The sequence below is a fragment of the Bacillus cereus group sp. BfR-BA-01453 genome, assembly GCF_022662915.1.
GTDB lineage: Bacteria > Bacillota > Bacilli > Bacillales > Bacillaceae_G > Bacillus_A > Bacillus_A paranthracis.
The window spans coordinates 459,964-503,108 of record NZ_JAKUEN010000003.1 but is presented as its reverse complement, the minus strand read 5'-3'; the positions used below and the strand labels follow the sequence as shown (position 1 = coordinate 503,108).

Sequence of the window (43,145 nt, the reverse complement as noted above, 5' to 3'; positions counted from 1 at the left end):
ATCAGTGGACATTAAAAAAGATGGCTCCGATCGAATATCGGAACCATCTTTTAAGTGCTTGATTTTTCAGGGCTTTTTTATTAAACTGTCCATTTTATAGGGTACAGTTCAAGGAAATCAAGTCTTTTTATTACATACGATTATCGTGCCAGAAGTTTAATGGGAAGTGTTCGTTCTCACTATAGGCTTCTAATTCATATCCTTTTTCTTTCAGCCCTTTAATAATACCAGGTACTGCTTTTACGGACTGTGGATGAATGTCGTGCATAAGGATAACTTCTGTTGGCTTGTTTGCACCATTAATAACGTTTTCTACAATTTTAGCAGATGCAGCGTCAACCGGCATTTTGTTATATCTCCAGTCTAATGAATCAATTGTCCAATCCCAAACTTTTAGCCCATTCTCAACAACTTTGTTGCGAAGCGCTTCGTTTAATCCTGGCATTGAGCCGTAAGAAGGACGAGTTAATACTGGTGATTTACCTAGAACGCCAGCGATTAATCCTTGATCTTCTTTCATCTCATCTACGTAATGACCTTCTGTGTAAAGTTTCTTGTAGTTATGAGTCATACTGTGCATCCCAACGTAGTGGCCTTCAGCATCTTCACGCTTTACAAGATCAGGAAAAGCTTTTACATTTGAACCAATAAGGAAGAATGTTGCTTTTGCATTTTCTTTCTTTAACATATCTAAAAGCTCAGCTGTGTATTTTCCAGGACCATCATCAAATGTTAAATAAGCTACTTTTCTAACTTGCCCATTGTATTGTTTTGGAGCTTCTTTCGGTGCAAGAGACGATTGAATTTCACTTACAAGTTGAACAGATTTTGCTTCATCCTCTGTACTTGCTAGAGCAGTATGTGTTGATCCTAAAGCCGCTTCGTATGTAAATAATACCCCCGCGCAAATCAACATAGCCCTTTTCACTAAAGTTGTCATTCGAATTCCATTGTGCATAATTTTCCTTCTCTCTATAAAAGTTCTACTCTACTATATTAGCAATTATAGGGAGGTAATTGCAAAAAAACTTTTTTACAAGTGCAAAAAAGTTTGTCCAAAAGTATGCAAGATTTCAATATTTTGCAGGTTTATTAAAATGAAACAAAAATCGAATGAAAATGCATGTGATTTGTTCATATATAGTAAATTCAATGAGTGAGTTAGTAGGGGGTATACATAATATGCTAGCGAAGAGGGTGCCTGTTGTATGAAAACGTGTCTTTAAAATTTCACATACCGCATTTAAAAAGTAAATATAGGAAAACCAAAAAGTAATGTGGAATATATCGTACATACATATATGAAGTCAACATAAAAAATAAAGAGGTGGGTATATGTTACTTGAAGAAGTAATGCAGCAACTAGAGGAATACGGAACAGAACAGAATCGTAAAACGTATAAAAATCATGGGGCGAAAGAGCCACTATTCGGAGTTAGTTTTGCCAATTTAAAATTGTTAAAAAAGAAGATAAAAAAAGATCATGATTTAGCAATTTTATTATGGGAAACAAAAAATATGGATGCAATGACATTAGCAACAATGATATTAGATCCAAAAAAAGTTACGACAGAACTACTAAATAAATGGGTACAGGAAGTTGATTATTATTGTTTAATGGATGTTTTAATGACGGCTATTTGTACGTCGCCAATCGCGATAGAAAGAATGGAAGACTGGACAAAGTCTGATGATGAATGGATTGGAAGAGCAGGCTGGTCTTTATTAGCAAATATAGCGATTAAAAATAAAACGTTACAGGATGATGTCTTCTCTCCTTATCTAGATGAGATTAAAGAAAATATACATAATGAAAAAAATAGAAAAAGAGAAGCAATGAATAGTGCTTTAATTGCGATAGGAATTCGTAATGAAGACTTAGAGCGAAAAGCGATTGAAATTGCACGTGAAATTGGAAAAGTACAGGTTGATCACGGGGCAACGTCATGCAAAACACCAGACGCAGAGTCATATATAAAAAAAGCGAGAGAAAGAGCTGCAAAAAAGAAAGTGAAATAAGAAAAGGGGAACGGTTATGAAAGTAATGGAAGCGGCAAAAAGCATCATTACATCACACTTTCCGAATTGTGATGTAGCTTTACTTGGAGGAAGCGTTGCAAGAGGGGAAGCGACAAAAACATCTGATCTGGACATTGTAATAATAGATCCTAGTTTGTCATCTTGTTATAGAGAATCTTTCTATAGTAATGGATGGCCAGTTGAGGTATTTGTACATAATTTTGAAACGTTAAAAACCTTTTTTAAAATGGATTGTGATCGCGGAAGACCTTCGTTACCACAATTAGTTGCAGAAGGTGTTGTATTAAAAGGGGAAGATGAAATTGTTGAGAAATTAAAAAGCGAAGCGAATGAGTTACTAAATAAAGGACCAGCTAAATGGACTGAAGAAATGATGAAGCAGAAGCGTTATTTTATTACAGATACTTTGGATGATTTTATTGGTGCATCAAAAAGAGAAGAAGAGTTGTTTATCGCGAATTTATTAGCTGATTTATTACATGAATATGTATTAAGAGTAAATGGGAAATGGCTTGGAAGTTCAAAATGGTTTATAAGGGTACTTAGAAAATATGATGAACAATACGCAGATCAATTTGTAGTGGCGTTCGATCATTTTTATACAACGGGAGAGAAAATAAAATTAATTACTTTTGTAGAAAAAACGCTAGAACAGTATGGAGGAAGAATGTTCGAAGGTTTTTGTATAGGAAAGTAAAAAGGGGATAATACAATGAATATACCATTCGTTCAATTAAGAGAACTGACACTAGATGATGTAGAAGACCGATATCAATGGTCATTAGATACAAAAGTAACAAAGCATTTAGTTGTACCAGATCAATATCCACCGTTCACTCGTGAAGATACAAAAAAATGGATTGAAGCATGTATAAATCGAAAAAATGGTTACGAACAAAGAGCTATCACTGCGGAGAACGGCATACATATTGGATGGGTAGATCTTAAAAACTTTGATAAAACAAATAAAAATGCAGAATTGGGAATCGCGATTGGTAATAAAGAATACTGGGGTAAAGGGTATGGAATAGCTGCCCTATATAGTATGTTACATGTAGCATTCTTTGAATTTGAATTAGAAAAAGTATGGCTACGTGTAGATGAAGATAATTTTCAAGCTAGAAAGAGCTATGAAAAGGCTGGTTTTGTATGCGAAGGGTTAATGAGAAATGATCGATTACGTAGAGGGCAGTTCATTCATCGCTATCGTTATAGTATGTTAAGAGAAGAATATCAATCTTTAATTAGTAGTTTATAAAAATGTTATGTTAACTAAAGGGAGATAGAGAAATATGATTCGATTACTTACGAAAGAAGATGCAAAAAAATATTGGGACTTACGTTTACAAGCATTACAAGTAAACCCTGAGGCATTTGTAACAACTTATGAAGAGGCGATTCACCAAGAAAATCCGATTAAGCGAGTGGAAAGTAATTTAACAGCTGCTACTAGTTATACATTTGGTGCTTTTAATGAAGATCATCAATTAGTTGGAGTTGTTACTTTACTAACAGAAGAGAAAGAGGCGTATAAACATAAAGGTCATATCGTTGCGATGTATGTAGATGCAAGTAATCGAAGAAGTGGCCTTGCACGTGAGTTAATACGTAAGGCAATTGAAAGAGCAAGAGAAATGAACTTGGAACAATTGACATTAGGTGTTGTATCCACTAACGAGCCAGCAAAAAGGTTGTATGAATCAATGGGCTTTAAAACGTATGGGATTGAAAAGAGAGCTATAAAGATGAATGGTGTGTATAGTGATGATGAACACATGGTTTTGTTCCTTTAAAAGAGGGAGTTTACTATGAAAGATCTCCATTTAGAAAAAAATATGAACCCGCAAGTGGCAATTCTATATGCGACAGTTGCCGATACATTTAAACGGTTGCAAAAGTTAGTAGAGGGTACTGATGAGAAAGAACTGTCTTTTAAAGGGGTAAAAAATAATGAAAATAGCATTGGACAACTACTTCAACATTTAGCAGTTGTCGATTTGCATTGGGTATACCGCTTAAAAGGAGAACCTGTTCCACTGGCACTTGATAATATATATGGACCTATGTTAAATGAAGCGGGAGAGCTGCCAAGTTTAAGAAAACAGACGTTGCAACAATTAATGCAAGATTATGAAGCAGTGCAACATATGTTTTATGAGGAATGTGTGAAACTAACAGAAAATGATTTAACACGAGAGGTTTTTTATGAAAAGGGAGAAAATGCGACTATAAGGTGGGGAATATGGCATATAGCTGATCATAGTCGGTACCATCAAGCTCATATTAGTCAGTTAAGAAAACTATATAGAGCTAGAATGCATACGAGATAAAGATTTCGAATTTTAATTATATTTAATTTGTTGTATAGTATAAGAAGAAACTAAACAAGGGGTTTTATAATGAAAGCTATTGCAGTAGGGATATTGGCATCATTTTTCTTTGCCTTTACTTTCGTTTTAAATCGGGCAATGGACCTAGAAGGTGGAAGCTGGATTTGGAGTGCATCATTACGGTACTACTTTATGGTTCCAATGCTTTTACTTATTGTCATGTATAGAGGAAATTTAAAGCAACTCTTTCAATATATGAAAAACAATCCGAAAGAATGGTTAGTTTGGAGTATCGTTGGATTTGGTCTCTTCTATGCACCACTTAGTTTTGCTGGAGCTTTCGGACCTGGTTGGCTCGTTGCATCAACATGGCAAATTACGATCGTAGCAGGGATTTTGTTAACACCATTTTTTGCAGTAGATCCGTTACATAAAAAACTCCCAATGAAGGAATTAGTTATGTCGGGTATTATTTTATGTGGTGTTGTACTCATGCAAGTAGAACATGCTTCTTCATTAGGAACTCGTGAAACCGTTTTATGTGTAGTTCCTGTACTTATTGCAGCGTTTGCATACCCTCTTGGAAATCGAAAAATGATGCAAGTTTGTAAAGGGGAATTAGATGTATTTCAGCGAGTTCTCGGTATGACATTAGCAAGCTTACCATTTTGGTTTTTACTATCTGGTTATGAAGTATCAACAGGTGGTCTACCGTCAAGTAGCCAAGTTTTCCAATGTTTTATAGTAGCAGTTAGTTCTGGCTTAATCGCAACGGTATTATTCTTCTTTGCGACAGATCTTGTAAAAGATGATCCGCAAAAACTAGCAACAGTGGAAGCAACTCAGTCCGGTGAGGTTTTATTTGCGCTAGTAGGAGAACTCATCTTGTTATCTGCACCAATTCCGTCATCTTTATCTTGGATTGGTATGAGTCTAGTTATTATTGGAATGATACTACATAGTTATGTAGCGGTCGTTGTGAAGAAAGAAGAAAAAATAACGGCGTAATGAGATTAGCTCTTTGAATTTAGAGCTAGTCTTTTTTCATAGAAAGGGATAGAAGTATGAATTTACAGTGTGTTGAACAATTTGAAAAAGATTCAATTTTAAATGTACTACAGTATGCAGTTGGACCAAGTGAAACTAGCTTAAAGAAAGCAGTTTTATTTTATGAAAGGAATAAAGCGACTTTGCATAGATATGAAGAAAAGGCTTGCATAGGTATTGAAATAATTGGAGCAAAGAAAGCGAGAATTTGCCATATAGCAGTTATTCCGCAATATCGTCATAATGGAATTGCGTTGCAAATGATAAAAGAAGTAGTAAGAATACATCAATTGACGTATCTCGAGGCAGAGACAGACGATGAGGCAGTAGAATTTTATAAAAAAATTGGTTTTCAGGTTAGAAGTTTAGGAGAAAAATATCCAGAAGTTGAAAGATTTCATTGTTACTTGGAAAAGGAGCAATGAAAATATACATATTGAGTATGGTTTGAAAAAAGTAATAATAACATTATATAATATAGGTGTCTGGAAAAATATAGATAAAAGAAATTAGGTGTATAACACATGAGAATGGATAAAAGTAAATTTATAAAAATTGCTACTTCGATAGGTGTATCATCTTTTTTATTAACGGGCTGTGGCGATTATGAAGAAGATACTGCCCAGCAAGAAAGTACTGCTGTTAAAACAGATGGTGCAAAACAAGGAAATGAACAAGAAAGATTAAATTGTGATGATAAAGCTCCAACTAATGAAAATGTAGAAAAAGATGAGTTATGTAAGGAAAATAATCCGTCATTTTCTTCTTATCATGAAAATTCACATTTACCGATACTGCCGTTCGTTGCAGGATATTTATTAGCAAGCAGAACTTCAAATATGAATTATACAGTAAAACCGAATATAATGAAGAAACCGTATGCAAATAACATTATTCCGTATCGTGAAAAAGACCAAAGTAGAACTGGAGGCAGCGGTGGTGGAGGGTATTACGGCGGAACTAACAGCAACAATAATAAATCTTCCAATAAAGTAGATTTAAATAAACAGCAGCCAAATCCATCAAATAAAGTAACACCAGATACAAATGCGCCGAAATCATCTACGACACAAACGCCGAAAGTGAATTCTGGTTCTAGTGGAATTGGGAATGCAAAAGCGCCAGCCGGATCATAACACGAAAGGATAATAGAGTCATGTATACAGAACAAGAGCAGAAAGAGTATATGAAAGTATGGTTTTCACTTGCAGAAGAGGCTGGTCGGAATGGGTTTACTTGGCCGAGTCTATTAGAAAATGAAGAATGGAATCAATATATGGCAACAGGTATGTATCGTATGCCAATAAAAACTTATACTGCTATTTCAAAAGCGACAGAAGAAATTATGTATGTGCTATATAGAACGTATCAATACATTCTCAATACGACAAAAGATTTTCAAAAATTAGGATTTCCAGCTGAAACGTGGGAAATTGCGAGAATGAAACATACAGGTTTGTTTTCATATTTTACAAGGTTTGACTTTATCGTAAATGGTGAAGATATAAAGTTAATAGAAGTAAATTGTGATACACCCACAGGCTATTTAGAGCCATCTGTCGCAAATGAAGTATTATGCCGTTATCACGATGTAAATCATCCAAATCATATAGAAGAGCATATTGTGCAGGCGTGGGAACAAATTAAACATGACTATAGTATAGATCCTAGAGAAACGATTTATTTTACGAGTTATGATTGGCATGATGAAGACCATCAAACGGTTCAATTTTTAAGAAGCTATTGTTTAGATCAATCAACAGATTATATAGGTATACAAGATATCGTCGTTGCAGATGATGGTATATATACGCCAAATGGTGAGAGAATTCATTATTTATATAGACTATATCCAATTGAATATTTAGTTTCAGATGCTGATAAAAGCGGGAAAAGAATTGGACTCCAGTTTTTAGATCATATAGCGCAAGGCAGAGTGAAAATCATTAATCCACCAGCTGCTTTTCTTATGCAAAATAAAAGTGTACTCGCATTAATTTGGCAACTTTACGAAGAAGAAGTTTTCTTTAAGGAAGAGGAGCGAGGAATCATTCAGAAATACTTCCTACCGACATATTTTACAAATAAACCGTTTATAGAAAGAAATGAATCCTATGTTTCTAAACCTTTATACGGCCGTGAAGGCGGAGGAGTATCTATATACGAAAATAATGAACTATTAGCTGAAGATAAAACAGAGTATTACTTTGAACAGCGGAAAATATATCAGCAATACATAGAAATGCCAGACTATACAATTGACACGTGGGACGGTCCGTATACTGGTAAACTATTAATTGGTTCACACTGTATTAGCGGGAGAGCTGCTGGTTTATTTTTACGTGTAGGTGAGAAAATAACAGGAAATTTATCGATGTTTACTGGAGTTACAATTGAAGGATAAATGAAACAAAGAGCTTATCATTTTTGGTGAGCTCTTTGTTTGCATATAGTGTTTTTATGTTTTTGATGTAACGCCTTCATTTTTTGCATAGATAAAATGATTAAGTTAAAAATTAAGAAAAATATGATAATATATGTATGTAGTAGTTTAAAATAAATGGGGGAACAATCGTGAAAATGAATGACATAGTGGCAAGTACGCAATTGCCAAATACAATCAAAACAATTACAAATGATTTAAGAAAATTAGGATTAGAAAAAGGAATGACAGTTATTGTACATTCTTCGTTAAGTTCCATTGGTTGGGTATCAGGCGGAGCAGTTGCAGTAGTAGAGGCGTTAATGGAGGTTATTACAGAAGAGGGAACGATTATTATGCCAACTCAGTCTTCGGATTTATCTGATCCGAAACATTGGTCAAGACCACCTGTACCTGAAGAATGGTGGCAAATTATTCGGGATAACGTTCCAGCATTTGAGCCACATATAACACCAACAAGGGCAATGGGAAAAGTAGTTGAATGTTTTCGTACATATCCGAATGTAGTACGTAGTAACCATCCATTAGGAAGTTTTGCTGCATGGGGAAAACATGCAGAAGAAATAACGATGAATCAGTCACTATCAATGAGTTTAGGAGAAGAATCTCCATTAAGAAAAATATACGATTTAGACGGATACATATTATTAATTGGTGTTGGATATGATTCCAATACTTCTGTACATTTATCAGAAGTACGTTCTGGTGCATGTGAGTTAATAAAAGTAGGGGCACCCATTATAGAAAATGGTGAAAGAGTGTGGAAAGAATTTGTTGATATGGATTATGATTCTGACAAATTTGTAGAAATTGGTGTGGAATTTGAGCAAAAAGGAACTGTGAAAATAGGGAAAATAGGAAACGCAAAGTGCCGTCTTATGAAACAACGTGATATAGTTGACTTTGGAACAGAATGGTTTCGTAAGAAAAATTAGTAAGGGATGGTTACGATGAAGGGGAAAAAGGTATTAATTACAAGCGGTGGTTGTTTAGAAAAATGGGATCAAGTTCGTGGTCATACGAATATGGCAAAAGGAACAATTGGAAGAATAATTGCCGAAGAGCTTATAAGTAAAGGGGCCTATGTTATATATTTACATGGTTATTTTGCGGAGAAACCGAATGATATAAACAATCAATTAGAATTACACCCATTTGAAGGAATTGTTGATTTGCAAGATAAAATGAAAAGTATCATTACGCATGAAAAAGTCGATGCGGTTATTATGGCAGCGGCTGGATCTGATTGGATTGTGGACAAGATTTGTGATCAAGAGGGCAATGTTCTTAATATGAATGGAAAAATCTCAAGTGATATAGCGCCCATTATACATTTTCAAAAGGCACCGAAAGTATTAAAACAAATAAAACAGTGGGATTCAGAAACTGTACTCGTTGGCTTTAAACTTGAAAGCGACGTAAATGAAGAAGAACTGTTTGAAAGAGCGAAAAATAGAATGGAAGAGGCGAAGGCGAGTGTAATGATTGCAAATTCACCACATTCTTTATATTCGCGCGGAGCAGTGCACTACGTAATTGGACAAGACGGTAAAGGGAAGTTATGTAATGGAAAAGATGAAACAGCGAAAGAAATTGTCAAAAGGTTAGAAGTACTATGTAATCACGTTACTGCTTTATAATTTCAAGTATTTGGATAAGAGTGAATCCGCATAGTATATATTGGTAAGCGAAACTTTTTGCTTTGATACAAACGTTAACCATTCAATATGGATACATAGAATAATTGGTGAGGAGTGAATTCTATGGAACATTTATTAAAGCAAGCTATTAAACTCCGGAAAGAAAAGAAATATGCGCAGTCTAAAGAGATACTCATTGGATTAACGAATTTTACGAGGGATGCAGAAGTACTTTATCAATGTGCCTGGATACATGATGTAATGGGGCTGGAAACAGAAGCTATGCCGTATTATGAACAGGCAATTGCAAACGGTCTTGAAGGTGAGTCACTTTGCGGAGCTTATATTGGCCTTGGTAGTACATATCGTTGTATAGGTGAGTATGACAAAGCAATTACTGTTTTAGAAACAGGTTTGCAGCAGTTTCCAAATAATGATGTGATGAAAGTATTTTTGTCATTAGCGAAATATAACGTAAACGATCATGAATCCGCGATGAAATTATTACTTGAAACAGTCGTAAAAGTAGAAGAAGTTAAAGAATTTGAACGTGCTATTTCATTTTATAAAGACCATTTAAACGAGGTTTTTAAATAGAGGAGTGAAAGTATGAGTGTCACACTTTCGCGAAGGCGAAAAGGTATATGGATTGGACTCGTATCTTTAATCTTGTTATCAAACTATTTATTATATGCTCTTCCGATTGTACCAGCTACTCCGAAAGAAGTTGTTCTTGGGTCATTATTAGATTGTATGTTTATAATTCCAATCATTACGTATTTCTTTATTATTCGAAAAAGGTACTCGTTAACGTATATATTTCCTGTTGTAATAGCTGGTTATATATTTGCAAGATTTATTACTCCAAGCGACTATTTACAAGCTTTTTCATACGTTTCTTATATTATAGTTACAGGGGAAATTGCATTTGTATGTGTAGAGTTATTCCTTCTATATAAAATTGTTAGAATGCTTCCTACAATAAGAAAAAAATATAAAGAATATAAAAGTGAGTATTCTTCATTTTCTTATGCAATTGATGCTGCGTTTGACGACACTATGAAAAGAAATAAATTAATAGATATCATTGTAACAGAGTGTAAGTTAATCTATTATGCATTTTTATCGTGGCGTGAAAAAGTGCCAGAAGGTGAATCCGTATACTCATATCACAAAAAGACTGGTGCAATAGGTGTATATATTATGATCATCCATGCGACCTTAATAGAAAGTATCGGTTTTCATTATTTACTTCATCAATGGAACCCAGTAGTAGCATGGATTTTACTTATTTTAAACGTATACGCAATGATTTATTTTTTAGCTGAAATACAAGCAATGCGAAAAAATCCAATTATTGTTGCGGAAAAAGAAATAATCATTCAAATTGGATTAGGAAAGAAAATTATTATACCATTTACACAAATTGATAAAATTACTTTTTATAAAGGAGAGTTTTTAAAGAAAGAGAAAGAGTTTCTTGACGCAACAGTGATGGAATTTATAAAGGAACCTCCAGCATTTGAAATTACACTAAAAGAACCAGTGGAAGCGCAATTGTTATATGGATTTTCTAAAACAGTAAGTCGTGTTCACTTAAATGTTGATGAGGAATGGAAGTTTTATGATATGGTTACGGAGAAGTTGAAACATGAATAATGCTTCTAATTTTCATCGTGCGTTTGGTGTGTATGGCATTTGTATCGAAAACAATAACATATTAGTAATTGATAAAATAAAAGGTCCCTATAGAAATCGGTATGATTTACCTGGTGGTAGTTTAGAAGAAGGAGAATCATTACTAGCTGGACTTCATAGAGAGATGAAAGAAGAGACTGGGCTGAAAGTGAAGGTAGTAAACCAAATAGGTACAGTTGATTTTCAATTCCCATCAAAATTCAAGGAGTACACACATGTTCATCATATCGCAGTTTTTTACGTTGTTGAAAGGTGCGAAGGTGAATTTAAAGTACCGGAACAATTTGAAGGGCAAGATTCAATAGGAGCTAGATGGATTCCGCTAGAAAGTATTACTGAAGATAATTCATCTCCTCTTGTATGTAGTGCTGTAGAGTGGTTAACAGAATCTAAGTTTCGTTTAGAAGTAAAGGTGTATAAATCATGGGTTATAAAATAATGATACAACTGGAGTTCTTTCTAACTTAGAAGGAGCTTTTTTTGTGGGCAAGAAAATGAGAGTATATTAATAAAACAAGAAACGAATTCACTAAACAGCTTCTTAGTGGAAAAAGGGTTATAATGAAAGAACTACAACTAAAGGGGAATTTTGAAAATGAGTTGCTTACGTACGTCAGGAATTGAAATTATTGAAAGGAAAATTCGCTATAATGCTTCAACTGTAGATCATGCTTGTTTACTAATAGAAACGCAGCCAGATAAAATTGTGTTGTATCATGAAGTACAGTACTCTTTTACTATGACAGCAAACGATACGAAGTTAACGATCCCGAAAGGAAGTTATACAGTTGCATATTACTGGAGGAATCGTCCATATAATTTATATGTTTGGAGAGATCAGGATGGAAGTTATTTAGGTTCTTATTTTAATATTGTAAAGAATACATGTATAACGGATGAAGTGGTATCCTTTGAAGATTTAATCCTTGATATTATGGTACTTCCAAGCGGAGAATTTTTCATATTGGATGAGGATGAATTACCTGAACCGTTAGAACACTTTGAAGATGGATATGTACAAAAAGCTCTGCATACAGTGTTACATACAATTCAAGAATTACTTCCAAAAATCATTATAGAAACTGCAACAATTTATAAAAAATAAACATCGTTCATTAAAACCTAGTTGACTTATCGGAAATATTTGTATAGTATGTAGTTAATTCTATAATAGCTGATTGGAAAAACCAAAGGCATTTCATTACAAAATGAAATGCCTTTGGTTTTTTTATTATATAAATACTGAATCTGTTCATTTAGATGAATCATTTCAAGGAGGAGAAATAGTGACTGTTTCAATCGATGGAGTATCAAAATATTTTTCGAAACAAACTGGTACGGTTCAAGTGCTAGAAGATATTAATTTCCAATTAGAGAGAGGCGATTTTGTCACTGTAATCGGACCGAGTGGTTGTGGGAAAAGTACGCTTTTGAAAATTGTTGCGGGATTAGATAACGAATTTGAAGGTGAAATTATTATTGATGGGGAGAAAATCGTAAAACCAAGTAAGAAACAAGGTTTTATTTTTCAAGAACATCGCTTATTTCCGTGGTTAACAGTTGAAGAAAATATTGCTGCAGATTTGTCGTTAAAAGATAAGTATGTAACAGATAAGATAAAGGAATGGATTGAAATCGTTCGATTAGACGGTTTTGAAAAATCTTATCCGAAAGAAATTTCAGGCGGGATGTCACAACGTGTTGCAATTGCGAGAGCTTTATTAAGAGATCCAAATGTATTATTACTTGATGAACCATTCGGGGCACTTGATGCTTTTACTAGAAGTCATTTGCAAGAAGTACTGTTGAATATTTGGGAACAGAAGAAAACGACAATGTTATTCGTCACTCATGATATAGACGAAGCGATATATCTTTCAAACCGAATGATCATCATGAGTGCAAAGCCTGGAAAAATACATAAAGTAATTGAAAATAATTTACCTTATCCACGTAGTAAAACTTCGGAGGCATTCCAAGAGATTCGAAAGAAAGTATTACAGCAGTTTGAGTATGGAGGATTGATTCAAACAAGTTTATAGGGAGAGGGTGAGTATTTATGTATAAAAAATTTAAAGTTCTTTCTTTTGCATTAGCTATTTCTTTATTTTTATTCGGATGTGAGAAAAGTACAGCAAGTAGTAAGAAGGAAGATGTAACAGTACAAATTGGTATTCAGCAAGGATTAAGTCCACTATTACTCGCGCAGAAAAAGGGATGGTTTGAAGAGGAGTTTAAAAAAGAAGGAGTTAAGGTGAAATGGACAGAATTCCAAAGCGGACCTCCTTATTTTGAGGCAATCGCATCAAATCGATTAGACTTTGGTGAAGTTGGCAATTCTCCAGTTATTTCCGCGCAAGCAGCAGGTATTGAATTTACCGAAATTGCTAATACAAGTTATGCGAGGAAAGGCACTGGAATTCTTGTACAAAAAGATAGCAAGATTACGAGTGTAAAAGATTTAAAAGGTAAAAAAATTGCCGTAGCAAAAGGAAGTAGCGCATTTAATTTATTGTATCGAGCATTAGAAAAAGAAGGTATCAATGCGAAAGATGTAAATGTCATTCAACTGCAACCAGATGAAGCGCAGCCAGCATTTGAATCAGGATCAGTAGATGCATGGGCCATTTGGGATCCATTCATTTCACTACATACGTTAAATAAAGGAGCAAAGGTTATTACAGATGGTGAACAATTAAATGTTTCTTCACCAGAGTTTTTAATTGCAAGAACAAAGTTTGCAAAAGAACATCCAGAATTAGTTGAGAAGTTTCTCAAAGTTTATGAAAAAGCACGAGTATGGCAAGGGTCAAACTTAGATGAAGCAATAAAAATATATACTTCTGCAAAGAAAATAGATGCTGAAATTGTAAAAGAAGTGTTTGATCATGACAAACCAATTTTAGTTCCAGTAACGAAAGAAATAATAGAGGAACAGCAAAAGACAGCGGATTTTCAATATAAACTCGGTTCTATAAAGAAAGAAATTAAGACAGATAAAGTTGTAGATAATTCTTTCGTAGAAAAAGCAGTAAAGGCGAAATGAAAAGAGGTTTTGTAAATTGGAAAATACGAAAGCTTTTATGAAAAGGGCGAGTATAACGATTGAGAAAAACAATGTAAAGAAAGTACAGAAGACGAATATCAAATTTTTGATAAGGGCAATTACTATACCGATTATTATATTAATAATTTGGCAATTGGCCGGCGTATTCGGTCTAGTTTCTAAAACAGTTTTACCAACGCCGCTAGATATATTTCTAGCTTTTCAAGAACTTATAAAAACAGGAGAGTTATTCGGTCATTTAAGTATTAGTGTATTCAGGGCTGCGGCTGGTTTCTTTATTGGCGGGAGTTTAGGAATTATTTTAGGAACAATTGTTGGATTTTCAACGAGAAGTGAGCAATATTTAGATCCGTCAGTACAAATGTTAAGAACTGTGCCTCACTTAGCTGTTGCACCGCTTTTCGTATTATGGTTCGGTTTTGGGGAAACATCAAAAGTGTTATTAATTGCAGATGGTGCATTTTTTCCTTTATACGTAAACGCGTTTCTAGGAATACGAGGTGTAGATTCAAAGTTATTTGATGTTGCGAGAGTGTTAGAGTTTAGTAAAAGAAAATTAATTACAAAATTAATTTTACCTGCCGCATTACCTAACCTTTTACTAGGAGCAAGATTATCATTAGGAGTTGCATGGGTGAGTTTAGTAGTCGCAGAACTTATGGGATCTACAGAAGGTATTGGCTATATGATAATGGATGCAAGGCAATTTTCAAATACAGATATCGTATTTGTTGGTATTATCATCTTTGCATTCGTTGGGAAGTTTTCGGATTCACTCGTACGTTTACTAGAAGTGAAGTTTTTAAGATGGCGAGATAATTATAAAGGTGAGATAGGAAATTAACATATAAATTATTAGGGGTAATTTATATAGAGTAGTTTAGTGTACGTTTCAAAATAAATAAGGGGTGTGTAAAGGTATGGAATTATTATGGTTTATTCCGGCGTATGGAGATGGACGATATTTAGGAACGACAAAACGAGGAAGAGCAGCTGAGTATGGTTATTATAAACAAGTTGCACAGGCAGCTGATTATTTAGGATATACAGGTGTGTTACTTCCAACTGGCCAAGGTTGTGAAGATCCATGGGTATTAGCATCGGCACTTGCAGCTGAGACAGAAAAGCTAAAATTTTTAGTAGCAGTTAGACCGGGACTAATGTCACCGACAGTTGCAGCAAGGATGGCATCTACATTTGATAGAATTTCAGACGGGAGGTTACTTATTAATGTAGTCGCTGGAGGAGATCCAGTTGAATTACAAGGAGATGGATTGTATCTTGAGCATGATGAAAGATATGAAGCAGCTGATGAGTTTTTAAAAGTTTGGAAATCGACATTGCAAGGTGAAACATTTTCTTTAGAAGGAAAACATATTAAAGTTACGGAAAGTAAAGTTGTGTTCCCGCCAGTGCAAACGCCATACCCTCCTATATATTTTGGAGGATCATCCGCTGCTGGAAAGGAAGTTGCAGCAGAACATAGTGATGTATATTTAACGTGGGGAGAGCCGCCAGAGCAAGTGAAGGAGAAAATAGAGGAAGTAAGAAAACTGGCAGAAGAGAAGGGGCGTTCAGTACGATTTGGCATCAGGTTACACGTAATTGTAAGAGAAACAGAAGAAGAAGCGTGGGAAGAGGCAGAACGTTTAATTCAATATGTAGATAATGAGACAATTGAGCTTGCTCAAAAGACATTTGCAAGATATGATTCAGTTGGTCAAAAGCGAATGACCCATTTAAATAAAGGTACACGGGAGTCGTTAGAGATAAGTCCTAATTTATGGGCTGGCATTGGGCTTGTAAGAGGTGGTGCAGGTACTGCGCTTGTTGGAGATCCGCATACAGTAGCAAATAGAATAAAAGAATATGAAGCTTTAGGAATTGATACATTTGTTTTATCAGGATATCCTCATTTAGAAGAGGCATATGAAGTGGCAGAACTGTTATTTCCTTTATTGAAGGAAGATAAGAAGCAAGAAAATAAAATTGTTGGTGAAATGATAGCTGATGCATATGCATTAAAAAAATAGTGAGAAAAAACCCGCAAGTAAATCACTTGCGGGTTTTCATCGTAAACTATCAGAAAATATGGTAAAATTAAATAGTAACTTAAGGTACGGTTGGTTGTTCAATTATCACTTCTCTAAGTAGGAGGGGGGTGATAATAAGTGAGTGAAATAGCGTTGTTACTGCAAGGTGGACTGTTTCTCGTTGCATTGTTAACATTCGTCGTCGTTTTAATAGACAAGCTCAAAAAATAACAACCCACCTATGCCAATAGAATGTGGGTTGTTTTGTTTGTAAGAAACAAATAGGATAAATGAACAATCCAATCTGCTAAGTTACGTAGACTAGTGTGTAGCCGCACACTAGTCTTTTTTATTTATATACAATTTATAATTGGTTTATGTGATTGTATTGTTCTTTTCATACTTATTATAACACAGTGTCTTTTCATCAAGAAAGGAGACCGTATGTTCTGTTTCTAATTAAATAGAAGGTGACTTTTCTTTAAAGAGCCCGTCCATATACTGTTTTAAAGTTTGAACGTAAAATTTTTGCTTATTTACATCATTTACGCCGACAATTGGTGATGGAAGTTCATATCTCTTTTCTGATAAATGAACGACAACATCAAAAATATCAAATAGACGAATGAAACAGAACAGACCATCTTTATCACTTAATAAAATAAAGTAGTGGTTTTCACTATTTGTATTTAATGTATTCCATAAAGAACTTTTGCTTAAATCGCGAACAATGCTCTTTTCTTTTAATTCCATGAAGTCGGCATTTGATAGGATGCTAGAAATATCAATCGCATCTGGATCTTCAAAATAGCCATCGACTGCTTGTACAGCGAAAGTATAAGCCATTTTTAATATACTCATTTTATACTTACGGTTATCTAAAAGTAATTCACGTTGAATAGAGCTAGCTACTTTCGTTACACGTTCTTCTTTCCAAATTTCATTATGTAGTGAAATATCGTGCTTTTTACATAGTTTCATAATTAATGCATTAGAATAAAGTATTTCGTCACTTACTTCAACAACATCTGTCTCAGCCGCTGCAAGTTCCTCACCATGCTCATTCGTATAGAGCGGGGAGTCAATCTGTTTTTTCATGTGTTCAATCTTAAACTGACTTAATTTATGCCGGATTAAGGGGCGATCAATATTTGTTGTCATTTGTTCATAACAAGTATCACAAATTGAGTTTGTGAAATAATATCCACATAATATTTCTGGGATGACATATTGTTCACTAAGTTCTTTCGTATCTTTTCTGCAAATGATGCATTGTGTCATTTTTATCACCTTTACCTGCAAATTTGTATGTAATCTCATTGTAGTGTATTTATTGGTATTTTGGAATATTGTAAAGGAAAATATTATGTGAAATTGTTACTTATTTTGGTACAATGAAGAGAAGTGCTAGTTTAAAGGAGGACGTTTTTTTGAAATCGAAAGTGCACTTTTGGACATTAGAAGTGCTAATGGTTGTAGCGATCATATTTATTTGCACAAAAATATCGTTTCTATTTCAACCGATTGGTATCTTCATATCAACGCTGTTTTTCCCAATCTTAATCGCGTTATTTTTATACTTCATATTTAATCCGGTGTTAGTTTTTTTAGAGGAGAAAAAAGTACCTAGAAATTTAGCGATTTTACTGTTATATCTTTTTATCATAACATTAACTGCGGTTGGCGTTGGGGTAGTTGTTCCAACGATCTCACAACAGCTAATGGATTTAGTGAAAAATATGCCAGGCTATATAAAAGAGGGAAAACTATACATACAAGATTTATCCCATCATAGATTGTTTGAATGGTTATCTACACAAAATTATGTTTCCATTGAAACAATTGAAAAAAATGCAATTGAATACTTAAAGGATATACCAAACACCATTACGTCGAGTGCAACGGCTTTATTTGGTATCATAACGAACGTCGCATTAGTTATTTTTACAGTACCGTTCATTTTATTTTATATGTTTAAAGATGGACATGCGTTTCCAGGAAAAGCAGTAAGTTTATTACCAGAGTCATACCGTGAAGAAGGGCTTCGTATCATTAAGGAAACGAACGAAACATTATCTGCATATATTCAAGGGCAAGCGCTCGTTTGTATATTTGTAGGTGCTTTTACTTTTATCGGTTATTTAATTATCGATTTACCGTACGCTTTTGTTTTAGGAATTATAGCTGCATTTACAAATATAATTCCTAACTTAGGTCCATTTATCGGTGCAGCACCAGCTGTTATTGTAGGTTTGTTCGTATCTCCGATGCAAGCGTTGTACGTAATTATTATCGTAACAATTGTACAACAATTTGAAAGTAACATCATTTCACCCCGTATTATGAGTTCAAAATTAAATATCCATCCGTTAACAATTATTATTTTAATTTTAGGGGTAGGTAACTTTGCGGGAATTATCGGAATGATCTTGGCGGTGCCAGTGTATGCAGTAACGAAAACAGTTGTATCGAACTTAGTGAGATTGTTTAAGACGAAACGAAGTAATCGAAAATAGTATATGTTTAGAAAGATACACCGCTTTTTAAGTGGTGTATCTTTGTTTATTAACCAAAGTTAAAAAGTGTACAAATGCAATTTTATTGTATATTTATTACATATCAAATATAACGTTAAAGTTGTATGATATAGCTCCAATAAAACTATGTGGAATCCCTCTGAACTATCCAAATCATTTCCTTACAACGTGCTATTAACATCATAATCGACTCCTTTCAAGTTTTATATTTTTAAAGGATTATAGGTGAGTGTAGTATTTGCTTCTATGATCTCGGATTTCGTCCATAATCTTTTTGTATTGTTGCTCTTGTTTTAATTCATCTTCAGAAAAGATTTCTTTCTGGATTGTAATTGTTAAGAAGAAAAGATGAAACTTCATGATACATTCCTCCTTTCGAAAGGAATTATAGATGGCTACAGTAGTGACTTTGACGTTCTTTTACATCTTCCATAGCTTTATTAATTTGATGGTCATGCAATACCTCACTGTCCGAGAACTTAGTTTTTTGAATGGTAATCGTTAAAAAGAATACTTTAAATTTCATTAGATAAAACCCCTTTATAATTGATTTAGAAAAGACGGCTGTAATAAGAGGCTTGACGCTCTTTTACTTCGTCCATAATAGTTTGAATGTGTTGCTCACGTAAAATCTCTTTCTGTGAAAGTTTACGTTTTTGAATCGTGATCGTTAAAAAGAATGCTTTAAATTTCATGAAGGTATTGCTCCTTTATAATTAATTTAGAAAAGACGTGTGTAATAAGAAGCTTGACGCTCTTTTACTTCGTCCATAATATATTGAATGTGTTGCTCACGTAAAATCTCACTTTGAGAAAGCTTACGTTTTTGAATGGTAATCGTTAAAAAGAATGCTTTAAATTTCATGAAGGTATTTCTCCTTAAAAATATATTTTTAATACATATGAGTATAATATGAACTTTTAATGTCAGTCATTTTATCAGTCAGTTGTTTTATTTGTTGCTTACGAATGATTTCAGCCTCAGTTAAAGTGTTCTTCTGAAGTACAGTCGTAAAAAAGAAAATATGAAAAGTCATAAATGAATTCCTCCTTTCGAAAAGGAATTACATGTGATCACAATAAAGTGCTTGGCGCTCCTTAACATCATTCATAGCTTTTTCTATTTGCTCATTATGAAACATTTCATCTTTAGAAATTTTATTTCTTTGAATCGTAATACTTAAAAACAATACGCTAATAGTCATCGAATGTTGCTCCTTTCTTAAAAAAATGATGTAAGAGGCTAAAAAATCGCACAAAAAAGCCACAGGAAGATATAGTTCTCCTATGGCAGGGCGTGAAAAAGCCACAGGAAAGTATACGACCTCCTGTGGCGAATTTATGAATTAATCGAAATAATGTACGATTTTCAATTCTCCATTAGGTTGGTCGAATTCATATTTAATTGTCCAGAAAACATAGGTGCAGTTAACGCTAAAGTTAAAGCATGCAATTGTAATTTCATCATTTCCTTCGACCTCCTTTTAGAATATTTTTCTTACGTTAGTAATTATATACAATTAATGGATAATTGTAAACAGGAAAAGTGAAAATTTTTAATTTTGATTAAAATGCGTATATTTTAAAGGGTTTTGAGAAGATGTATTGTAATTAACGAAATATCGATAAAAATGGGGGATGCTAAATGAAATATATGCATCGTATTGTAGTTGTTATGCTAACAATTTTTTTATTTATTACTGCTTGTTCTAGCGGAGAAAGAATAAAAGAAATATCTGATGTGAAACCTGGTGATTTTAAGAAATATGCGGGGACATATGTTGGGAATAACTCAGATGTAGTTGCAATTGTTAATCATTTACCCGGTGGTGATACATTTCAAAGTATTAGTTTAGAGAATGAAAGTATAAAGGTGTACTATGGTGCAAAAGAAAATGGAACTCTGACAGAAGACATGGTTGAGACGTATTGGTTTGATGGTAAGGATACGATGGAGAAGAATTTTCTCTTTAACGTTATTTATTTAGCGATTTTAGTACCAAATGCGAAAAGCTACGAGTTTCAAGTAGAAAATAAAAATTTCACGATAAAAAGAGAAGAAATACTATCAATCCTGTATGAAAAATTTGATAATTTCCCAAAAGAAAATGATATATGGGATAAAAAGGAAGTGGTGAAGTTTCTTAACGAAAATAACGAAGAAATTACAATGCTTATGAATGATAAAGAGTTTAGGAATGCTTTATTTGTAAAGTATCCAGTACAGCAGTTGAAATGATGGGAGGAAAATAGGTGGAGTTATTATATAAAATTACTTATCATCGAATGCAAGATCATTATTTACCTAAGTTAATACAGGTAATTAGCTCACGTTAGTGAAGAAGATTTATGGAAACAAGGGGATTCTGTGAATTCAATTGGTGGAATCATACTACATATTTGTGAACATATACAGAGAAATACTAGTCGTTATAAAAATCCAAATATAGTCTTTGAAAAGGGAATTGAGGAGTATTTTCCAGTAAAGCGACAACGTACTGAGCTTTTGCTACAGTACGTTGAAGAAGTATTTGATGAATGGGGAACAGAATATATACAAGTATGGGAAGAAAAAAGACATATTGATCTTCATAGTTTATTACATTTAGTGGAGCATACAAGTTATCATTTAGGGCAAATAGTAGATCGTACAAAGTTGATAAAAGGAAAACAATTTAACTTTTGTCAAAATGGTATAAATGAAAAGAATTTGAGAACAAGAGTTGAAACTGCGAAATTTTAGAGAGAGAGTCATTCGTTTAAGAATGACTCTCTTTTTTTGTAAAAGAAATTTATGGAAATAAATATGTTTATGTGATATGGTTGATTACATAAGTAATGAACCTATGAACCTAAGGTGGTGAAATTATGAAACCTACTCTGGAGCAAAATAAATTAATATACTTGCAAATTGCAGAAACGATTGAATCAGATATTTTAAAAGACATATTACTTGAAGAAGAACAAGTTCCATCAACAAATCAATTTGCGAAGATGTTACAAATAAATCCAGCTACTGCAGCTAAAGGGGTAAACGTATTAGTGGATGAAGGGATTTTATATAAAAAGAGAGGGATCGGGATGTTTGTTGCAAAGGGAGCGAAAGAAGTCGTACTAAAAAAAAGACAAAACACTTTTATGACCGAATATTTACCGAAAGTGTGGGAAGAAGCAAAAGTGCTAGAAATATCAAAAGATGAATTGATGGATATGATTCAAAAAATTACGAAGGAGGGGAAAGAGGAATGATTGCACTTGAAACGAAAGAGATAACGAAAAAATATAAAAAGAAAGTAGCTGTAAATGAAGTTACGATTTCATTGGAAGAGCATAAAATATATGGTTTGCTTGGGAGAAATGGAGCAGGAAAAACGACACTATTAAATTTACTTGCAGGTCAAATTACTTCAAGTAGTGGAAGCGTATCAATATTTGGCGAACATGTTTTTGAGAATAGTAAAGCGATGCAAAATATTTGTTTTATTAGAGTAAAAGAAGAGGCACATTTAAGCTATAAAGTAAAAGAAATTTTTAAGATGTGTAGCATGTTTTATAAAAATTGGGATGGAGCTTATGCTGAAGAACTGGCAGATAAATTTAAGCTGAATATGACAGAGAAATACCATAAACTATCCCATGGTATGCAAACAGTCGTAGGAATTATTCAAGGATTAGCAAGTAGAGCACCAATTACTATTTTTGATGAACCAACTACAGGTTTAGACGCAGCACACCGTGAATTATTTTATAGTCTACTACTAGAAGATTACGGTGAGTATCCACGAACAATTATATTATCAACACATTTAGTAGAAGAAGTAACCCATGTGATTGAAGATGTGATAATCATAAAAGAAGGAAGATTAGTTGTTCAATCATTGGTAGAAGATTTATTACAACAAGTTCAGATTATTTCAGGGAAAAAGGATAAAGTGGACGAGTTCTTGATCAATAAAAAAGTATTAAATCGAGAAGTTTATGGAAATAAGGGTATTGCTGTTATATGGGAAGAACTTTCTAATGAAGATTATTACTCTCTTGAAAAAGAAGGTTTAGCAATTGATAGAATTACATTACAAAAATTATTTATTCACATAACTGGTGGTGAAGTGGAATGACGATATTAATGAAACAGTTAAAGTTACATATTAATTTTCATTATAAAGCAATTTTAATATTTTGGATTGTAGCCTTATTAATAAAAGGGGGTTTAAATGCTGCGCATTTAAATGGAGTGAACATTGGTTATTTACCCGAAATTATAAATAACCCGTCAATAGCAATTATGTTGTTTATAGTAGGGAGTGTTTTCATCATTCAAGATGAGCTATTTCGTTTAGCTGTTTCATTTGGTGTAACGAGAATTCAATATTTCATCGGAGCAATTTGTTATATCATCTTGCAATCCGCAATGTTTTCGTTTCTTCAAATAATGCTTTTACAAGATATAAAATATAATTTAGTAAATGTTAGTTTTTTGGAGCAATCGGTGCAACAATTTATTTTGCAATTTTTATTTTATGTTACAACAGCATGTTTCTTTCAAGTGGTAGTAGTTTTTAAACAACGATTTCAGTGGATCGGTCTTATGATTGGTGGGACCCTTTTCTTATCAACAAATAGTGTACTTTATGGAGAAGCAGGGGTAACCAGTTTATTATTTACGAGTGATGGATCTTTAGTAAATATACCGTATTTTACTGTTATTTCAATTGGATTAACTGTCCTTTATATCATAACTAGTAGTATATTTATTCGTAAAGTATCATTCGAAAAAACGATTTAAAATATTATTAGATTACTATAGAGAGAAGGATAGCAAATGGGAGACACATCTTCACTCATTACAGTCTTTTTAGGCGTTGCACTATTAATATTCTGGCGTCGTTATCGCTCCATGCATAAGCCAATAAAGGGATCAGGAAAAGGTATTTTATGGCCGTTATTATTTTTAACACCAGGTGTTGTATGGTTTTTTGGTCCAGTACATCCAGCTATATTACAAGTAGTTATAGCGGTATTCATTGGGGTACTTTTTGCTGTGCCGCTTATAGTATTAACAAATTATGAACGAAGGGACGATGGGAATATTTATACGAAAAAAAGTGCAGCTTTTTTAATTACTTTTATTGCACTTGTCGTTTTAAGGTATGGTTCAAGACAATTTATTGTAGATTTAGATCAACAAACGGTTGGTTTATTATTTTACGTAGTTGCTGTCTCATATATTATTCCTTGGAGAATTGCTTGTTATATAAGGTTTAGGAAAGTTTTGCGGGGGAATAGTAATCATACTATATGAAAACTTCTCATTTGAGAAGTTTTTTATTTTTATAGGTAAGTAAAATAATTTGTTGAAGTGCAAGATTGTTATAGAATATGATACATATTAAAATAAGGGAAAGTAGAGGGGATAAAAATGCGTACAATTTTAGTTTTTCTAAATAATATGTCCATCGATAAAATAGAGAATATTAGACAAAAACATGATCCTTTATTTGAATTAATTTCACCGCATATAACAATTGTATTTCCATTTAAGAGTAATATTTCAAATGGTGAATTAAAATCTCATATTTTGAATTTATCAAGAGGGATAGGGAAAATTGAAATTGAATTTGCAAATCGTATTACTAGTGTAGGAAACTATTTGTTTTTAGAAGTTGAGAGGGGGAAAGAACAAATAGCCAAACTACATGATATGCTGTATACAGAACCTTTAAGACAATTTTTGAAAGAAGATATTCCGTACATACCGCATGTAACAGTCGGGAGAAAAGAAAGTGAGGAGTTAGCTGCTGAAGTAGCCAAGGATATTCATAGTTTACCTGAAAAGTTACAATGTGTAATTGATAGGATTAGTGTAGAGCGAATTGGCGAGAACGGGGAATCGATTATTGAATTTGAAGTACCGTTGCAAAAAAGCTGACAAGTGTCAGCTTTTTTTATCCGTAACATGAAGTAAAGCACCAATCGCACCGCTATTACCACCATCTCGTAAAAAAACAGGTGTTTTATTTTGATATTTTGTGTAGCTACTAATAATATTTTGAAGGTGTATGTTATTACATAGAGTTGAACCAATATAAATAATATGGTCAATGTTTTTTGTTTCGGCGAATTGAAGGCTTAATGCAGTAACGACTTCACCGACAAGTCCTTGTACAGTAGCAAGTATATCTGAGCTATTATAATTTGATTCTGTCATAGCGGCTTTGCCAAAATTGCTTGCAGTTAAACTATTATCAATAGGGGAGAGAATACCACCATAAATATCTCCAACCGTAATATCTAGTTTTTTTCTAGTTCCTACTTTTGTTAAAGGGATCACATCTTCAAAATGATCTATATTTGTTAATAATTTTGAAAGTCCCATAATAGTACCACCGCCAACACCAGTTCCACCAGCTCGAATATATTTGTCATTATAAACGTAATGAATAGAAGTACCTGTGCCGATATTTGTTAAAATAAAGTTGTTTACAGCATATTTCTCTTCTTTTAACATGTAGCGGACGCCTATAAGAGTAGCTTCAAATTCATTTAGTTCTACTATTTTATATGAGGGTGAAAGTAGTTGCTGTAATTGTTTTGCTTTACCACCTGTAATACATATTTGTTTTATACCAGTTTGGTTCTTAAGCCAATCTATTATGTTATCTTGTTCATTTGAATAAAATTTTTCAAAAGCTAGTTGCCTTTGTTCGTTTAAATAAGCAATTTTCGTTAATGTTCCTCCAGCATCGATACCAATCGTACTTTCCATTTACCTGCTCCTAACTACGTAATATGCTTTCGTGTTAAATCATACTCTCAACTAATGTAAGGAACACTCTAATCAGCTTGATATATTAATAGCTTTTCTATTGTTACAATCGGCTGATTATTAACGGTTGCGGTACCTTTACCGAGAACAAAACCTCGGCGATTGCGAGTTAACTCATAATGCAAATTAAGTTTATCACCGGGATATGCTTTTTCATGGAACGTAACCCCATCTAACGAGGAAAGGAAGCCTAGTCCGTTAGAATCACTTGTATGTACAAATGCACTAAGCTGAGCAAGTGCCTCTACAATTAACATATGAGGCATATGATTTTGACTATCATTTATAAACCATTCGTTATTTGTAATGAGTTTATATCCTGTAACGGATTCACCTTGTTTTACATTTGTTACTTTATCAATCATTAAAAATGGATAACGATGGGGAAGCGTGTCTTTAATATGCATTTAAGTACCTCCAATGAATAATACCCCTGCTATAGTTAAGCAGGGGAGTGGGAACTAATTTTTAACTAATTCATCTACTTTTTCAAGGGCGAAAATGCCACTATTTCTAATGTTTTCAACAACTTGTTGTAACACTGCTTTATCTTGAACGAGTGCAATGCGCACAAATCCTTCACCGTGAGGTCCGAATGCATGACCTGGTGTAACAACGACATTCGCACGATCCATTAATGCATAAGCGAAGTCTATAGAAGTCCAGCCTTTCGGAATTTCGGCCCAGACGAACATACTACCAGCTGGCTTATCGACATTCCAGCCAAATGTTCGGAACCCATCAATTAAAGTATCTCTACGTACTTGATAAATACTACGGTTTTTCTCACAAAAAGCAGCACCATTTTTTAGTGCAGCACATGCCGCTTTTTGAATTGGTAAAAACACTCCGTAATCTGTATTAGATTTAAATTGTGTAAGTGCCCCGACAATTTCTTCATTACCAATCATATAACCAATACGGCTACCTGCTAAACTATAACTTTTTGACAAAGAGTTAATTTCTACGCCAACTTCTTTAGCGCCAGGTACAGAGAGGAAGCTAATTGGTTTATTACCATCAAAATAAAATTCAGCATAAGCAAAATCATGGACAACAATAATGTTATACTTTTTCGCAAATGCGATTACCTCTTTAAAGAAATCTTCATGAGCCATTGCTGGAACGGGATTCCCTGGGAAGTTTAAAATCATCATCTTCGCTTGATCCGCAATTTCTTCAGGAATTAGCTCTAAGTTAGGTAAGAAATCATTTTCTTTTTTTAAAGGCATATAGTAAGATGTTGCACCGGCCATTTGAATTCCTGTTTCATAAGCTGTATATCCTGGGTCAGGAACTAATATAATATCTCCTGGATTCGCATAAACCATAGGTAAATGAACGAGTCCGTCCTGTGACCCCATTAATAATAAAACTTCTTTATCGGCATTTAATATAACATTATGAGTGTTGTTGTAATATTCAGTTACAGCTTCGTGAAATTCTTGAATGCCACTTAATGTGTATCCATAGCTTTCTTTTTGATCTGCTGTATGTACCATTTCTTCTCTTACGAAATCAGCAGGTGGCATATCAGGATTCCCGATACTTAAATCAATCATTTTGTGACCTGCTGCAATTTTTTCTTTTTTATAGGCCCCTAATTCACTAAATATAGAAGATTGGAATGCTTTCATTCTAGTTGCTAACGTGTAAGTCATCAAAACCCCTCCTAAAAACAGTGTTTTCTTTCTGCGTTTTTAATTATTCTGAAAACACATGAGTACATTTTATCATTTTTTTATGAAAATTAAAACGATTGACGAATTTAGAGGGAGGATAAAAATAACGCAGAAAATATTTTCTGCGTTTTAAATGAAGAGCAATCATTTCTTTTTATATGTACATAACTTTTCCACTGCATAAAAGTATACGTTTAATTTGCCATCGACAACTTGTATAGTTTGATCCGATGTAAATGAATTACCATAATCAATGTGATATACATTAGAGTCCTTTACAAATGAACCTTTGTATAAATCTTCTTTTTTCTTCGTTGTTTGCATTTCTACTAAATATTGAATGATTTTTTCTTTCTTTTCTTCTTTTACAACTGTTTCAAATTTATACGATATAGGACAAAGACCGTTTTTGTTGTCAACGACTTCCCAAGTGCCGTATATGTCATTATTGCTACATCCACTGAGTAGTATAATGAATAATGGAATAAGTAATAGAACCTTTTTCATTTTGTACTCCTTTCTTTTTATTTTCGATAAACGTGCGAATGCGATAGGAATATTGTAATAAAAAAAGTTTAAATTTTTATAAAGAATTATTTAATTTCATATAAAAATTCAGGGGGAATTGAAAAAGCATGAATCTAGTGCAAAGTTAGATTCATGCTGAGTACTGTAGCTTATGTTATGTTTCTTTTGAGGAAAAATAAAGAGGAAAGTAGGACCATTATTCCATTTAAAATATATACAATTGCAACAATAAAGGCTAATGTACCTGCGCCAAATCCAGCTTTATCAAATATAGAATCGAATGCTGTGGTAGTCAAAAAGACAAGGGGAGTCAGTAGTGAAAATATAAAACCTGCGCCAATTCTTCTTTTAAAGTTATGCTGAGAAAGGGAAATGGCTAAAAGGTTTAGGATGCTAAACATAGCAATTACAAAAAGAAGGATAATAAATAGCTGTATGCCAGCAGACATTCTTGCACTTCCAGGATATCTTGTTAATATACTATATTCGAATGCAAAAGAGGGTACTCCTTTAAATAATTTCAATAAGTGTAATAAATAAAGTTTTATATAAAAAAGAAGCATGGATTAATCTAATAGGCCCCATGCTTCTTTGTTTATGTTATAAATTCGCAGATTGCGATGGTTGTTTTTCATACTGTTTCTGTTTAGAAAGCGATATGAAAATAATGAATAATGAAATAACACCGAAAATAAGAACCATATATTGCAATCCAATCGTATCTAAGAAGAAGCCTGTGCCAAGTAAGACAATTTGGAACATAACTCTCTCAAACATATTACGGAATGAGAATAGACGGCCGTGATAGCTTTTTTCCACTTTCGTTTGGAAAATTGTCGACATAATAGGGAAGAAGCAACCGACACTAAAACCAAATAAACCAAATGATGTAAGAGACATCCATTTTATATCGCTAAAGAACAATGATAGATGTGCAAAAGCGGTACAAACTGCGAAGAAATATAGTAACTTTTCAGGTTTGAAATGGTCCGATAAACGTTTAATAACGAAGGCACCTAACATAAATGCGATACCTTCAATCGTATATATAAATCCTTTAATCGTTGGATCATGTTGCATTTCGCTAATATTAATTACCATTAAATTAAATCCAGCTATAAATAATAGAGGAATAATACTTAATATAAGTGCTGTGAAAGCAATCGGAATTCCTTTTAAAATACGGAATACTTCCATAAAGCTATTATCTTTTGCCGCTTGTTTACTAGGTGTTGTTGACTTCTTATCTTCGAATTGTAGGAAGAAAGTTGAGAGGAATAATAAAGCGTATGCTGCCATTGAGAAGGCATACATATACTGTAAACTCATTACAACTAAAAGAATTCCACCTAGTGAAGTACCTGCAATACGAGCAATTGTACCTACATTCATATGTACACCGTTCATTTGTAATAACTCATGCTCACGTACGATGAGCGGGATCACTGATTGTAAGGCAGGGAAATAAAATGCTGCTGAAATTTGAAGAGCAACCATAAATGCAATCATAAAGGCGATACTTTCAAATTGGATAGCGAAAAACATAAAAATAACACTAATAACGCGACCAAAACCGGCGTAAAGAAGAACTTTTTTCTTTTCGTACTGATCAATAATGCGACCAGCCATAGGTCCCACGAGAACACCTGCTAATAGACCGATAAACAATATAACTGATTTCATGAAATCAGAAGGGACATATTTTTGCATAAATTCTAGGTTACCAAGAATACCAAGCCATAACCCTAAACCAGCAATAAACTCCCCAATTAAAACAATCCAAACATTTTTATTACGCCACATAATATAAAACCTCGCCGTCTTTTAAAATGAAAAACTCGTATATAAAACCTCCTTATTTTATGTATTATTTTTAACGAAATTTTTTAGAGTCAGAGTCTATATTACGTGTTTCATGAATGGAATTCAATCTTTTTGATTTGTCAAAAATTTGATGTGTTAATAGATGAAACAAGTAAGTCCAAATGTACAAAACTTATGATTAAAAATTCATTGAAGGTAAGGAGAAATAAAATAAAAGCATCAAGAAATTATCACAAGTAAATGATATTTTTCTTGATACTTTTTATACATTAGGCCGAATATTCTTCTTTGCGTACTTCGAAAAATTCATTACGACGTAAGTAATTATAAACTTTCTCGGAAACCTCTTCTTCTTCAGATATTAAGAAACGATGATTAAAAGCATAGAAGGATTGACCTTTAATTAATTTTACGTAGTAAATTTTACACGCCTCCTCTAGCAAAATTAGTATTCACTTAATATTATGATGACCTATATGCTTGTGAATCATACTTGAAGTTTCAAAGTATAGAAGCGAAATAAATTAAAAAGCTTACAAAACTGTAATGTTGTTGTCACGTTTTCCGATAGTTAAAAATAACCAATCTCTTCTATACTACAAATAAGTTACATAAAATAAGGGGGTAAAAATGATGGATGAAGTGATTGGAGAAGTTGTAGCAGGAATCTGTGAATTTGTGGTGGAAGTAACAGCAGATGCTATTGGGAATTTAGTTTCTGGAAAGGATGAGGAAAAAGAAACATTATAATAGTTTGTAAAAGTATACAGATGATTAAACTATAAAGGCTGATTTCTAAAGGGAAGTCAGCTTTTTTATTTTTTACATTATATTAATATTATTTGAATATTCATTTGTTATTATGTTTATGAAACTCATAAAGGAGGTGAATAAATAAAGATGTCGAATTTAGAGGCTGATTTATCTGATTCTCGTTTAATTGTGGCGAATGTGGAGGAAAAGGAATATCACTTTATTGTTCGTGAACACCCGATTGTAGGAAAAATTATATCGCTATTGGAAAATGGAAAAGAATATGGTTTAATAGATAAACAAATTGCTAATAAAGATAAATTTATTAAATCGGAGCTTACTAAATTAGAGTATTTTAACATAGATGTTCTCTATCATACACCTGGATGGATATGGATTGGTATGGATCAATTTGGTTTACATGCTCGTGAGGCTACTTATAACGAAGTAGACGTTATTATGAAGTTGAAAGAGGATTTATATTATATAGATGTATATGAAAAAGTAAAAATGTAATTGATATTTAGTCAGGTTAGGGGACAAGTTCCCGTAGCCTTTTTTGTTTTATATGTAAACGGAAAATCGATTTTATGTTGATGATAGGACAGCATGATAAGAAGTGAGCTGAAAAGAGGATTTGAAAATACATAAAGAGAACTTTAATTATTATATGAATTCTATATGTAAATAACAATAGAAAGAAGATGATAAAATGAGTAAAGAAGAGCTTGTGAAACAACAGTTTGGTAATAATGCGGAGAAGTATGTAAAAAGTAAAATTCATGCTAAAGGACCGGATTTACAATATGTAGTTCAACAAGTTGAGTCTCGTCATAATAATCGTCTTCTTGATATTGCTACTGGCGGAGGACATGTTGCAAATGTATTAGCGCCATTGTTTAAAGAAGTAGTTGCTTTAGACTTAACAGAAAAAATGTTAGAGAATGCAAAAAAATTTATTATAAGTAACGGCCATGAAAATGTGTCTTTTGTTGCTGGAAACGCTGAGAGTTTACCGTTTTCTGATAGTTCTTTTGATACAATTACGTGCCGAATTGCAGCACATCACTTTATGAATCCAGCTCAGTTTATTTATGAAGTAAATCGTACGTTAGAAGATAATGGATTGTTTATTTTAATAGATAATGTTTCACCGGAAAATAATGAATACGATACATTTTATAATTTTATAGAAAAAAAGCGGGATCCGAGTCATGAACGGGCTTTGAAAAAAACAGAATGGATTACCTTATTAGAGAAAAATGGTTTGCAAATGCAGTCATGTCTTACTTTTGACAAGAAATTTGATTTTGACTGGTGGTGCGATATGATGAATGTACCTTTGCAGAAGCGGGTGAAGTTAACAGAATGTATGATGAAAACATCAGTTGAAATGCAAGAATTCTTTAACATTCAATATGAAAATAATAAAATCATATCGTTTTATACTGAAATGGCATTGTTTGTATGTAAAAAAAGTTTAACATTAAAAAGATAAATTTCTTGCAGTCTTTCCAAAGTACGTTATACTTAGTAACAGAGAAAATGAGAATTGAGGAAATGGAATAATGATTCGCGTACGTATTGAAGGAACTGAAGAAGAAATGCTTGAATTTATGGAGAAAATGCCGGATATTCCTGGATTTGAAAAAACACATACGAGAGAACCAAGAAAAGGAAATAATCCAAAATATGATTCAAGTAAAAATGTACTAGCATATTTATCTTATAAAAAGATTGAAGTCGCCAATAAATAGGCGGCTTTTTTAGTTTGCACCGTTTCACAGCCTTGTCTTTTTTACATACTAATAATAGTAGATAATGCTGAAGAGGGGTGAGTATAGTTAATAAGAAAATCGTCTTTTTTGGAGACTTTGGTATTGATGATGCTGTGGCGTTAATTTATGCAAATAAAACATGTAAATTAGATATTTTAGGTATTGTTGCTGAATATGGGAATGTATCGCGAGAAATCGTAACAGAAAATGTGTATTTTTTAGAAAGATACTATGCTACAGAAGTAAAAATCATTGAGGGTGCAGCAAGACCGATGACAGCTGAAGAACCTTTGTTTTTTCCTGAGATTCATGGAGAGCACGGCCTAGGTCCCATTATTCCACCTGAAATGAGGATTTGTAAACGGGAAAATTTTTGTGAATTAATTAAATTAATTGAGCCTTGTCCAGAAGATATTATTATCGTAGCGACAGGAAGATTAACAACATTGGCAACATTATTTTTATTATATCCAAATGTAATGGATAAAATATGTTCGTATTATATTATGGGCGGTGCGTTTTTATTTCCTGGTAACGTTACTCCTGTATCGGAGGCAAATTTTTATGGAGATCCAATTGCTGCAAATATTGTAATGAAGTACGCAAAGAATGCGACTATTTATCCATTAAATGTAACGCAACAGGCCCTAATTACGCCTGAAATGGTGGATATTATTAATAAAGAAGGAACAGGGCAGGCAAAGCTTATTAAACCAATGATTGATTTTTATTATGAGAACTTTTATAAAAAAGAATACCCGGGTATTGCTGGAAGTCCGATTCACGATTTGCTTCCGTTCATTTCATTTATAAATGATGATATTTTTGAATATAAAAAATCTGCAGTTTGGATTAGTACGACAAATGACGTAACAAGAGGACAAAGTGTGGCTGACTTTAGAAAAATAGCTGAGCCGACGAGGTTTGATGATCGGCCGATACAAAGAATTGCGGTTGGTTTTAATTATCCTGCATTTAAAGAAGAGTTTATGCGGACAATATTGAAGCCCGATTGTCCATAATAAGTGTAATATCTCAAGCTGCATAAATCGTTAGTCTAAAAAGTTAATTAACATGTATTATTTTTACAAAAAAATACAGTTATGCTCCATGAATAACTTATGAAAAATGTAACATAACTAATGGTAAGCAATTGTTTCTAATTATATTTTGATTGGTGAAATATAAAGGAGGTTATCATATGATTTGGTCTTTAATCGTTGGTGGTATATTAGGGTGGCTTGCTAGCTTAATTACTGGTAGGGATGTACCAGGCGGTGTAATTGGTAATATTATTGCTGGTATTATTGGTTCTTGGATTGGTGGGAAATTACTTGGTAGTTTCGGCCCAGTAATCGGCGGATATGCAATTATTCCAGCTTTAATTGGTGCGATTATTTTAATCTTCATCGTAAGTTTCTTATTGCGAGCAATGCGAAAATGAATGTAAGGACTGTTTACATTTGTAAGCAGTCCTTTTTATATGTTATGCTAGTATTATACAATCAGGAGGTGTCAGCATTGAAAACATTTACAGTAAATTTTCATCAAGAAGATAATGCTAAAGCGACAACAGTACATAAATTAAGTGAAGAGGACTTCAATAAAGCGACAGAAAAAGGCACTCGTCATCTATTTGATTTAGATACAAATGTTGGATTCTTCGTATTCTTTGATGCAGAAGATGCAGAAGGAAATGATCAATACTTAATGTTACAATATGAAGGAGATCATGAAGAGCCAACTGCTTGCTACGGATTTGATTTAAAACTATACTATCAATTTTTAGCACTATACTTAAATGATCTTGAATTCCAAGGTGAAACAGATGAAGAAGAGGAAGAGTATGGTCCAATTCATCATTTAGCTCACTTACTTTATCATATTGTTGAAGATGGTAAGTCAATCGAAGTGTAAAAATACATATGTAAAGCTGTCCTTTTTGGGGCAGCTTTTTTATATGACATAAATCTGTGTACTAAATAAATTAATAATAGCTAAGTAGCATTATTTATAACTCTCATGTTTCATTTGTAAAACATCTGTTATAATGACTGTAATTAAAAAATTTGTGGGGGCTAATTCTATGCTTGTAGATGTAAAAGCTTTTATTAAAGCTGCAGGTTTAACATGCATTTCATCATTAAGTGGAGATAATACAATTGCTCATAATTTTGAAACGGTAAAAAGTATTGTTGTTACATCCCTTAAAAAGTTAAGATTCATCATTTAATTTCAATTAAACCAGTAGGAGTAGAATAAACACTTCCTGCTGGTTTTTTCTGTTTTAAGGAGCTGATGTGACAACATATTTAAGCTAAAGATAAAGGATATAATCACTGAGAAGAGAAAGTGTATATAAGGAGATGAATACAATGATTAACAATATAATTCCAAGCTTTTTGAGACTTTGGGAAAGCAGTAATATAGGACTACATAACTTGAATAAATATTATGATAGGCATCCAGAAGTATTTAAAGAATATTTTACATTTCACTGTCCTAAGACGAAAGAACGTCTTTATAGTGCACTTGAAAAGTATCCAGAAAAACTAGGAGATATACATAGTGTTTCGGAAAATTTACCACGAATTATTCAAGAGATTAATAAGGATTATTACATTCAGTTTGGCTTCGACTTAGAAGTAACATTTCATTTATTTGTTGGAGCTTTTGGCTCTAATGCATTTGTAGAAAGGGAGATTATTGGAGATATGTTTTTTGCCGCAGAAAAATTATCTCCAGATTTAAATCACCTTCGTGTTATTGTCGCTCACGAAATAGGACATATATATCATAATGTTATGTTACAAAATGATGGAATGGACTGGGAGAAAGCCGAGTGGGCCGATGCGACAGTTAATTTGTATCGTGAAGGCGTTGCAACATACTTATCAAAGCAAATTATAAAAGGTTTAAATGAATCAGTATATTACTCATATGACAATGATGGTGAACGTTGGTTACAATGCTATATAGAAAATGAAGAACATATAAAGAAACGTTTTTTGGAAGATTATATAGAAGGATGGACGTTTGAAAAAGAGAAAGAGTGGTTTCGGTTATCTGGCGGACAATATTTTGGATACAACCGACTCGGTTATTTTTTAGGAACTGCTTTTGTAGAATATATTGTACAAGCATTGGGAGAGAGTGAAGTATTTACTTTTTGGAATAAATACAATTTAAAAAGTAGTGTGTTGGATTGGTTATCGAAATGAATAGCATTTAATAGGGAGCTGAAATATATGAAAGTGTATGTAAAGATAGCTTTATTATTTCTTACTTTTACATGCATATTTACTTTAGCGGCATGTAAAGGAACAGATGAAAAAAAGGAAGCAAACCCAACTTCGGAAAATAGTAAAAACGAACAGAATACTTCTTCTGAAGGAAAGAAAGGGCCTGAGGTTAAATCAAATACCGATTCAAATTCGAAGGATACAGTTATAAATCAAAAATCAATTAACCACGTTAAAAACTTGTTTGAATTAGCGAAAGAAGGAAAAGTACCTAATGTTCCGTTCGCAGCTCATACAGGAGATATTGAAGAAATAGAAAAAGCGTGGGGGAAAGCAGATAAAACAGAACAAGCAGGAAACGGAATGTACGCAACTTTTACAAATAAAAATGTTTCCTTCGGTTTTAATAAAGGATCACAAGTTTTTGATGTACGCTCCTATCATGCAGAACTAAAATCAATTACATTACAAGAAATTGAAAAAGCATTAGGAAAACCAAACTCAGTTAAAGGAAATGGTGATGATAAAATATATGTATATAAAGTAAATAATCAGTTTGAATTGAAATTTATCATTCCAAAATCGACTGGTAAAGTAAATCACATTTCGGTATTTTCGCCAGAGGATAGTATAAATAAAATGGCAGGGTAGGATATTAAAAAAAGGATGTCACAAAAGTCGAAATCGATGACTATGTGACATCTTTTTTTGTGTAAATAAGAAACTTCCTTTTATAAAATATGATGGGGATGCTCTAAAACATCTTTTTGAATATCTTTACTTCTTTTCTTACGCTCTAAATTTCGAACAAAAAAAGCTTGGATAATGCCTCCAATTGTTAAGAAACAAGCACAAATATAAAATAGCATACTACCGTTTAGTTTACTTAATAAAACCGCACCGATAACAGGACCACAAGTTCGAGATACATCCCAGTGTAAGCCGTAAATTGAAAAATACAATCCACGTTTATCTGAAGGAGCGATTTCTGAAACGAATCGAAGCAAATGGTTGAAAGCAACACTTTCTCCAATGACTAAAAAGAGTAATGTGAAAAATAGTGACAAGATTGTTGCTGAAAATCCATAGCCAATTGCAGCTATCGTAAAGCAGGTGTAAGCAATAAGTATGATTTTCGCCATAGAAAATTGTTCAGACCATTTCACAAGGAAAACTTGTAGAGTGATTTCCATAAGAGCTTTGCATGTTGTAATAAAAACGAGTATGCGATCGAAATCCGGAAGTGTATGTTTCACGAAAATAAGATAATTTGTTTCAGTTTGTGCATAAAAAAAGCTAATAGGAAGTGTAGTGATCATTAGTCCAAATACGGCGTAATGTTTTTGTACAAATTGTTTTGGAGATGATACTTCAAGCTTTTGCGTTGGTGTTGTCATTGCCGGAGCGGTTTCTGGAAGCTGTATCCAAACAACGACTGCATATGCTATAAGTGCAATGCTTTGCACGATAAATACATATTCAGGGTGAGTCTTATAAAAAATAGTACCAATTAAAGGGCCGATTAGAGTACCTATTGCTCCCATCGTTTGCAGAAGAGAGAAAACTTCTGCTTGCTGCCCATGTTTTGTTAAATCAGCAATTTGTGCCCGTTGAGCGGGAATATATAAGGAACGGCCAACCCCATTTATGACATATAACAAAGCAAATATAAAAACGGATTGAGCAAAGATGAAGCTACCAATTGCAACGCCTTGTAGTAATAAGCCGAGTAACATAATTTTCTTTCGCCCATATTCATCAGTCACTCTTCCAGCAATAAGTGTAAATATAATGTCCGAAAGCGGTTGTAACCCGAAAATAAGCATAGTCATCATAATATTGCCGTTTAGCACCTTATTAACGTAAATAATCATAATGATAGCTAACATTGATTCAGTTGTTCGAGTTAATAATTCACCGCACAGTCGAATGATGATTGGTTTATTGTAACGTAATAAGAGATGATTCAATGTTATTTCCTCCTTTCTATATTGAAATGATAAGATGAAAGGAGAATTGGAAAAAGGGTAGAAAGAATAGGGAGTATTTTTCACCTTTTAGGGGGAATATGATGTTTATTTTAGATCAATACATTGAACTATGGATTGCCTATGGGAAAGGGAAAAAAGAAGGAGAACAATTAGAAATAACAGTGCAAAATATATCCGAAACATTATTTTGTACAGAGCGTAATAGTAAATTAATAATAAAAAAGTTAGAAGAACTACGTTGGATTGTTTGGTTTCCAGGGCGCGGAAGAGGGAATCGTTCTAAACTAATATTTCAAAAGCAACCAATGACATTAATTTTAAACAGAGGAAAAGAGTTAACGAAAAAAGGGGATGTAAAAAGTGGAATCTCATTTGTAGAGCGCTACAGCGCACAATTTCCGTCAGTAAAGAAAGAGTATGAAGTTTGGGTAGATTCCATATTTGGTCATCAAATAGAACGGACACCTGAAGGAAGAAAAGACGTACTTCGTTTGCAAGTACAAATGAACCTGGACATCGCTTTAGATCCGGTTTACGCTACGATGCGCTCAGAATGTCATATGGTTAAACATATTTTTGGTACACTCGTATATATAAATGAGGAAACAAACTCAATAGAACCAAGGCTTTCTTTTCAATGGGAATATAATGATGCAGAAAAGATATGGACGTTTTATTTACGAAAAGGAGTTCACTTTCATAATAGGAAACAACTTACTGCACATGATGTTATACATTCATTGAATCGATTTATGAAAACTGAAAACAACCCACACGCATGGATGTTACAACATGTTGAAAGTTTCCGTGCAGTGGATGAATTTGTTGTTGAAATTCAATTGCATACGGAAAATATGATGTTTTTACATATGCTAAGTGCAGAACAGTGTTCTATCGTAAAGGAAGATGAAGCGGGAAACTTCATTGGTACAGGGCCTTTTTCATTACGAGAGAAGAATGCAAATCTGTTTGTACTAGAAGCACATGATTTATATTATCGCGAAAGACCTTTCCTTGACCGAATTGAACTATTGAATGTGAAGCGAAGTGTAAATACATATGACGTGTTAGTAAAGGCGCAGTATAAAGATAAAGAAAAACATAATAAAGAACTATCTCGGCTTGAGTCGAACGTGACATATATAACATGCAATCTTGCAAAAGAAGGACCAATGCAAGATTATATGTTCCGAAAAGCGTTATATAAAATCATTCATGGCCATGCAATCGTTAAAGAACTCGGCGGAGAACGTGGAGAAGTGGCAAAGAAACTAATATTAGCAAATGAAAGTATAGTAGATATTGACGAAGATATCCAAAGTTTAATTAAAAGGAGTACGTATCATAGTGAAGTGCTACAACTATACACATTTACAGGACGAGATCACGTTGAAGATGCACAATGGATACAAAAAGAGTGTGCGAAGTACGGGATTCGTGTAGAAAATAATTTTCTTGAAATAGAAGATCTTTTAGAAATTAGTACGATACAAAAGGCTGATATGATGCATGATAGCGCAACAATTGGCGAACGAATAGAAGATAGTTTGCTATATATGTTTCTTACAAAAAACAGTTTTATTCATGGGCAAAGCAGCGTGGATTTTCATAAATCATTGTCCCCTTATTTTAAACAAGAACAAGTAGAGAAAAGAGTTGCACTGTTACGCGATATTGAGGAGACATTGTTACGTCAAATTCAAATTATTCCTTTATACCGTAACAAACAACAAGTAATTTCTCATGAAAAAGTACAAAATATAATGATTAATTCACAAGGGTGGATTGATTTTTATAGAATATGGTTTAAACCTTGATAGATAAAGGTTCTTATGCATTTTTTATGAGATGTGCAAGGGCCTTTTTGTATGTAAAATAGGATTGTTTTACACATTGTTACGCTACTTGTGATAAAAGTCTATTTACAGCGTAACAGTGTTATGTTACATTGTGATTAGGAAGGAGTGTTATACAGTTGAGTACAGATTTAATTTCAAAAAAAGATTTATTAGAACTTACTGGTATTTCATACGGACAGTTATATAGGTGGAAAAGAAAGAACTTAATACCGGAAGATTGGTTTGTACGAAAGTCAACATTCACAGGTCAAGAGACATTTTTTCCGAAAGAAAAAATATTAGAGCGTATTGATAAAATCCAAACGATGAAAGAGGATCTATCACTTGATGAACTAGCAAATATGTTTTCACCGAGTGTGAGAGAAATTCTTTTAACAAAGGAAGACCTCCTACGTAAAGGGATTGCATCAGAACCAGTTTTACAATTTTTTATAGAACAAACGAATAAAACAGCAGAGTTACAATTTGTAGATATTCTTTATGTGTACATGTTAGAAGAATTACTACAATCGGGAGAGATTAGTTTAGAAGAAGGAAAAATGGTTTTGCAAGTTTTAAGTGAAAATTATGAAGCAATGAAACATAAAACGTGTGACTTAATCATTGTCCGAAAGTTAGGGATTTCTACATGTTTCTTAGTTTCAAACGTGGACGACTTAATTTTTGAAAAAGGCACCAAAATCGTTTTACGCGAAGCGATTATGAAATATACCGAAGCATTAAAAACTAAATTGTTGTAATGGAGGAGAAAGTATGCGTACACATAATTTGATTATAAATGGTTACGGTTCATCGAATGGCGGCGAGTTTCATAAAGTGCAATTAAACGGGAAAGGAACTGTGAATGGAAATGTTGAATGTGAGCAATTTGAATGTAACGGATATGGTGCAGTTACTGGCGATTTGAAAAGTAGCAGTGCACGAATTAGCGGATCTGGTAAAGTTGATGGCACAGTTCATGCTGAAACGATGCGAATTGATGGAAAAGCTACAATTACGCAAAATGTAAAGGCAAACAGTTTAAAAATTGCAGGAAAAGGTACGATAGGTGGAAATGTCACAGGTGAAGAATTTAAAGTTAATGGTCAAGCAACAATTGACGGTAATTGTGAAGTGGATACTTTTTCTTCAGAAGGACAATTTACAATTGGCGGATTATTAAGCGCTGATGAAATAAATATTAATATTCACGGTACATGTCGCGCGAAAGAAATTGGTGGTCAAACGATTAAAGTAAGACATAGATCAGGTACATTAAGTAGGCTATTTAAAACAGTATTTGGCTTGCAGTTAGAAGCTGAGCTACTCGAAGGTGACAATATCGATATTGATTATGCTCACATAAGAACGGTAAGAGGAAATAATATTACAGTAGGACCGAACTGTGAGATTGAACTCATTGAATATACAGGTGTTCTAACTGTTGATAAAAGCGCAAATGTAAAAGAAATTAAGCAGGTTTAATGGGAGGGAGAAAGCACTATGGAACATCCACATAGTCTCACAGTAAATGGTTCCGGTAATTCAGCAGGCGGAGATTATAATAAAGTGAAGATACGCGGCGAAGGAACGATTTCTAATGATATGAGCTGTAATGAATTTAAAACGTACGGCACGAGTGATGTACGGGGTAATATGAAAGTAAAAAATTATGTTGTGTATGGAGATAGTGAAGTACAAGGAAATGTAGATGCAGAATATGTAAAAGTATATGGTAATACACAAATGCATGGTGATGCACATATTGAAAAAACAAAAGTTAGAGGTATGATAGATATTGCTGGGAAGTTTTCAGGTGATTTTGTCGATGTAAAAGGTGCTTTAAATGTGAGGGGAAATATTGAAGTAGAAGATTTATCATTAACTGGTGGTCTTGAAAGTGATGGATTACTTAATGCTGAAAATATTCAAATCTCACTTCGTTATGAAGGAAGTAAGGTAAGAGAAATTGGTGGTAAAAAAATTACGATTCGTAAAAAAGCGAGATTTCTTCCTTTTATTAGTCATGCTGGTAACCTACAAACTACAATTATTGAAGGAGATGATATTTATTTAGAACATACGATTGCTGACGTAGTGAGAGGAAACAACGTTACAATTGGCCCTGGGTGTGAAATTAGTGTTGTAGAATATCATACTAGTTTTAATCAAAAAGGTAATGCAGTCGTAAAAGAACATAAACAAATATAAGTAATACGAGGGAGAGCAAGAGATATGGTTGAGAAGAATAATAAGCTTGGCTTTGTTGTGGCGGGCTTATTGCTAGGTATACTAATGGCATCAATGGATAATACCATTGTCGTAACGGCGATGGGAACGATCGTTGGTGACTTAGGAGGCCTTGAAAACTTTGTATGGGTTGTTTCTGCCTATATGGTCGCAGAAATGGCAGGTATGCCGATTTTCGGTAAACTATCAGATATGTATGGTAGAAAGAGATTCTTTATTTTCGGTTTAATTGTCTTTATGATTGGTTCGGCACTTTGTGGTACTGCTGAAAATATTACACAGTTAGGTATTTATCGTGCCATTCAAGGTATTGGCGGCGGGGCATTAGTGCCGATCGCGTTTACAATCGTTTTTGATATTTTCCCTCCTGAAAAGCGCGGGAAAATGGGTGGTTTATTCGGAGCGGTATTTGGTTTATCAAGTATTTTTGGTCCGTTACTCGGCGCATATATTACAGATTACATTAGCTGGCACTGGGTATTTTACATTAACTTACCGCTTGGCATTTTAGCACTTATTTTTATTACATTCTTTTATAAAGAATCACGAGTTCATAGAAAACAAAAAATTGATTGGTTCGGCGCAATTACTTTAGTTGGTGCAGTAGTTTCTTTAATGTTTGCACTTGAACTTGGCGGACAAAAATATGATTGGGATTCTAGCTTTATTTTAAGTTTATTTGGTGGATTCGCTATTTTAATTATTGCATTTATTATTATTGAAGGAAAAGTAGAAGAGCCAATCATATCATTTGAGATGTTTAAGCAGCGCTTATTCGGAATGAGTACCATTATTGCTTTATGTTATGGTGCTGCGTTTATGTCAGCAACTGTATACATTCCGTTATTCATTCAAGGTGTATACGGCGGGAGTGCAACAAACTCGGGATTATTACTTTTACCGATGATGTTAGGCTCAGTCGTAACGGCGCAATTAGGTGGATTTTTAACGACGAAGCTTAGCTATCGAAACATTATGATTATTTCTGCGGTGATTATGCTAATTGGACTATTTTTATTAAGCACATTAACGCCAGAAACAAGTCGTGTATTATTAACAGTGTATATGATTATTATTGGATTTGGAGTTGGTTTCTCATTCTCTGTACTAAGTATGGCGGCTATCCACAACTTTGGTATGGAACAGCGAGGGTCTGCGACTTCAACGAGTAACTTCATTCGTTCATTAGGCATGACGCTTGGTATTACAATCTTCGGAATGATCCAAAGAACAGGTTTCCAAGATCAATTAGAAGAAGCATTTAAAGGTATGAACGGGGGAATGAATACAAACGCTTTAGGAGATTCAAGAGCTATTCTATCAGAATCTGCAAGATCTCAAATTCCACCCCAAATATTAGATAAAATTATTGATGCTCTTTCTAGCTCAATTGTCCAAACATTTATGTGGGCATTGGTACCAGCTGGTTTAGCATTCATATTTATTTTCTTTATGGGAAATGAGCGCATGGTAATTAAAAAACAACAAAAGAATAAAAAGAGCGAAACATCAAAAGCGTGATGAAAAAGCTCCCTTCCAATTGGAAAGGAGCTTTTTCGTATGTACGGATTTAGATTAGCCTTCGATGATTTCGTATT

Annotated in this window: 58 protein-coding genes and 1 pseudogene (1 of these 59 running past the window's edge); 42 read left to right on the top strand and 17 right to left on the bottom strand. The window is 33.5% G+C overall.

Features of this window, described 5'->3' with window-relative positions:
- Window positions 1–130 precede the first annotated feature (130 nt).
- Entirely contained in the window at window positions 131–958 is an 828-nt protein-coding gene (locus MR070_RS10130; RefSeq protein WP_000551437.1) for a peptidoglycan-N-acetylglucosamine deacetylase, read from the bottom strand.
- A 377-nt stretch (window positions 959–1,335) separates the two neighbouring features.
- On the opposite strand from MR070_RS10130, the gene MR070_RS10125 reads away from it, so the two are divergent.
- The 20 genes from MR070_RS10125 (at window position 1,336) to MR070_RS10030 (ending at window position 16,529) form a co-directional block, all read left to right on the top strand.
- Window positions 1,336–2,019: a DNA alkylation repair protein gene (locus MR070_RS10125; RefSeq protein ID WP_000923430.1), complete on the top strand. Its 684-nt coding sequence runs from the start codon at window positions 1,336–1,338 to the stop codon at window positions 2,017–2,019.
- A gap of 16 nt (window positions 2,020–2,035) precedes the next feature.
- Window positions 2,036–2,737, top strand: coding sequence for a nucleotidyltransferase domain-containing protein (locus tag MR070_RS10120; RefSeq protein ID WP_242261175.1), 702 nt, complete (start codon window positions 2,036–2,038; stop codon window positions 2,735–2,737).
- A gap of 15 nt (window positions 2,738–2,752) precedes the next feature.
- Window positions 2,753–3,298: a GNAT family N-acetyltransferase gene (locus MR070_RS10115; RefSeq protein WP_001024999.1), complete on the top strand. Its 546-nt coding sequence runs from the start codon at window positions 2,753–2,755 to the stop codon at window positions 3,296–3,298.
- A 34-nt stretch (window positions 3,299–3,332) separates the two neighbouring features.
- Complete coding sequence (locus MR070_RS10110) at window positions 3,333–3,833, top strand: GNAT family N-acetyltransferase (protein ID WP_242261174.1); 501 nt, start codon at window positions 3,333–3,335, stop codon at window positions 3,831–3,833.
- Window positions 3,834–3,848: 15 nt separating this feature from the next.
- On the top strand, window positions 3,849–4,370 hold the full coding sequence (locus tag MR070_RS10105; protein ID WP_000653839.1) for a DinB family protein: 522 nt from the start codon (window positions 3,849–3,851) through the stop codon (window positions 4,368–4,370).
- Between the two features lie 69 nt (window positions 4,371–4,439).
- Window positions 4,440–5,378: a DMT family transporter gene (locus MR070_RS10100; RefSeq protein ID WP_000643667.1), complete on the top strand. Its 939-nt coding sequence runs from the start codon at window positions 4,440–4,442 to the stop codon at window positions 5,376–5,378.
- 56 nt (window positions 5,379–5,434) lie between these two features.
- The gene (locus MR070_RS10095; RefSeq protein ID WP_242261173.1) at window positions 5,435–5,842 is read left to right on the top strand and encodes a GNAT family N-acetyltransferase; all 408 of its coding nucleotides are present in this window, start codon (window positions 5,435–5,437) and stop codon (window positions 5,840–5,842) included.
- 99 nt (window positions 5,843–5,941) lie between these two features.
- Window positions 5,942–6,553: a hypothetical protein gene (locus MR070_RS10090; RefSeq protein WP_001242155.1), complete on the top strand. Its 612-nt coding sequence runs from the start codon at window positions 5,942–5,944 to the stop codon at window positions 6,551–6,553.
- Window positions 6,554–6,573: 20 nt separating this feature from the next.
- Window positions 6,574–7,821 (top strand): glutathionylspermidine synthase family protein, encoded by a 1,248-nt coding sequence (locus tag MR070_RS10085; protein ID WP_000287869.1) that lies wholly within the window; start codon window positions 6,574–6,576, stop codon window positions 7,819–7,821.
- A gap of 176 nt (window positions 7,822–7,997) precedes the next feature.
- Window positions 7,998–8,795, top strand: coding sequence for a BA2930 family N-acetyltransferase (gene aacC, locus MR070_RS10080; RefSeq protein WP_139895459.1), 798 nt, complete (start codon window positions 7,998–8,000; stop codon window positions 8,793–8,795).
- 15 nt (window positions 8,796–8,810) lie between these two features.
- Window positions 8,811–9,500, top strand: coding sequence for a phosphopantothenoylcysteine decarboxylase domain-containing protein (locus MR070_RS10075; protein WP_138321839.1), 690 nt, complete (start codon window positions 8,811–8,813; stop codon window positions 9,498–9,500).
- 123 nt (window positions 9,501–9,623) lie between these two features.
- Entirely contained in the window at window positions 9,624–10,097 is a 474-nt protein-coding gene (locus tag MR070_RS10070) for a tetratricopeptide repeat protein (RefSeq protein WP_061536289.1), read from the top strand.
- Window positions 10,098–10,109: 12 nt separating this feature from the next.
- The gene (locus MR070_RS10065) at window positions 10,110–11,159 is read left to right on the top strand and encodes a hypothetical protein (protein WP_242261172.1); all 1,050 of its coding nucleotides are present in this window, start codon (window positions 10,110–10,112) and stop codon (window positions 11,157–11,159) included.
- Window positions 11,152–11,637, top strand: coding sequence for an NUDIX hydrolase (locus tag MR070_RS10060; RefSeq protein ID WP_242261171.1), 486 nt, complete (start codon window positions 11,152–11,154; stop codon window positions 11,635–11,637). The genes MR070_RS10065 and MR070_RS10060 overlap by 8 nt, the downstream gene beginning before the upstream one ends.
- Before the next feature lie 156 nt (window positions 11,638–11,793).
- Window positions 11,794–12,303, top strand: coding sequence for a ribonuclease FAU-1 family protein (locus MR070_RS10055; protein ID WP_242261170.1), 510 nt, complete (start codon window positions 11,794–11,796; stop codon window positions 12,301–12,303).
- 181 nt (window positions 12,304–12,484) lie between these two features.
- Window positions 12,485–13,240: an ABC transporter ATP-binding protein gene (locus MR070_RS10050; protein WP_242261169.1), complete on the top strand. Its 756-nt coding sequence runs from the start codon at window positions 12,485–12,487 to the stop codon at window positions 13,238–13,240.
- A 17-nt stretch (window positions 13,241–13,257) separates the two neighbouring features.
- Window positions 13,258–14,244 (top strand): aliphatic sulfonate ABC transporter substrate-binding protein, encoded by a 987-nt coding sequence (locus MR070_RS10045; protein ID WP_242261168.1) that lies wholly within the window; start codon window positions 13,258–13,260, stop codon window positions 14,242–14,244.
- Between the two features lie 16 nt (window positions 14,245–14,260).
- Complete coding sequence (locus MR070_RS10040) at window positions 14,261–15,109, top strand: ABC transporter permease (RefSeq protein ID WP_242261167.1); 849 nt, start codon at window positions 14,261–14,263, stop codon at window positions 15,107–15,109.
- A gap of 76 nt (window positions 15,110–15,185) precedes the next feature.
- Complete coding sequence (ssuD, locus tag MR070_RS10035; RefSeq protein ID WP_000422272.1) at window positions 15,186–16,298, top strand: FMNH2-dependent alkanesulfonate monooxygenase; 1,113 nt, start codon at window positions 15,186–15,188, stop codon at window positions 16,296–16,298.
- 138 nt (window positions 16,299–16,436) lie between these two features.
- Window positions 16,437–16,529, top strand: a complete 93-nt coding sequence (locus MR070_RS10030) for a putative holin-like toxin (RefSeq protein WP_001289320.1) — start codon at window positions 16,437–16,439, stop codon at window positions 16,527–16,529.
- A 228-nt stretch (window positions 16,530–16,757) separates the two neighbouring features.
- On the opposite strand, the gene MR070_RS10025 is transcribed toward MR070_RS10030, so the two are convergent.
- Window positions 16,758–17,579, bottom strand: coding sequence for an HNH endonuclease (locus tag MR070_RS10025; RefSeq protein ID WP_000189720.1), 822 nt, complete (start codon window positions 17,577–17,579; stop codon window positions 16,758–16,760).
- 149 nt (window positions 17,580–17,728) lie between these two features.
- Between MR070_RS10025 and MR070_RS10020 the strand changes: the two genes are divergently transcribed.
- Window positions 17,729–18,814, top strand: a complete 1,086-nt coding sequence (locus MR070_RS10020) for an AI-2E family transporter (RefSeq protein ID WP_000837888.1) — start codon at window positions 17,729–17,731, stop codon at window positions 18,812–18,814.
- Between the two features lie 240 nt (window positions 18,815–19,054).
- On the opposite strand, the gene MR070_RS10015 is transcribed toward MR070_RS10020, so the two are convergent.
- From MR070_RS10015 to MR070_RS09990, 6 genes are read right to left on the bottom strand one after another with little or no spacing between them, the layout of a single operon-like run.
- Window positions 19,055–19,195 (bottom strand): YrzI family small protein, encoded by a 141-nt coding sequence (locus tag MR070_RS10015; RefSeq protein ID WP_000668486.1) that lies wholly within the window; start codon window positions 19,193–19,195, stop codon window positions 19,055–19,057.
- A gap of 25 nt (window positions 19,196–19,220) precedes the next feature.
- Entirely contained in the window at window positions 19,221–19,361 is a 141-nt protein-coding gene (locus MR070_RS10010; protein WP_000669815.1) for a YrzI family small protein, read from the bottom strand.
- A 25-nt stretch (window positions 19,362–19,386) separates the two neighbouring features.
- Window positions 19,387–19,530 (bottom strand): YrzI family small protein, encoded by a 144-nt coding sequence (locus MR070_RS10005; RefSeq protein ID WP_000668966.1) that lies wholly within the window; start codon window positions 19,528–19,530, stop codon window positions 19,387–19,389.
- A gap of 26 nt (window positions 19,531–19,556) precedes the next feature.
- On the bottom strand, window positions 19,557–19,700 hold the full coding sequence (locus MR070_RS10000; RefSeq protein WP_000668986.1) for a YrzI family small protein: 144 nt from the start codon (window positions 19,698–19,700) through the stop codon (window positions 19,557–19,559).
- 28 nt (window positions 19,701–19,728) lie between these two features.
- Complete coding sequence (locus MR070_RS09995; RefSeq protein ID WP_000142733.1) at window positions 19,729–19,872, bottom strand: YrzI family small protein; 144 nt, start codon at window positions 19,870–19,872, stop codon at window positions 19,729–19,731.
- Between the two features lie 27 nt (window positions 19,873–19,899).
- Window positions 19,900–20,040, bottom strand: coding sequence for a YrzI family small protein (locus MR070_RS09990; RefSeq protein WP_000156179.1), 141 nt, complete (start codon window positions 20,038–20,040; stop codon window positions 19,900–19,902).
- A 440-nt stretch (window positions 20,041–20,480) separates the two neighbouring features.
- On the opposite strand from MR070_RS09990, the gene MR070_RS09985 reads away from it, so the two are divergent.
- The 7 genes and pseudogenes from MR070_RS09985 to MR070_RS09955 all read left to right on the top strand — a co-directional run bounded on the left by MR070_RS09985 (window position 20,481) and on the right by MR070_RS09955 (window position 24,764).
- Complete coding sequence (locus MR070_RS09985; protein WP_070806288.1) at window positions 20,481–21,074, top strand: DUF4825 domain-containing protein; 594 nt, start codon at window positions 20,481–20,483, stop codon at window positions 21,072–21,074.
- A gap of 14 nt (window positions 21,075–21,088) precedes the next feature.
- A pseudogene (locus tag MR070_RS09980) lies at window positions 21,089–21,578 on the top strand (DinB family protein).
- A 125-nt stretch (window positions 21,579–21,703) separates the two neighbouring features.
- On the top strand, window positions 21,704–22,084 hold the full coding sequence (locus tag MR070_RS09975; protein WP_000805193.1) for a GntR family transcriptional regulator: 381 nt from the start codon (window positions 21,704–21,706) through the stop codon (window positions 22,082–22,084).
- A complete protein-coding gene (locus MR070_RS09970) occupies window positions 22,081–22,953 on the top strand; it encodes an ABC transporter ATP-binding protein (protein ID WP_000560929.1) in 873 nt (290 codons plus the stop codon). Before MR070_RS09975 ends, MR070_RS09970 begins: the two co-directional genes overlap by 4 nt.
- Window positions 22,950–23,621: a DUF4052 family protein gene (locus MR070_RS09965; RefSeq protein ID WP_242261166.1), complete on the top strand. Its 672-nt coding sequence runs from the start codon at window positions 22,950–22,952 to the stop codon at window positions 23,619–23,621. The genes MR070_RS09970 and MR070_RS09965 overlap by 4 nt, the downstream gene beginning before the upstream one ends.
- A gap of 36 nt (window positions 23,622–23,657) precedes the next feature.
- A complete protein-coding gene (locus MR070_RS09960) occupies window positions 23,658–24,137 on the top strand; it encodes a CcdC family protein (protein WP_242261165.1) in 480 nt (159 codons plus the stop codon).
- Between the two features lie 117 nt (window positions 24,138–24,254).
- Window positions 24,255–24,764 (top strand): 2'-5' RNA ligase family protein, encoded by a 510-nt coding sequence (locus tag MR070_RS09955; protein ID WP_242261164.1) that lies wholly within the window; start codon window positions 24,255–24,257, stop codon window positions 24,762–24,764.
- Window positions 24,765–24,770: 6 nt separating this feature from the next.
- Here MR070_RS09955 and coaW read toward each other — a convergent pair whose 3' ends face one another.
- The 7 genes from coaW to MR070_RS09920 form a co-directional block, all read right to left on the bottom strand.
- Window positions 24,771–25,601 carry a type II pantothenate kinase gene (gene coaW, locus MR070_RS09950; protein WP_242261163.1) on the bottom strand — a complete coding sequence of 277 codons (831 nt, stop codon included), beginning with the start codon at window positions 25,599–25,601 and terminating at the stop codon, window positions 24,771–24,773.
- A 68-nt stretch (window positions 25,602–25,669) separates the two neighbouring features.
- Complete coding sequence (locus tag MR070_RS09945) at window positions 25,670–26,068, bottom strand: 3-hydroxyacyl-ACP dehydratase FabZ family protein (RefSeq protein WP_242261162.1); 399 nt, start codon at window positions 26,066–26,068, stop codon at window positions 25,670–25,672.
- 54 nt (window positions 26,069–26,122) lie between these two features.
- Window positions 26,123–27,322, bottom strand: coding sequence for an LL-diaminopimelate aminotransferase (locus MR070_RS09940; RefSeq protein WP_242261161.1), 1,200 nt, complete (start codon window positions 27,320–27,322; stop codon window positions 26,123–26,125).
- A 165-nt stretch (window positions 27,323–27,487) separates the two neighbouring features.
- A complete protein-coding gene (locus MR070_RS09935) occupies window positions 27,488–27,850 on the bottom strand; it encodes a lipoprotein (RefSeq protein WP_044793533.1) in 363 nt (120 codons plus the stop codon).
- Between the two features lie 170 nt (window positions 27,851–28,020).
- Window positions 28,021–28,320, bottom strand: coding sequence for a hypothetical protein (locus MR070_RS09930; protein WP_242261160.1), 300 nt, complete (start codon window positions 28,318–28,320; stop codon window positions 28,021–28,023).
- Window positions 28,321–28,471: 151 nt separating this feature from the next.
- The gene (locus tag MR070_RS09925; protein ID WP_000269244.1) at window positions 28,472–29,674 is read right to left on the bottom strand and encodes an MFS transporter; all 1,203 of its coding nucleotides are present in this window, start codon (window positions 29,672–29,674) and stop codon (window positions 28,472–28,474) included.
- Window positions 29,675–29,964: 290 nt separating this feature from the next.
- Window positions 29,965–30,117: a YqbF domain-containing protein gene (locus MR070_RS09920; RefSeq protein ID WP_080559811.1), complete on the bottom strand. Its 153-nt coding sequence runs from the start codon at window positions 30,115–30,117 to the stop codon at window positions 29,965–29,967.
- 478 nt (window positions 30,118–30,595) lie between these two features.
- On the opposite strand from MR070_RS09920, the gene MR070_RS09915 reads away from it, so the two are divergent.
- The 9 genes from MR070_RS09915 to MR070_RS09875 all read left to right on the top strand — a co-directional run bounded on the left by MR070_RS09915 (window position 30,596) and on the right by MR070_RS09875 (window position 36,119).
- Window positions 30,596–30,964, top strand: a complete 369-nt coding sequence (locus tag MR070_RS09915; RefSeq protein ID WP_000067099.1) for a hypothetical protein — start codon at window positions 30,596–30,598, stop codon at window positions 30,962–30,964.
- Between the two features lie 196 nt (window positions 30,965–31,160).
- A complete protein-coding gene (locus MR070_RS09910) occupies window positions 31,161–31,946 on the top strand; it encodes a class I SAM-dependent methyltransferase (protein ID WP_000031325.1) in 786 nt (261 codons plus the stop codon).
- Between the two features lie 70 nt (window positions 31,947–32,016).
- Window positions 32,017–32,205 carry a YvzF family protein gene (locus MR070_RS09905; RefSeq protein ID WP_000621882.1) on the top strand — a complete coding sequence of 63 codons (189 nt, stop codon included), beginning with the start codon at window positions 32,017–32,019 and terminating at the stop codon, window positions 32,203–32,205.
- Window positions 32,206–32,282: 77 nt separating this feature from the next.
- Window positions 32,283–33,248, top strand: coding sequence for a nucleoside hydrolase (locus MR070_RS09900; protein ID WP_000029506.1), 966 nt, complete (start codon window positions 32,283–32,285; stop codon window positions 33,246–33,248).
- Between the two features lie 179 nt (window positions 33,249–33,427).
- Complete coding sequence (locus MR070_RS09895; RefSeq protein WP_000638307.1) at window positions 33,428–33,670, top strand: GlsB/YeaQ/YmgE family stress response membrane protein; 243 nt, start codon at window positions 33,428–33,430, stop codon at window positions 33,668–33,670.
- 77 nt (window positions 33,671–33,747) lie between these two features.
- Window positions 33,748–34,143: a hypothetical protein gene (locus tag MR070_RS09890; RefSeq protein ID WP_000847587.1), complete on the top strand. Its 396-nt coding sequence runs from the start codon at window positions 33,748–33,750 to the stop codon at window positions 34,141–34,143.
- A 169-nt stretch (window positions 34,144–34,312) separates the two neighbouring features.
- Window positions 34,313–34,459 carry a chorismate mutase gene (locus MR070_RS09885; protein ID WP_070806278.1) on the top strand — a complete coding sequence of 49 codons (147 nt, stop codon included), beginning with the start codon at window positions 34,313–34,315 and terminating at the stop codon, window positions 34,457–34,459.
- 142 nt (window positions 34,460–34,601) lie between these two features.
- Window positions 34,602–35,447: a gluzincin family metallopeptidase gene (locus tag MR070_RS09880; RefSeq protein ID WP_242261159.1), complete on the top strand. Its 846-nt coding sequence runs from the start codon at window positions 34,602–34,604 to the stop codon at window positions 35,445–35,447.
- A 27-nt stretch (window positions 35,448–35,474) separates the two neighbouring features.
- On the top strand, window positions 35,475–36,119 hold the full coding sequence (locus tag MR070_RS09875; protein WP_000870478.1) for a YjgB family protein: 645 nt from the start codon (window positions 35,475–35,477) through the stop codon (window positions 36,117–36,119).
- An 80-nt stretch (window positions 36,120–36,199) separates the two neighbouring features.
- On the opposite strand, the gene MR070_RS09870 is transcribed toward MR070_RS09875, so the two are convergent.
- Entirely contained in the window at window positions 36,200–37,438 is a 1,239-nt protein-coding gene (locus MR070_RS09870; RefSeq protein WP_001016139.1) for an MDR family MFS transporter, read from the bottom strand.
- A gap of 101 nt (window positions 37,439–37,539) precedes the next feature.
- Here MR070_RS09870 and MR070_RS09865 point away from each other — a divergent pair, with 101 nt between their 5' ends.
- From MR070_RS09865 to MR070_RS09845, 5 genes are all read left to right on the top strand, one after another.
- Window positions 37,540–39,276 carry an ABC transporter substrate-binding protein gene (locus MR070_RS09865; protein ID WP_242261158.1) on the top strand — a complete coding sequence of 579 codons (1,737 nt, stop codon included), beginning with the start codon at window positions 37,540–37,542 and terminating at the stop codon, window positions 39,274–39,276.
- 158 nt (window positions 39,277–39,434) lie between these two features.
- Window positions 39,435–40,058 carry a YhbD family protein gene (locus MR070_RS09860; RefSeq protein ID WP_242261157.1) on the top strand — a complete coding sequence of 208 codons (624 nt, stop codon included), beginning with the start codon at window positions 39,435–39,437 and terminating at the stop codon, window positions 40,056–40,058.
- A 13-nt stretch (window positions 40,059–40,071) separates the two neighbouring features.
- The gene (locus MR070_RS09855) at window positions 40,072–40,782 is read left to right on the top strand and encodes a bactofilin family protein (protein WP_242261156.1); all 711 of its coding nucleotides are present in this window, start codon (window positions 40,072–40,074) and stop codon (window positions 40,780–40,782) included.
- Between the two features lie 18 nt (window positions 40,783–40,800).
- Window positions 40,801–41,508, top strand: coding sequence for a hypothetical protein (locus MR070_RS09850; RefSeq protein WP_000400897.1), 708 nt, complete (start codon window positions 40,801–40,803; stop codon window positions 41,506–41,508).
- A 24-nt stretch (window positions 41,509–41,532) separates the two neighbouring features.
- The gene (locus MR070_RS09845; RefSeq protein ID WP_242261155.1) at window positions 41,533–43,068 is read left to right on the top strand and encodes an MDR family MFS transporter; all 1,536 of its coding nucleotides are present in this window, start codon (window positions 41,533–41,535) and stop codon (window positions 43,066–43,068) included.
- Window positions 43,069–43,122: 54 nt separating this feature from the next.
- Here MR070_RS09845 and MR070_RS09840 read toward each other — a convergent pair whose 3' ends face one another.
- Window positions 43,123–43,145: the end of a hypothetical protein gene (locus MR070_RS09840; protein ID WP_001062732.1), read on the bottom strand. Its footprint extends 298 nt past the window's final position; only the last 23 of its 321 coding nucleotides appear in the window; its start codon lies off the right edge, out of view; its stop codon occupies window positions 43,123–43,125.

Bases quoted from the DNA above. Each gene is read 5' to 3' on its own strand.
- MR070_RS09925 (WP_000269244.1), bottom strand. From the start codon at position 29,674: ATGTGGCGTAATAAAAATGTTTGGATTGTTTTAATTGGGGAGTTTATT.
- MR070_RS09855 (WP_242261156.1), top strand. From the start codon at position 40,072: ATGCGTACACATAATTTGATTATAAATGGTTACGGTTCATCGAATGGC.
- MR070_RS10015 (WP_000668486.1), bottom strand. From the start codon at position 19,195: ATGAAGTTTCATCTTTTCTTCTTAACAATTACAATCCAGAAAGAAATC.
- MR070_RS10045 (WP_242261168.1), top strand. From the start codon at position 13,258: ATGTATAAAAAATTTAAAGTTCTTTCTTTTGCATTAGCTATTTCTTTA.
- MR070_RS09845 (WP_242261155.1), top strand. From the start codon at position 41,533: ATGGTTGAGAAGAATAATAAGCTTGGCTTTGTTGTGGCGGGCTTATTG.
- MR070_RS09985 (WP_070806288.1), top strand. From the start codon at position 20,481: ATGAAATATATGCATCGTATTGTAGTTGTTATGCTAACAATTTTTTTA.
- MR070_RS09960 (WP_242261165.1), top strand. From the start codon at position 23,658: ATGGGAGACACATCTTCACTCATTACAGTCTTTTTAGGCGTTGCACTA.
- MR070_RS09970 (WP_000560929.1), top strand. From the start codon at position 22,081: ATGATTGCACTTGAAACGAAAGAGATAACGAAAAAATATAAAAAGAAA.
- MR070_RS10105 (WP_000653839.1), top strand. From the start codon at position 3,849: ATGAAAGATCTCCATTTAGAAAAAAATATGAACCCGCAAGTGGCAATT.
- MR070_RS09850 (WP_000400897.1), top strand. From the start codon at position 40,801: ATGGAACATCCACATAGTCTCACAGTAAATGGTTCCGGTAATTCAGCA.
- MR070_RS09975 (WP_000805193.1), top strand. From the start codon at position 21,704: ATGAAACCTACTCTGGAGCAAAATAAATTAATATACTTGCAAATTGCA.
- MR070_RS10110 (WP_242261174.1), top strand. From the start codon at position 3,333: ATGATTCGATTACTTACGAAAGAAGATGCAAAAAAATATTGGGACTTA.
- aacC (WP_139895459.1), top strand. From the start codon at position 7,998: ATGAATGACATAGTGGCAAGTACGCAATTGCCAAATACAATCAAAACA.
- MR070_RS10055 (WP_242261170.1), top strand. From the start codon at position 11,794: ATGAGTTGCTTACGTACGTCAGGAATTGAAATTATTGAAAGGAAAATT.
- MR070_RS09915 (WP_000067099.1), top strand. From the start codon at position 30,596: ATGTCGAATTTAGAGGCTGATTTATCTGATTCTCGTTTAATTGTGGCG.
- MR070_RS09895 (WP_000638307.1), top strand. From the start codon at position 33,428: ATGATTTGGTCTTTAATCGTTGGTGGTATATTAGGGTGGCTTGCTAGC.
- MR070_RS09930 (WP_242261160.1), bottom strand. From the start codon at position 28,320: ATGTCTGCTGGCATACAGCTATTTATTATCCTTCTTTTTGTAATTGCT.
- MR070_RS10005 (WP_000668966.1), bottom strand. From the start codon at position 19,530: ATGAAATTTAAAGCATTCTTTTTAACGATCACGATTCAAAAACGTAAA.
- MR070_RS10060 (WP_242261171.1), top strand. From the start codon at position 11,152: ATGAATAATGCTTCTAATTTTCATCGTGCGTTTGGTGTGTATGGCATT.
- MR070_RS10065 (WP_242261172.1), top strand. From the start codon at position 10,110: ATGAGTGTCACACTTTCGCGAAGGCGAAAAGGTATATGGATTGGACTC.
- MR070_RS10000 (WP_000668986.1), bottom strand. From the start codon at position 19,700: ATGAAATTTAAAGCATTCTTTTTAACGATTACCATTCAAAAACGTAAG.
- MR070_RS09865 (WP_242261158.1), top strand. From the start codon at position 37,540: ATGTTTATTTTAGATCAATACATTGAACTATGGATTGCCTATGGGAAA.
- MR070_RS10100 (WP_000643667.1), top strand. From the start codon at position 4,440: ATGAAAGCTATTGCAGTAGGGATATTGGCATCATTTTTCTTTGCCTTT.
- MR070_RS09990 (WP_000156179.1), bottom strand. From the start codon at position 20,040: ATGACTATTAGCGTATTGTTTTTAAGTATTACGATTCAAAGAAATAAA.
- MR070_RS09945 (WP_242261162.1), bottom strand. From the start codon at position 26,068: ATGCATATTAAAGACACGCTTCCCCATCGTTATCCATTTTTAATGATT.
- MR070_RS10085 (WP_000287869.1), top strand. From the start codon at position 6,574: ATGTATACAGAACAAGAGCAGAAAGAGTATATGAAAGTATGGTTTTCA.
- MR070_RS10125 (WP_000923430.1), top strand. From the start codon at position 1,336: ATGTTACTTGAAGAAGTAATGCAGCAACTAGAGGAATACGGAACAGAA.
- MR070_RS10070 (WP_061536289.1), top strand. From the start codon at position 9,624: ATGGAACATTTATTAAAGCAAGCTATTAAACTCCGGAAAGAAAAGAAA.
- MR070_RS10075 (WP_138321839.1), top strand. From the start codon at position 8,811: ATGAAGGGGAAAAAGGTATTAATTACAAGCGGTGGTTGTTTAGAAAAA.
- MR070_RS09955 (WP_242261164.1), top strand. From the start codon at position 24,255: ATGCGTACAATTTTAGTTTTTCTAAATAATATGTCCATCGATAAAATA.
- MR070_RS09880 (WP_242261159.1), top strand. From the start codon at position 34,602: ATGATTAACAATATAATTCCAAGCTTTTTGAGACTTTGGGAAAGCAGT.
- MR070_RS10010 (WP_000669815.1), bottom strand. From the start codon at position 19,361: ATGAAATTTAAAGTATTCTTTTTAACGATTACCATTCAAAAAACTAAG.
- MR070_RS10120 (WP_242261175.1), top strand. From the start codon at position 2,036: ATGAAAGTAATGGAAGCGGCAAAAAGCATCATTACATCACACTTTCCG.
- MR070_RS09875 (WP_000870478.1), top strand. From the start codon at position 35,475: ATGAAAGTGTATGTAAAGATAGCTTTATTATTTCTTACTTTTACATGC.
- ssuD (WP_000422272.1), top strand. From the start codon at position 15,186: ATGGAATTATTATGGTTTATTCCGGCGTATGGAGATGGACGATATTTA.
- MR070_RS09995 (WP_000142733.1), bottom strand. From the start codon at position 19,872: ATGACTTTTCATATTTTCTTTTTTACGACTGTACTTCAGAAGAACACT.
- MR070_RS10090 (WP_001242155.1), top strand. From the start codon at position 5,942: ATGAGAATGGATAAAAGTAAATTTATAAAAATTGCTACTTCGATAGGT.
- MR070_RS09910 (WP_000031325.1), top strand. From the start codon at position 31,161: ATGAGTAAAGAAGAGCTTGTGAAACAACAGTTTGGTAATAATGCGGAG.
- MR070_RS10095 (WP_242261173.1), top strand. From the start codon at position 5,435: ATGAATTTACAGTGTGTTGAACAATTTGAAAAAGATTCAATTTTAAAT.
- MR070_RS09940 (WP_242261161.1), bottom strand. From the start codon at position 27,322: ATGACTTACACGTTAGCAACTAGAATGAAAGCATTCCAATCTTCTATA.
- MR070_RS09885 (WP_070806278.1), top strand. From the start codon at position 34,313: ATGCTTGTAGATGTAAAAGCTTTTATTAAAGCTGCAGGTTTAACATGC.
- coaW (WP_242261163.1), bottom strand. From the start codon at position 25,601: ATGGAAAGTACGATTGGTATCGATGCTGGAGGAACATTAACGAAAATT.
- MR070_RS09905 (WP_000621882.1), top strand. From the start codon at position 32,017: ATGATTCGCGTACGTATTGAAGGAACTGAAGAAGAAATGCTTGAATTT.
- MR070_RS09965 (WP_242261166.1), top strand. From the start codon at position 22,950: ATGACGATATTAATGAAACAGTTAAAGTTACATATTAATTTTCATTAT.
- MR070_RS10115 (WP_001024999.1), top strand. From the start codon at position 2,753: ATGAATATACCATTCGTTCAATTAAGAGAACTGACACTAGATGATGTA.
- MR070_RS09935 (WP_044793533.1), bottom strand. From the start codon at position 27,850: ATGAAAAAGGTTCTATTACTTATTCCATTATTCATTATACTACTCAGT.
- MR070_RS10025 (WP_000189720.1), bottom strand. From the start codon at position 17,579: ATGACACAATGCATCATTTGCAGAAAAGATACGAAAGAACTTAGTGAA.
- MR070_RS10130 (WP_000551437.1), bottom strand. From the start codon at position 958: ATGCACAATGGAATTCGAATGACAACTTTAGTGAAAAGGGCTATGTTG.